Annotated in this window: 47 protein-coding genes, 1 tRNA gene and 1 riboswitch (2 of these 49 cut by a window edge); of the genes, 24 read left to right on the forward strand and 24 right to left on the reverse strand. The window is 68.8% G+C overall.

What is annotated here, in order from left to right; genetic code table 11:
- Both P3H15_RS19305 and P3H15_RS19310 read right to left on the reverse strand, forming a co-directional pair.
- Nucleotides 1-538 carry the 5' portion of an NAD(P)/FAD-dependent oxidoreductase gene (locus P3H15_RS19305; protein ID WP_276138729.1) on the reverse strand. It extends 665 nt beyond the left edge of the window, so 538 of the gene's 1,203 nt are visible here — the first part of the coding sequence; its start codon is at nucleotides 536-538; its stop codon lies beyond the left edge, outside the window.
- Between the two features lie 42 nt (nucleotides 539-580).
- Entirely contained in the window at nucleotides 581-1,777 is a 1,197-nt protein-coding gene (locus P3H15_RS19310; RefSeq protein ID WP_276138730.1) for a CaiB/BaiF CoA-transferase family protein, read from the reverse strand.
- 178 nt (nucleotides 1,778-1,955) lie between these two features.
- Between P3H15_RS19310 and P3H15_RS19315 the strand changes: the two genes are divergently transcribed.
- Nucleotides 1,956-2,477, forward strand: a complete 522-nt coding sequence (locus P3H15_RS19315; protein WP_276138731.1) for an HtaA domain-containing protein — start codon at nucleotides 1,956-1,958, stop codon at nucleotides 2,475-2,477.
- A 10-nt stretch (nucleotides 2,478-2,487) separates the two neighbouring features.
- On the opposite strand, the gene P3H15_RS19320 is transcribed toward P3H15_RS19315, so the two are convergent.
- Together P3H15_RS19320 and P3H15_RS19325 are read right to left on the reverse strand one after the other, a co-directional pair.
- On the reverse strand, nucleotides 2,488-3,444 hold the full coding sequence (locus P3H15_RS19320; protein WP_276138732.1) for an alpha/beta hydrolase: 957 nt from the start codon (nucleotides 3,442-3,444) through the stop codon (nucleotides 2,488-2,490).
- Entirely contained in the window at nucleotides 3,441-3,632 is a 192-nt protein-coding gene (locus tag P3H15_RS19325; RefSeq protein ID WP_276138733.1) for a hypothetical protein, read from the reverse strand. Before P3H15_RS19325 ends, P3H15_RS19320 begins: the two co-directional genes overlap by 4 nt.
- 96 nt (nucleotides 3,633-3,728) lie before the next feature.
- Here P3H15_RS19325 and P3H15_RS19330 point away from each other — a divergent pair, with 96 nt between their 5' ends.
- The 3 genes from P3H15_RS19330 to P3H15_RS19340 all read left to right on the forward strand — a co-directional run bounded on the left by P3H15_RS19330 (nucleotide 3,729) and on the right by P3H15_RS19340 (nucleotide 6,501).
- The gene (locus tag P3H15_RS19330; RefSeq protein WP_276138734.1) at nucleotides 3,729-4,562 is read left to right on the forward strand and encodes a mycofactocin-coupled SDR family oxidoreductase; all 834 of its coding nucleotides are present in this window, start codon (nucleotides 3,729-3,731) and stop codon (nucleotides 4,560-4,562) included.
- A 99-nt stretch (nucleotides 4,563-4,661) separates the two neighbouring features.
- Nucleotides 4,662-6,047: a tryptophan 7-halogenase gene (locus P3H15_RS19335; RefSeq protein ID WP_276138735.1), complete on the forward strand. Its 1,386-nt coding sequence runs from the start codon at nucleotides 4,662-4,664 to the stop codon at nucleotides 6,045-6,047.
- Between the two features lie 28 nt (nucleotides 6,048-6,075).
- Nucleotides 6,076-6,501, forward strand: coding sequence for an HIT family protein (locus tag P3H15_RS19340; protein ID WP_276138736.1), 426 nt, complete (start codon nucleotides 6,076-6,078; stop codon nucleotides 6,499-6,501).
- A 3-nt stretch (nucleotides 6,502-6,504) separates the two neighbouring features.
- On the opposite strand, the gene P3H15_RS19345 is transcribed toward P3H15_RS19340, so the two are convergent.
- Together P3H15_RS19345 and P3H15_RS19350 are read right to left on the reverse strand one after the other, a co-directional pair.
- Nucleotides 6,505-7,887 carry a cell wall metabolism sensor histidine kinase WalK gene (locus P3H15_RS19345; protein ID WP_276138780.1) on the reverse strand — a complete coding sequence of 461 codons (1,383 nt, stop codon included), beginning with the start codon at nucleotides 7,885-7,887 and terminating at the stop codon, nucleotides 6,505-6,507.
- An 80-nt stretch (nucleotides 7,888-7,967) separates the two neighbouring features.
- Nucleotides 7,968-8,684: a response regulator transcription factor gene (locus tag P3H15_RS19350; RefSeq protein ID WP_276138737.1), complete on the reverse strand. Its 717-nt coding sequence runs from the start codon at nucleotides 8,682-8,684 to the stop codon at nucleotides 7,968-7,970.
- Between the two features lie 774 nt (nucleotides 8,685-9,458).
- Nucleotides 9,459-9,520: riboswitch (guanidine-III (ykkC-III) riboswitch) on the forward strand.
- Between the two features lie 10 nt (nucleotides 9,521-9,530).
- Here P3H15_RS19350 and P3H15_RS19355 point away from each other — a divergent pair.
- The 3 genes from P3H15_RS19355 (at nucleotide 9,531) to P3H15_RS19365 (ending at nucleotide 11,124) form a co-directional block, all read left to right on the forward strand.
- Entirely contained in the window at nucleotides 9,531-9,845 is a 315-nt protein-coding gene (locus tag P3H15_RS19355; RefSeq protein ID WP_072942865.1) for a multidrug efflux SMR transporter, read from the forward strand.
- Between the two features lie 48 nt (nucleotides 9,846-9,893).
- Nucleotides 9,894-10,700, forward strand: a complete 807-nt coding sequence (locus P3H15_RS19360) for an ABC transporter (RefSeq protein ID WP_276138738.1) — start codon at nucleotides 9,894-9,896, stop codon at nucleotides 10,698-10,700.
- 73 nt (nucleotides 10,701-10,773) lie between these two features.
- On the forward strand, nucleotides 10,774-11,124 hold the full coding sequence (locus P3H15_RS19365) for a hypothetical protein (protein ID WP_072942861.1): 351 nt from the start codon (nucleotides 10,774-10,776) through the stop codon (nucleotides 11,122-11,124).
- A gap of 109 nt (nucleotides 11,125-11,233) precedes the next feature.
- On the opposite strand, the gene P3H15_RS19370 is transcribed toward P3H15_RS19365, so the two are convergent.
- The gene (locus P3H15_RS19370) at nucleotides 11,234-11,464 is read right to left on the reverse strand and encodes a hypothetical protein (protein ID WP_276138739.1); all 231 of its coding nucleotides are present in this window, start codon (nucleotides 11,462-11,464) and stop codon (nucleotides 11,234-11,236) included.
- Between the two features lie 87 nt (nucleotides 11,465-11,551).
- Nucleotides 11,552-11,854 (reverse strand): MerR family transcriptional regulator, encoded by a 303-nt coding sequence (locus P3H15_RS19375; protein ID WP_276138740.1) that lies wholly within the window; start codon nucleotides 11,852-11,854, stop codon nucleotides 11,552-11,554.
- Between the two features lie 240 nt (nucleotides 11,855-12,094).
- Here P3H15_RS19375 and P3H15_RS19380 point away from each other — a divergent pair, with 240 nt between their 5' ends.
- Nucleotides 12,095-12,478: a hypothetical protein gene (locus P3H15_RS19380; protein ID WP_276138741.1), complete on the forward strand. Its 384-nt coding sequence runs from the start codon at nucleotides 12,095-12,097 to the stop codon at nucleotides 12,476-12,478.
- Nucleotides 12,479-12,489: 11 nt separating this feature from the next.
- Here P3H15_RS19380 and P3H15_RS19385 read toward each other — a convergent pair whose 3' ends face one another.
- A complete protein-coding gene (locus P3H15_RS19385) occupies nucleotides 12,490-12,801 on the reverse strand; it encodes a MerR family transcriptional regulator (protein WP_174705507.1) in 312 nt (103 codons plus the stop codon).
- Nucleotides 12,802-13,040: 239 nt separating this feature from the next.
- Between P3H15_RS19385 and P3H15_RS19390 the strand changes: the two genes are divergently transcribed.
- The 3 genes from P3H15_RS19390 to P3H15_RS19400 all read left to right on the forward strand — a co-directional run bounded on the left by P3H15_RS19390 (nucleotide 13,041) and on the right by P3H15_RS19400 (nucleotide 14,356).
- On the forward strand, nucleotides 13,041-13,184 hold the full coding sequence (locus P3H15_RS19390; protein WP_167372176.1) for a hypothetical protein: 144 nt from the start codon (nucleotides 13,041-13,043) through the stop codon (nucleotides 13,182-13,184).
- 67 nt (nucleotides 13,185-13,251) lie between these two features.
- On the forward strand, nucleotides 13,252-13,398 hold the full coding sequence (locus tag P3H15_RS19395) for a hypothetical protein (RefSeq protein ID WP_276138742.1): 147 nt from the start codon (nucleotides 13,252-13,254) through the stop codon (nucleotides 13,396-13,398).
- 43 nt (nucleotides 13,399-13,441) lie between these two features.
- On the forward strand, nucleotides 13,442-14,356 hold the full coding sequence (locus tag P3H15_RS19400; RefSeq protein ID WP_276138743.1) for a SigB/SigF/SigG family RNA polymerase sigma factor: 915 nt from the start codon (nucleotides 13,442-13,444) through the stop codon (nucleotides 14,354-14,356).
- Here the strand turns inward: P3H15_RS19400 and P3H15_RS19405 are convergent.
- On the reverse strand, nucleotides 14,341-15,102 hold the full coding sequence (locus P3H15_RS19405) for an SDR family oxidoreductase (protein WP_276138744.1): 762 nt from the start codon (nucleotides 15,100-15,102) through the stop codon (nucleotides 14,341-14,343). The two genes, P3H15_RS19400 and P3H15_RS19405, sit on opposite strands and share 16 nt — an antisense overlap.
- Nucleotides 15,103-15,180: 78 nt before the next feature.
- Here P3H15_RS19405 and P3H15_RS19410 point away from each other — a divergent pair, with 78 nt between their 5' ends.
- Entirely contained in the window at nucleotides 15,181-16,068 is an 888-nt protein-coding gene (locus P3H15_RS19410) for a sigma-70 family RNA polymerase sigma factor (protein WP_276138745.1), read from the forward strand.
- 85 nt (nucleotides 16,069-16,153) lie between these two features.
- Nucleotides 16,154-18,046, forward strand: coding sequence for a glycoside hydrolase family 15 protein (locus tag P3H15_RS19415; protein ID WP_276138746.1), 1,893 nt, complete (start codon nucleotides 16,154-16,156; stop codon nucleotides 18,044-18,046).
- Nucleotides 18,047-18,167: 121 nt separating this feature from the next.
- Here P3H15_RS19415 and P3H15_RS19420 read toward each other — a convergent pair whose 3' ends face one another.
- On the reverse strand, nucleotides 18,168-19,148 hold the full coding sequence (locus P3H15_RS19420; RefSeq protein WP_276138747.1) for a LacI family DNA-binding transcriptional regulator: 981 nt from the start codon (nucleotides 19,146-19,148) through the stop codon (nucleotides 18,168-18,170).
- A 249-nt stretch (nucleotides 19,149-19,397) separates the two neighbouring features.
- Here P3H15_RS19420 and P3H15_RS19425 point away from each other — a divergent pair, with 249 nt between their 5' ends.
- From P3H15_RS19425 to P3H15_RS19450, 6 genes are all read left to right on the forward strand, one after another.
- Nucleotides 19,398-20,378 (forward strand): substrate-binding domain-containing protein, encoded by a 981-nt coding sequence (locus tag P3H15_RS19425; protein ID WP_276138748.1) that lies wholly within the window; start codon nucleotides 19,398-19,400, stop codon nucleotides 20,376-20,378.
- On the forward strand, nucleotides 20,375-21,409 hold the full coding sequence (locus tag P3H15_RS19430; protein ID WP_276138749.1) for a Gfo/Idh/MocA family protein: 1,035 nt from the start codon (nucleotides 20,375-20,377) through the stop codon (nucleotides 21,407-21,409). Before P3H15_RS19425 ends, P3H15_RS19430 begins: the two co-directional genes overlap by 4 nt.
- A 5-nt stretch (nucleotides 21,410-21,414) precedes the next feature.
- On the forward strand, nucleotides 21,415-22,854 hold the full coding sequence (locus tag P3H15_RS19435) for a sugar porter family MFS transporter (protein WP_276138781.1): 1,440 nt from the start codon (nucleotides 21,415-21,417) through the stop codon (nucleotides 22,852-22,854).
- Nucleotides 22,855-22,875: 21 nt separating this feature from the next.
- Nucleotides 22,876-23,238 (forward strand): universal stress protein, encoded by a 363-nt coding sequence (locus P3H15_RS19440; RefSeq protein ID WP_276138750.1) that lies wholly within the window; start codon nucleotides 22,876-22,878, stop codon nucleotides 23,236-23,238.
- 130 nt (nucleotides 23,239-23,368) lie between these two features.
- Complete coding sequence (locus tag P3H15_RS19445; protein ID WP_276138751.1) at nucleotides 23,369-24,307, forward strand: sugar phosphate isomerase/epimerase; 939 nt, start codon at nucleotides 23,369-23,371, stop codon at nucleotides 24,305-24,307.
- 400 nt (nucleotides 24,308-24,707) lie between these two features.
- Nucleotides 24,708-24,848 carry a hypothetical protein gene (locus P3H15_RS19450; protein ID WP_276138752.1) on the forward strand — a complete coding sequence of 47 codons (141 nt, stop codon included), beginning with the start codon at nucleotides 24,708-24,710 and terminating at the stop codon, nucleotides 24,846-24,848.
- A gap of 4 nt (nucleotides 24,849-24,852) precedes the next feature.
- Here P3H15_RS19450 and P3H15_RS19455 read toward each other — a convergent pair whose 3' ends face one another.
- Together P3H15_RS19455 and P3H15_RS19460 are read right to left on the reverse strand one after the other, a co-directional pair.
- A complete protein-coding gene (locus tag P3H15_RS19455) occupies nucleotides 24,853-25,059 on the reverse strand; it encodes an RNA polymerase sigma factor (RefSeq protein WP_276138753.1) in 207 nt (68 codons plus the stop codon).
- A gap of 158 nt (nucleotides 25,060-25,217) precedes the next feature.
- A tRNA-Thr gene (locus P3H15_RS19460) sits at nucleotides 25,218-25,292 on the reverse strand.
- A gap of 72 nt (nucleotides 25,293-25,364) precedes the next feature.
- Here P3H15_RS19460 and P3H15_RS19465 point away from each other — a divergent pair.
- Together P3H15_RS19465 and P3H15_RS19470 are read left to right on the forward strand one after the other, a co-directional pair.
- Nucleotides 25,365-25,745, forward strand: coding sequence for a nuclear transport factor 2 family protein (locus P3H15_RS19465; protein ID WP_072947940.1), 381 nt, complete (start codon nucleotides 25,365-25,367; stop codon nucleotides 25,743-25,745).
- A gap of 1 nt (nucleotide 25,746) precedes the next feature.
- A complete protein-coding gene (locus P3H15_RS19470; RefSeq protein ID WP_276138754.1) occupies nucleotides 25,747-27,186 on the forward strand; it encodes a threonine/serine exporter ThrE family protein in 1,440 nt (479 codons plus the stop codon).
- A 109-nt stretch (nucleotides 27,187-27,295) separates the two neighbouring features.
- Here P3H15_RS19470 and P3H15_RS19475 read toward each other — a convergent pair whose 3' ends face one another.
- The 5 genes from P3H15_RS19475 to P3H15_RS19495 all read right to left on the reverse strand — a co-directional run bounded on the left by P3H15_RS19475 (nucleotide 27,296) and on the right by P3H15_RS19495 (nucleotide 48,197).
- Nucleotides 27,296-27,547, reverse strand: a complete 252-nt coding sequence (locus P3H15_RS19475) for an MbtH family protein (protein WP_005244517.1) — start codon at nucleotides 27,545-27,547, stop codon at nucleotides 27,296-27,298.
- Nucleotides 27,544-28,890 carry a lysine N(6)-hydroxylase/L-ornithine N(5)-oxygenase family protein gene (locus P3H15_RS19480; RefSeq protein WP_276138755.1) on the reverse strand — a complete coding sequence of 449 codons (1,347 nt, stop codon included), beginning with the start codon at nucleotides 28,888-28,890 and terminating at the stop codon, nucleotides 27,544-27,546. The genes P3H15_RS19475 and P3H15_RS19480 overlap by 4 nt, the downstream gene beginning before the upstream one ends.
- Nucleotides 28,891-29,052: 162 nt before the next feature.
- On the reverse strand, nucleotides 29,053-45,807 hold the full coding sequence (locus tag P3H15_RS19485; protein WP_276138756.1) for a non-ribosomal peptide synthetase: 16,755 nt from the start codon (nucleotides 45,805-45,807) through the stop codon (nucleotides 29,053-29,055).
- Nucleotides 45,808-46,114: 307 nt separating this feature from the next.
- On the reverse strand, nucleotides 46,115-47,314 hold the full coding sequence (locus P3H15_RS19490) for a sensor domain-containing diguanylate cyclase (RefSeq protein ID WP_276138757.1): 1,200 nt from the start codon (nucleotides 47,312-47,314) through the stop codon (nucleotides 46,115-46,117).
- A gap of 79 nt (nucleotides 47,315-47,393) precedes the next feature.
- The gene (locus tag P3H15_RS19495) at nucleotides 47,394-48,197 is read right to left on the reverse strand and encodes an alpha/beta fold hydrolase (protein ID WP_015888572.1); all 804 of its coding nucleotides are present in this window, start codon (nucleotides 48,195-48,197) and stop codon (nucleotides 47,394-47,396) included.
- Nucleotides 48,198-48,307: 110 nt separating this feature from the next.
- On the opposite strand from P3H15_RS19495, the gene P3H15_RS19500 reads away from it, so the two are divergent.
- Entirely contained in the window at nucleotides 48,308-49,243 is a 936-nt protein-coding gene (locus tag P3H15_RS19500; RefSeq protein ID WP_072947926.1) for a methionyl-tRNA formyltransferase, read from the forward strand.
- A gap of 49 nt (nucleotides 49,244-49,292) precedes the next feature.
- On the opposite strand, the gene P3H15_RS19505 is transcribed toward P3H15_RS19500, so the two are convergent.
- A complete protein-coding gene (locus tag P3H15_RS19505) occupies nucleotides 49,293-51,041 on the reverse strand; it encodes an ABC transporter ATP-binding protein (RefSeq protein ID WP_276138758.1) in 1,749 nt (582 codons plus the stop codon).
- On the reverse strand, nucleotides 51,038-52,741 hold the full coding sequence (locus tag P3H15_RS19510) for an ABC transporter ATP-binding protein (RefSeq protein WP_276138760.1): 1,704 nt from the start codon (nucleotides 52,739-52,741) through the stop codon (nucleotides 51,038-51,040). The genes P3H15_RS19505 and P3H15_RS19510 overlap by 4 nt, the downstream gene beginning before the upstream one ends.
- Before the next feature lie 166 nt (nucleotides 52,742-52,907).
- Here P3H15_RS19510 and P3H15_RS19515 point away from each other — a divergent pair, with 166 nt between their 5' ends.
- Together P3H15_RS19515 and P3H15_RS19520 are read left to right on the forward strand one after the other, a co-directional pair.
- On the forward strand, nucleotides 52,908-53,081 hold the full coding sequence (locus P3H15_RS19515) for a hypothetical protein (protein WP_005244525.1): 174 nt from the start codon (nucleotides 52,908-52,910) through the stop codon (nucleotides 53,079-53,081).
- A gap of 33 nt (nucleotides 53,082-53,114) precedes the next feature.
- A complete protein-coding gene (locus P3H15_RS19520) occupies nucleotides 53,115-54,662 on the forward strand; it encodes a trehalose-6-phosphate synthase (protein ID WP_276138761.1) in 1,548 nt (515 codons plus the stop codon).
- On the opposite strand, the gene P3H15_RS19525 is transcribed toward P3H15_RS19520, so the two are convergent.
- The 4 genes from P3H15_RS19525 to P3H15_RS19540 form a co-directional block, all read right to left on the reverse strand.
- Nucleotides 54,632-55,642, reverse strand: coding sequence for an NAD-dependent epimerase/dehydratase family protein (locus P3H15_RS19525; protein ID WP_276138762.1), 1,011 nt, complete (start codon nucleotides 55,640-55,642; stop codon nucleotides 54,632-54,634). The two genes, P3H15_RS19520 and P3H15_RS19525, sit on opposite strands and share 31 nt — an antisense overlap.
- Nucleotides 55,643-55,811: 169 nt before the next feature.
- Complete coding sequence (locus P3H15_RS19530; RefSeq protein WP_276138763.1) at nucleotides 55,812-56,330, reverse strand: h domain protein; 519 nt, start codon at nucleotides 56,328-56,330, stop codon at nucleotides 55,812-55,814.
- Nucleotides 56,327-57,049 (reverse strand): hypothetical protein, encoded by a 723-nt coding sequence (locus P3H15_RS19535; protein ID WP_276138764.1) that lies wholly within the window; start codon nucleotides 57,047-57,049, stop codon nucleotides 56,327-56,329. The genes P3H15_RS19530 and P3H15_RS19535 overlap by 4 nt, the downstream gene beginning before the upstream one ends.
- 20 nt (nucleotides 57,050-57,069) lie before the next feature.
- Nucleotides 57,070-57,671, reverse strand: the 3' portion of a protein-coding gene (locus P3H15_RS19540) for an MCE family protein (RefSeq protein WP_276138765.1). It continues 811 nt past the right edge of the window; the window shows 602 of its 1,413 coding nt (coding positions 812-1,413); its start codon lies beyond the right edge, outside the window; its stop codon occupies nucleotides 57,070-57,072.

Consider the following 57,671-nt stretch of genomic DNA (forward strand, 5'->3'; position numbering starts at 1 on the left):
CGGCGACCATCGCCACCTCGCAGCCACGGGCGATCGCCGTGGCGGCCACCTCACAGCCGATGAAGCCGGCGCCGATCACGACCACGCGCGAGCCGGGCCGCAGCCTGTCGCCGAGGGCGATCGCGTCGTCGAGCGTGCGCAGCGCCGTGGCCGGGCCGCCCACCTCGGGCGGCAGCCTGCGGGCCCGGACTCCCGTCGCCGCGACGAGCCCGTCGTAGCTCAGCTCCGTGCCGTCATCGAGCACGACGACCCGGCGGCGGAGATCCGACGAGACGGCGGCGCGGCCCAGCAGCCACTCGAAGGGGTGCTCGCTGTCACGCCGACGGAGTTCGACACCGGCGTGATCGCCGCCGTCGGCGAGCAGCTTCTTCGACAGCGGCGGCCTGGTGTAGGGATAGTGCACCTCGTCGCCGACGATCGTGACCTTCCCCGTCCAGCCGTGCCGGCGCAAACCCTCTGCCGTGCGCAGTCCGGCCAAGCCGGCCCCGGCGACGACGATGGTGCGCTCGTCGGGATCGAGTGCCTCCAAGTGACCCATTGACGTACTCCTCTGGTTCGTGGTTGAGAGGTCGGTGCGACGTCAGACGACGCCGTCGGCGTGCAGTTCTTCGATGGCGCCGGGCGCGAGTCCGAACTCGGCGAGCAGCGCGTCGGTGTGCTCCCCCAGGGCGGGTACGTCGCCCATCACCGGCGTCAGGCCGGCGATGTCGATCGGCGGCGCGAGGGCGGGCGCCGGGCCGCCGGGCGTCTGCACCTCGTGCCAGCGGCCGCGTTCGCGCAGGACGGGGTGGTCGAGGAACTCGGCCACCTGGTTGATCCGCGCGTTGGCGATCCGCAGCCTGTCGAGCAGTGCGACCACCTCGTCGCTGGTGCGCCGGGCAAAGGCCGCTGTCACGAGGACGTCCAGCTCTGCCCGATTCGCGACCCGATTCGCACCGGCGCTGAACCGCTCGTCGTCGATGATCGCCGCATCCTCGAGGAAGTCGGTGCAGAACGCCCGCCACTCGACGTCGTTCTGGATCGAGAACAGCACCTCGGTCCCATCGGCCGCCGGGTAGGCCCCGTACGGCGCGATGGTGGCGTGGTGGGTTCCCAGCCGGCGCGGCTCGACCCCGGTGAACGCGGTGTAGTACGCCGGCTGGCTCATCCACTCCGCGAGCGCGTCGAACAGGGAGACCTCGACGGGGCGTGCCACGCCGGTGGTGGCACGGCCGAGCAGCGCGGCCAGGACGCCGCTGAAGGCATACATGCCGGCGGCGATGTCGGCCACGGAGATCCCGACCCGGGCACCGGTCTCGGGGCCGCCGGTGATCGAGACCAGGCCGGTCTGGCACTGGATCAGCAGGTCATAAGCCTTGCGCTGCGCCCACGAGCCGGTGCTCCCGTAGCCGTTCACCGCGCAGTCGACCAGCCGCGGGTTGAGCTCGGCGAGGGCCTCCACGCCGAACCCGAGCCGGCCGACGGCCCCGGGTCCGAGGTTGTGCACGAAGACATCGGCCTTCTCCAGGAGTGTGCCCAGCACGGCGCGTCCGCTGTCCGACTTCACATCGAGGGTCAGCGACTCCTTGCCCCGGTTGAGCCAGACGAAGTAGCTCGAGAGCCCGTGCACGGCGGTGTCGTAGCCGCGGGCGAAGTCGCCCGACCCAGGGCGCTCGATCTTGATCACGCGGGCCCCGAGATCGGCCAGCTGGCGGGTGGCGAAGGGAGCCGCCACGGCCTGTTCGAGACTGACGACGAGCAGGCCTTCCAACGGGCGCGGTGCGGCAGAGGATGGCATGGTCGGCAAGTTGTTTCTCCTGACGGGATCGCTGTAGCGGATTTGTTGTTCAAACCTCACTCAGCCGGTCGGTCAATCATGGACTTCCACGATTACAAACTTGGTCATATAGTGTAAACATAGTAACCGAGCATTATTGGATCGGGCACTGCAGCCCCGGGTCGAAAGCGGAACACCGATGGACACCTCCACCGACACCACCCCGCCGGCGCAGCGTCGCCTGGCTCCCGGCCTGCGCTGGGGCATCAAAGGCTCGTTCGTCGACTACGTGCGCCGGATGCCGGACGGCAAGGGCTCGGTCGGCGAGGGCGCGACACCCGTCGGCACCGCTGATCTCTTCTACGAGTACGACGCGGCAGCGAGCACCGCAGGCGACGACGCGGGCCGGCAAGTGTGGGCCTTCCGCGGCGACGTCCGGTTCAGCGGCCACTACGGCATGCTCTTCGTCCGGATCGCCCATCCCTGGGTGGAGGTCGACGGGTCGCGGGCCGTGCTCACCATCGAGGATCCCCAGGCGCGTGAGGGTGCGCCGCGGGTGCCGCTGGTGACGGCCCGGTTGCAGCGCATCGCCACCGACGACGGGGCCGTGGTCTGGGGTGCCGACGACGTGGCCCTCACCGCCGACGGCGTGACGCTCTTCAACGACGTCTACGCCGAGGGTGAGCCGTTCGACCCGCTGGTGGTCCAGCTGCCCGCGTAGCGGGCGATCCTCACCGCGCCACTCCCAGCGCCCGAGCCAGGACGGCGATCTCCTCGGCCAGGTAGCGGCGGGAGATACCGGCCGACGGCGCGGCGGTGAAGACTGCATGGAACGCGCCGGGGAAGCGGTGCGCCTCGGCCGCCACTCCCGCCTCGGCGAGCATCGCCGCGTAGGCGAGACCCTCGTCGCACAGCGGGTCCAGTTCCATCACCGCAACGTACGCCGGCGGCACACCGCGCAGGTCGTCGATGCTCGCGCGTCCGGGGGCCGCCTCCGCCGGCACATCGGCCGATCCGGGGGCGAGGTCGCCCAGGTAGTGCGCCCAGCTGACCTCGCCCACGGGACGGCTCCAGATCGGGGTGTCGTCGTAGCGCCGCATGCTCGCCGTCGTCAGTCGGTCGTCGGTGGTGGGCACCGAAAGGAACTGGAAGCATGGCGAGAGTTCGCCGCGTACCCGGATCGCCAGGCCGGCTGCCAAGGCACCGCCGGCGCTGACACCGTGGAGGGCGATCCGCCCCGGATCGACACCGAGGTCGGTGGCAGCGGCGATCAGCCAGCGCAGCGCCGTCTCGCAGTCGTCGAGCGGTGCCGGATAGGGGTGCTCGGGCGCCCGGCGGTAGTCGACCGAGACCACGACCGCCCCCAGCTCGCGGCTCAGCTCCACGTTGCGGGCGTGACCGGCGTCGGACGAGCCGCTCACGAATCCGCCACCGTGCAGGTGCAGGATCGCGGGCCGGGGCTCGGGTCGCACCGGCGGCCGGTAGAGCCGGACCGATGCAGTCCTGCCGTCGAAGCCGACCCCGCGATCGGCGATCTCGATGTCCCCGGGTTCGACCTCGCGGGCGCGGGCCGCTGCCCCGGCATCCGAAGCTGCGCGGAAGCGCCGGTAGTCCACGAAGTCAACCGCGGGCAACGCGTCGAGCACGTGCTCCAACTCGGGGTCGAGGAGCTCGCGCCAGCGGCTCATGCGCCCGTCCCGCGGCGCAGCCCGTAGGTGCCGAGCGGCCGGCCGAGCTCGAGTAGCAGCCATTGCAACGTGATGCTCCCGTCGAACTGCGTGACGATCCGCCCCCTCCAGTCATCGATTCCGGCTCGCTTCAACCGGGGTCCCATGGCGATTCCGCTGATCCCGGCGCCGATCACGAGGACACGCACGAACTCCTCCAATCAAGACCCTCCCCGGGGATCCGCGAGAAGAGCTAAGGTGACAAACATAATAGAAACACCTTAGTGAAAGGTTATCAACAAGATATGGGACGTGTCAGCGGGAAAGTTGCCTTCATTACCGGGGCCGCGCGCGGTCAGGGTCGTAGCCATGCGGTCCGGCTCGCCGAGGAGGGTGCCGACATCATCGCCGTCGACCTGTGTGACGACGTACCGGAGATGGCCTATCCGGGCGGGACGCGCGAGGAGCTGAACGAGACGGTGCGCCTGGTCGAGCAGACCGGTCGCCGGATCGTCGCACAACAGGCGGACGTGCGTGACTTCGCCCAGTTGCAGCGGGCGGTCGATGCAGGTGTCGCCGAACTGGGCCGGCTCGACGTCGTCGTGGCGAATGCCGGCGTCCTGACTGCCATCGGGCCGTTCGACCAGATGAGCGAGGCGGCCTTCACCGATCTCGTCGACATCAACCTCACCGGGGTGTGGCGCACCGTCAAGGCGGCGATGCCGCACCTACGCGCAGGCGGACCGGGCGGCTCGATCATCCTGACCAGCTCGAGTGCCGGCATCCGGGCGTCGCGCAGCACCGCCCACTACGTCGCGAGCAAGTTCGGCGTCGTCGGTCTCATGCGGGCGATGGCACTCGAGCTCGGCCCCGAGATGATCCGGGTCAACAGCGTGAACCCGGCGCAGGTCGACACCCCGATGATCCAGAACGACTTCATGTACCGGCGCGCCTGCCCCGACGTGGACAGCCCCGGCCGCGAGGAGCTCGCCGCGGCGTCGCTCTCGCGGATGGCGATGCCCATCCCGTGGGTCGACTCGGTCGAGATCTCGCACGCGGTCGTCTTCCTCGCCTCCGACGAGTCGCGCTATGTGACCGGCCTGGCAATGACGGTCGACGGCGGGATCAGCATTGCCTGACCCCTGATACCCAATTATGATTGCTGTTATCTTTTTGGATAAATAGACCACATCTAGCGGTCGGGCGGCGAGGCGTCTCCCGCCCAATCAGGAGCACCCATGACAACCCCATTCCTCGGCCGCGCGATCATCATCGGCGGCAGCATCGGCGGCACCCTGGCCGCAGCCGCGATCGCCGGTCACTTCCGCGAGGTGGTGCTGCTCGAGCGTGACGAGCTACCCATCGAGCCGGTCTTCCGCAAGGGGGTGCCACAGGGCGCCCACTTCCACGCGCTCTTGGCCGCCGGCCGGGCCGCGATGGACTCTCTGCTGCCCGGCTTCTCCGATCACGCCTTCGAGATGGGCGCGGTGCGACTCGACTCCGCACAGGACGTGATGCGCCTGGATCGGGTCGGCTGGTCGCCTCGGTTCGAGTCGGGCCTCGAGTTCCTGATGGCGAGTCGGCCGTTGATCGAGAAGGCGCTTCGCGACAAGGCTGCCGAGCTCGACGGCGTGCAGTACCGCTCGGGCGTCGAGGTGGCCGGACTGCTCGGCGCCGACGGTCGGGTCACGGGGGTGCGCACCACCGACGGGGAGGAGCTGTCCGCCGATCTGGTGATCGACGCCAGCGGTCGGTTCTCCGAGTCTCCGACATGGCTGCAGGCGCTCGGATACCCCACTCCCAGAGAGGAAGTCGTCAACGCGCACTGGGGCTACTCCTCCACCTTCCTGGAGGTACCCGAGGACTGGGACCCGGGCTTCCAGGCACTCGCACTCACCGCGTTCGGGGACGGCGCCCTGACCCCCGAATCGGCGTCCCGGGCAATGGCGATGTGGGTCGTCGAGGGCGAGCGCCGCTGGATCCTGACCGCTCAGGGCTCCGCCGGCGACCACCCGCCCCGGACCGAGGAGAAGCTGCGCGACTTCATCTCGAGCATCGGGGTGCCCGAGCTGGACAAGGCGCTGTCGCAGGTCACGTTCCCCGAGAAGATCTCGATGTGGCGCGATACCCGCAGCCGGCTTCGCGACTTCGCGGGCCAGTCGGAGCGGCCCGAATGCTTCCTCACCATCGGTGACGCCTGGATGGGCTTCAACCCCGTGTACGGGCAGGGGATGACCGCCGCCGCGCTGGAGGCCTCGGACCTGCGCACCGAGCTGGCCGCTCACCTGACCGAGCGCACCGGTGAGCTGACCGGACTCGCGGGGCGGTACTACGCCAGGGCCGATGCCCTGATCAAGTACTGCTGGACCTCCTCGAACACGCTCGACCACCGCATTCCCGGTGTGGAGTACACGGTCGACGGCGTCGCCCAGGAGGTCGATCCGACCTCCTCGGACTTCTCCGACCGGCTCGCCGCCTACATGGCTCTCGACCCGGAGCGCTACGTCCGTTACCGCGAGACCACCCAGCTGCTGCGCTCTCCCGAGTGGCTGGCCGGCGACGAGATCGTCGACGCCGTACGCGAGCGCTGGGACGAGCTCGGCAAAGCTGTCGTTCCCCGGTGAACGGGGGCGAAGCCGCATAATGACGGCCATGGGATCTATATTCAGCGCCATCATCAACGGAGATCTGCCGGGACGGTTCGTGTGGGAGGACGAGGACGTCGTCGCGTTCCTCACGATCGCCCCCGTGACCCAGGGCCACACCCTCGTCGTGCCGCGTGAGGAGGTGGACCAGTGGCAGGACGTCGACGGTGAGGTCTGGAACAAGGTCATGGACGTGGCCCGCACGATCGGGCAGGCCGTCCGCCCGGCGTTCGACGCACCGCGGGCCGGACTGCTGATCGCAGGCCTCGAGGTGCCCCACCTGCACCTGCACGTCTTCCCTGCCTACGATCTCGGCGATTTCAACATCAGCAACGCCGAGCAGAATCCGTCCCAGGAATCGCTCGACGAGGCGCAGGCGAAGATCAAGGCGGCGCTGCGCGAACTCGGCCACGGGGCCAACGTCCCCGACTGACGGTCAGCTCGACCGCGGCAGTTCCACCCGGAACGTGGCACCTTCGCCGGGTCGGCTGTCGACGGTCACCGCCCCTCGGTGGGCGGCGACCAGGGCCGCGACGATCGACAGGCCGAGCCCGCTGCCGCCGCTCTCCCGGGTGCGTGACGCGTCGGTGCGGTAGAACCTCTCGAACACCCGGGCCGCGTCTTCCTCGGTCAGTCCGGGTCCGGTGTCGGCCACCTCGAGCACGACGCTGTGCTCGGTGGTGCCGAGCCGGACCGTCACGTCCGCGGTGGCGGGGGTGTGTTTGACGGCGTTGGCGAGCAGGTTGCCGAGGACCTGCCGCAGCCGGGCATCGTCGCCGATCACCTCCGGTGTCCCGGGTCCGGGGCGGACGTCGAGGGCGATGGACCGCTCGGGGGCGACGGCGCGCGCCCCGTGCACGGCGTCGGACGCCACCGACAGCAGGTCGACGGGCCGGGTCTCGAGGGGTCGCTGGGCATCGAGCCGGGCGAGCATCAGCAGGTCTTCCACCAGGAGACCCATCCGCGACGCCTCCCCTTCGATGCGGCTCATCAGGGTTTCGGTGTCGGTCATCGCGCCCTGTCGATACAGTTCGGCGAAGCCGCGGATCGTGGTGAGCGGGGTGCGCAGTTCGTGGCTCGCGTCGGCGACGAATCGCCGCATCTTCTCCTCGGACCGCCGCGCCGACTCCTCCGACGCCTCGGTGGCGGCGAACGCGTGCTGGATCTGCGCGAGCATTCCGTTGAGCGCCACGGACAGTCGCCCGATCTCGGTACGGTCGTCCCGTTCCGGGACGCGTCGGTGCAGGTCTCCCGACGCGATCGCCGCGGCGGTCTCCTCCACTTCGACGAGGGGACGCAGACTGCGCCGGACAACGAAATACGCGACCACTCCGAGCACGATCAGCACCACCACACCGATGATGAGTTGCAGCACGGCCAGCCGGTTCACGGTTTCGTCGTTCTCGGTGAGCGTCATCGCGACCGTCGTCTCGATGCCGTCCGGCGCGGTGGTGGTCAGCACCCGCCACCGCACGTCGGAACCGTCGGTCGAGCCGACCGTCACGGGCACGGAGGCCGGGTCTTCCGGCAGTGCGGGCGAGACGGATTCGTCGTTGATCTCCCGCAGCACGGTGCCGTTGGCCAATGTCGTGCGGACGTAGAACGGGCTCGGCGGACGTCCGGGATTCGGTTCGTCGGGCGGCGGCAGCGGGCGCGACTTGCCGGGTTTCGCCCACCCCTGAGCGGCCTCGTGGAGTTGGTGATCGACGCGGTTGGTCAGTGAATTCTCGAGCGCCGACGTCACCGCGACACCGGACACGAGAAGGCCGAGCGCAGCGAGCAGGAGCACGGCGCCGACGAGCGTGATGCGCAGTGGCATCGCCCGGATCCACCGGCGCGCAGGCCTGTTCGGGACGGCGGCGACCGCCTCGGCCGACTCCCGGGGAGCCGCGGGCGCGGTCATCGCCGCGGTTCGCGCATCACGTAGCCGACGCCGCGGAGGGTGTGAATCAGCGGCGTGTCGCCGGTGTCGACCTTCCGGCGCAGGTACGACACGTACGACTCGACCACCCCGACCTCACCGCCGAAGTCGTAGTTCCAGACGTGGTCGAGGATCCGCGGCTTGCTCAGCACCGTGCCGGCGTTGACCATGAAATACCGCAGCAGTGTGAACTCCGTCGGAGACAGCGACACCAGGTCGCCCGCCTTCCAGACCTCCCGCGTGTCGTCGTCGAGTTCGATGTCGGCGAACTTGATGCGGGCCGACTGCTCCTCCACCGACACCTTGCCCGCCCGCCGCAGGATGACGCGAAGCCGGGTCACCACTTCTTCGAGGCTGAACGGCTTGGTGACGTAGTCGTCCGCGCCGAGGGTGAGGCCGCTGATCTTGTCCTCCACCGCATCCTTCGCGGTGAGGAACAGTACCGGTGCGTCCACACCGTCGGCGCGCAACCGCTTGAGCAGGCCGAACCCGTCCATTCCCGGCATCATGACGTCGAGAATGACAGCGTCCGGGCGGAAGGTGCGCGCCGTGTCGAGTCCCTCGGCCCCGGTCGACGCCGTCGCCACCTCGAATCCCTGGAATCGGAGACTCACGGAGAGCAACTCGAGGATGTTCGGTTCGTCGTCGACGACGAGGACGCGGGCTTCGACAGGCTTATCATTCACGCAACCCATCATCACTCGTGACGCTGGATCGTCGCTGTAGGTTTCCTGGGAGGTTCCTGTGAGCCGGTGCGGCCGGCTTGGGACGGACGGATTCCGATCGTCAGTTGACGACGATATTGAGGTTGAACACTACCCCGCCGAACGTCAGGATCGTGTTGGCCAATCCGAGTGTGACACCACTGTTGAGCGCCCCGAGCAGTCCCAGCATCATGACCTCCATCGTCGCCCCGGTGAAGGGGTGTTTGCGCGCTGTCCGCGCGCGTTGCGGATGACACTAAGTCACGTTCGACAAATTCGTGGCGACACGCGCACGCAATTTCCCTGAATAAAATCACCCATTCTTCTCGAGCGAAAAAGGGTGAAATTCCGGGCGCATAAGCAAGGATGGGACAGTTGCTCTCCCGAGCCCCGGCGCTCACGGTCGCCCCACAACGCGACAACCCCGCCGCCTGGCCGACGGCGGGGTTGCAGTAGCGGAGTTGTCTTGACAGGCAGGAAGTTCAGGCGACGACGTTCAGGTTGAGCACCACTCCGCCGAACGTGCCGATCGTGTTGGCGAGTCCGAGGGTGAAAGCGCTGTTGATTGCGGCGAGCAGTCCGAGCATCATGATGTTCCTCGTTATCTTCCGTGGTATACGCACAGAATTCACTGTCGCGCTCGACGATAAGTCAGCAGGTCTCGATCTGCGAGATATTCGGCGCATTCCCGCGCCGTGCGCGCGGAGCGAGCCTGTGGAGTCGCTCACCACTCACGGGCGCGGAGCGCGTCTTTGGGTACCGTGGAATTCGTCGACACGACATCCGGACGAGCGCACCGTACCCGGCCAGCGACAAGACGGTGCCCGGAGGTTTGTCATGGCGTGGATCGTGCTCGTGCTGTCGGGGGTCCTGGAGGCCGTCTGGGCCACCGCCCTCGGCCGGTCGGAGGGATTCAGCAAGCTCGGCCCCAGCATCGTCTTCGGCGTCGCCCTGGTCTTCAGCATGGCGGGTCTGGCCTACGCGATGCGCAGTCTCCCCACCGGAACGTCGTACGCGGTGTGGGTCGGCATCGGCGCGGCGCTGACGGTCGGGTTCGCGATGCTGACGGGCGCCGAGAGTGCCACGCCGGTGAAGATTCTGCTGATCCTGGGGATCGTGGGATGCGTCGTCGGACTGAAGGCTCTGCACTGACCGGATCGAGACGCTCGATGATTGTGTGTCGCGGGTTACAGTAACTCCATGAACCTGGTGTCGTTGATGACCCTCCCGGTGCGTGCCGGTCTCGCGGCGGCCGATGTCGGTCTCGGTATCGCCGAGGCCACCCTCGTGACGGTCCGGACCGCGGTCGCCGGGACCGGCGTGGTCACGGGCATGAGCACCCAGGGCAGCCCGCTGCAGGTGATCAGCCAACTGTCCTCACTGGCGGCGAACGACCGGCCGCTCGGGCAGGCACTTCAACCGGGCGGTCCGCTCGACCGTCTCCTCGCCCCGGGCGGCCCCGTCGACCGTCTCACGTCGGAGGGCGGCACCCTCGAACGACTGCTCGAGCCGGGTGGGCCGCTCGAGCGGGTCCTCGCCAAGGACGGCCCGCTCGACCGGGTCCTCGCCGAGGACGGCACCCTGGAGCGACTGCTCGCGAAAGACGGCCTGCTCGACCGTCTCACCGCCGAACAGGGCCCCCTCGAACGGCTGACTGCGCAGGACGGCGCGGTCGAACGACTCACGGCGCCGGGCGGACTGGTCGATCGGGCGCTCGCCGAGAACGGCATCCTCGACACACTGCTGTCGGAGGGCGGCGCGTTCGAACGCCTCATCGCCGAGGGCGGCCCGCTCGATCAGATCGTGGCGCTGTCCGAGACGTTGACGGCGCTGGCGCCCAACCTGGAGCGGATGAGTGCGAGCGTCGACCTGCTGCAGGAGACGGTGGGGGTTCTCAGCGCCGCCGTCGGGCCGCTCGGTGAACTGGCGGGCAAGTTGCCGGGGCGCTGGCTCAACAAGGGCAAGGGCGACCGTCCTGGCGTCGACTACACCCTCGGCCCCGCCTGACACCTTCACGTCGGGACGGCCTGGAAGCGACCGGCCGACACTGACCGACACCTGCCTCTGGTATGTATTTCGCATGACACGAACCATCGTTGCGCTGTTGATCCCGGCCGCCCTGCTGCTCGGGGCGTGCAGTTCCGAATCGACCACCACCGACGCCGAGTCCACGGCGAGCGCAACGACCGAGGCCACCGAGGCATCCTCCGCAGGCCTGCCCGCCGTCGCGGACCTGTGCAAAGGCCTCCTCCAGTACGCGAAGGGCGCCGAGGCCCGCGCGCAGCAGAGCGGCGAGACGTTCGACCGCACGAAGGCCCTCGACGACCTCTTCACCCAGTCGGCCGAGACGGCGGAGTGGAAGGACGCTCCGCAGGAGCGCAAGGATCAGATGATCCAGGCCTACGACGCCGCCAAGACCGGGGCCTGCTGACCCGTCCCCCCCGCGCGGACCCGGTTCGCCACCCCGCTCCCGGGTGACGACTGGAACACCGGACATCCGGGACTTCTTCGCCGGACGTCGCTGAGCGGATCCGGAGCGGTCAGATCAGGCTCGAGATGAGGAAGGCGGCGAGCAGCACGCCGACGAGAACGGATCCGGCGGTGGCGGCCGCGAGGACCACCGAACCGGTCACGGCCATTGCCGGCGCCGCCGCGACGAGGGCGGCGACGAGCGCGGTTCCGAGCGAGAAGCGGCGGTCGGGCTCTGCCTGCCGGTCCTTCGCGTGCCGGGCACTGTGCGTGCGGAATGCATTGTGGACCGTGAGGGTCATGATTCTTTGTCCCGTCTGGAGTCGAATGCGGACCAGAGCCGGAGCCCTGTCGGGTACAGAGGTCACCTCCCCGGCGCCGGCGGATCGCTATCCGGGCGTGCCGCCCGGTCCGTCCAGCCGGGACGCCAGTTCGGCGTTCTCGGATTCGAGCGCGAGGATGCGCCGAATGCCGGCGACGTTCACACCGTCGTCCATGAGCTGAGCAATGCGTGCCAACCTGATCAGGTCGTCGTCGCTGTATCTGCGGGTGCCGCCGCTGGTCCGGGCGGGGGTGAGCAACCCCCGCCGCTCGTACAGGCGGAGAGTCTGCGGGCCGATGCCCGTCAACTCCGACGTCACCGCAATTCCGTAGACCCCGCGACGTGAGCGGGGCGGAACGTCGATGGTCACAACAGGCTCCCTTCTGCATAAGGAACACCTGATGTTAACACGCAAATGAAATGAATCTGCATTCACAGATATAGATTTTGCATCTCGGATCCCTCATGCCTGGACTGCAGCCGCCAAGACGAGCATCGGGTCACGTAATCTCGGGCACGAACCGAACACGAACCGCCACCGACCCGGACGGATTCGTCGAGGTGTCGTGGCCGTGAGCGCCGCGGCCTCTGTGCGAGAGACGAGAAGACGGTGCCCCGTACTCAGGAACACGCAGATCGCTACCGTGACGCCCTCACGGCGCTCGCCGCGGCCACGCAGCGACCGGCCAACGTGGTCAACACCGGTGCGGGCTACGCGATCCGGGTCGATTTCGAGTTCAACCGGTACCTTCTCGCGTCGAATGCCACCGACGGACTGACCGACGCCGTCGAGGACTCGGCCGAGTGGAGGGTCAGCCTGTTCCAGGGCGCCGCCGACGGCACGCCCGACGAATTGCTGGCCACCGCCGGGCACGCGTGGCTGGTCGACGCATTCGACCTCGCGTTCGCCGACGTCCGGGCCGAAGGTAAATGGCAGTCGGCCGACGCGTCGTTCGACGAGTTCAACCCCACCAACGACCAGTCCGCGACCTGATCCGGCGCCGCTCAGGCGCGGTCCGGAACCTCGGATCGGACGAGTTGCTCGAGTTCGGCGTTTCGCGCCGCGAGGACCGCGTTCTCGGCCTCGAGCCGAAGGATCTGGCCGATGCCGATGAGATTGACTCCGGCGGCGACGAGTTCGGTGATCTTCTGGAGGCGCGCGACATCGTCCTCGCTGTACCGGCGTGTGCCACCGCCCGTGCGAGTCGGTGTGATCAACCCGCGCCGCTCGTACAGGCGCAGCGTCTGCGGTCCGATACCCGTCAGTTCCGACGTTACCGAGATCCCGTATACACCCCGCTGCGAACGAAGCGGCATATGAGAGGACGTCACCGGGTCTCCCTTCTTCTCAGGGCACATCAACCTTAGCAAGCCCCAGTGGACACAATGTGCCGCGGGGCGCACAGGTTCGCTCCGGAATGCCCACACCGCCGCATGGCTGGACCAGCAATCTTGCCGATTCGGCTTGAACTTCCCGTCCGACCGCTGTAGAACAAATCTATATTCTTCAACGCAGATTAGTTCTCACGACGAGGTCGCACGAAGGAGAACCGCCGATGACCACCCACGACCCTCAGAGCACTCCCCACGACGGGGAGGTCCTCGTTCTCGGCGCAGGCAGCGGCGGAGCGATCGCCGGCGGCCTGATCGCCACGCTGGCGCTCAGCGCGCTCACTCTCCTCTCGTCCCTGCCGACGTGACCGGACACCCCGACGCAGCCGCCCTCCCCCGACACCGACTTTTCGCACACGACAGGACGCAGCCCTCATGCCCGCCAGCTCCGCATTCCACGCTTCCGCCACCAGCACTGCCACGCGCGGCGGAGCCACGATGAGCACCGAGGAAATCAAGGCCCGGATCGAGGCGATGTTCGCCGACGAGGCCGCAGACACGTCCCCCGCACTCGTCGAATAGCGACGCCATCGCCGATGCCGGCAGGTCAGAGAAGGGCAGAGCCATGAAAGTGTCCACCCCGCTCGTCGAACCATCGCTCGAAATCCGACGCATCCCCACGCGGTCGAAGGCGGCGCATCGCACGAAGTCCGCGGCCGACGCCGCACGAGTAGAGCTACTGCAGGCGCGACCGGAGACCGCCCGCCGCGAGCGTGACCAGTATCGTGACGTGCCCGCGCAGTGCGAGGCCATCGGCCGGCTCGCCGTCTCCGACCCCCGCCGCGAACTGCTGCGACAGCGACTGATCGAGCGGTGCCTGCCGCTCGCCGAACACATCGCCCGGCGTTTCCTCGGTCGCGGAGAACCCCTCGACGACCTGATCCAGGTCGCCCGCCTCGGTCTGGTCAAGGCCGTCGACCGTTTCGACTCGAGCTGCGGGGCGAACTTCGTGTCGTACGCCGTCCCGACAATCACCGGCGAAGTCCGCAGGCACTTCCGCGACACGGGATGGGCGATGCGTGTCCCGCGCAGCATGCAGGAACTGCACCTCTCCCTCACGACCGCGACGACCGAACTGACCACCACACTCGGACGCGCCCCGACTGCGAGCGAACTGGCCGAGGCCCTCGGGATCGACAAGGAGGAGGTGGTCCGGGGTCTCCGGGTCGCCGACGCCTACAGCACCCTGTCCGTCGATTTCCCGCTCGGCGAGGACGAGCGCCCGCTGGCGGAGACGATCGGGGACGTCGACCCGTCCCTCGCACACGTCGAGGACCACGTGGTTCTCGAGCCGCTGCTGGGATCCCTTCCCGACCTCGAACGCACCGTCCTCGTCCTGCGGTTCTTCGGCAACATGACCCAGTCGCAGATCGCCACTCGGGTGGGCGTCTCGCAGATGCAGGTGTCCCGGCTGCTGGCCAAAACCCTGGCGGACCTGCGCGGGAAACTCGCCGACGCCGGCGGTCAGATGCCCGGGTAGGCGGCCAGGAAATCCTCCCACGTCCGCTTGCCCGTCGCCGCCTCGAGCGACAGGTTGACGCCGTCGCGGTACGCGCGGCCGGCCTTTCCCGGCATCCGGACCGGCATCGTCAGCCGGTGCCTGCCGGTCGCCTGCAGGTAACTGCGCGCCAGTTCGCCCATCCCGTACACCGTCGGCCCGGGCAGGTCGGAAACCAGGCCGGCCGGGGCGCCGAGCGTCAGTTCCACCAGACGCGCCGCCACCTCCCCCGAGTCGACCGGCTGGAAGCGCAGTCCGCCCGGGACCGGGATCACCGGCAGTTTCGCCATCTTCTGCAGCATGCTCAGCACCAGTTCGTGAAACTGGGCTGCGCGCAACGTCGTCCACGGCAGGCCCGAGGCGGCCACCGCTCGCTCCGCGGCCAGCTTGGATGCGAACCAGCCGAGTGGAACCCGGTCGGCCCCGATCACCGAGATGTAGACGAGATGCTGCACCCCGGCGCGCGAGGCGGCCTCCACCAGGTTCCGGGTCGCCACCTCGTCGCCCTTGGGGCCACCCGCCAGGTGCAGAACGGTCTCGACCCCGTCCAGTGCGGCTTCAATTCCCTTGCCCTCGAGCAGGTCGCCGATCATGTACTCGACGCCGTCGCCGGGGTCTCGGCCGTGCCGGCTGAGGACCCGCACGTCCCGCCCCGCCGCCCGCAGCAGTGGAACGACCTGACGTCCGAGCGTGCCGGTACCGCCGGTGATGAGAATGGGTGATGTCATGATCTCTCCAGATTCTTCGGACAGCTGATTTCGGTGGATCTACCTGTGAGACACGCCGCGAGGAAGGAATGTGACACGGTGGACGACCGCGATCGGCTGACCGAGCGTTTCGAGGGACACCGGCCGCGGCTGCGGGCCGTCGCGTACCGGATGCTGGGCTCGGTGAGCGAGGCCGACGACGCCGTCCAGGAAGCGTGGTTGCGCACGATTCGCGCGGACACCGGCGAGGTGGAGAACCTCGAGGCGTGGCTGATCACGGTGGTGTCGCGGGTGTGCCTGAACGTGCTGCGCTCACGCGAGCAGCGGCTCGAGGAACCTCTCGACGTGCAGGCACACGATCCGGCCGTCGGCCACGACGACGGCGGCGACCCCGAACACGAAGCGATGCTGGCCGACTCGGTCGGGCTGGCGCTGCTGGTCGTGCTCGACACGCTGACCCCGGCCGAGCGGCTCGCGTTCGTGCTGCACGACATGTTCGACGTGCCGTTCGACGACGTCGCCCCCATCGTGGGCCGCTCCTCCCAGGCGGTGCGGCAACTCGCCAGCCGTGCCCGCCGGCGGGTGAAGGGCGCCGCGCCGGCACCGGACCCCGCGGATCTGGACCGCAGGCGAGCTGTCGTCGACGCCTATCTGGCCGCCACCCGCGGCGGCGACTTCGACGCGCTGGTCGCCCTGCTCGATCCGGATGTGGTGCTTCGGGCCGATCCGGCTGTCGGACCCACCCCGGGGCCTCTCGTGATCCGGGGCGCCCGCGTCGTGGCCAAGGGCGCGCTCGCATCCGCGGAACGGGCCCGGGTCACCCAGGTGGCCCTGGTGAACGGGGCGGCCGGGCTCGTGATGGCTCCCCGCGGGCAGCTGTACCTGGTGCTGGCGTTCACGATCGTGGACGGGAAGATCACCGAGATCGACGTCATCGCCGAGCCGGATAGCGTCCGCCGGCTCGACCTCGCCGTCCTCGGGGACTGACCGGTCACCCGAACCGGGTGATGACCGTCGGCGCCGAGACCCCGCAGCATGGAGGGAGCCGACACCCGGGGAGAGGGGCGCGAACGTGACTACTGCCTCGGACGACGATGCCCCACCCCGGAGCGCGGCCGCGCCGTCGCCGTTCCCGCCGATCGCCGACTACGCCTTCCTCTCGAACTGCCACACCGGGGCGCTGATCGCGCCGGACGGTTCCGTCGACTGGCTGTGCGTGCCCCGGTTCGATTCACCCAGCGTGTTCGGCTCTCTCCTCGACCGTGAAGCCGGGATGTTCCGGATCGGCCCGTTCGGGCTCAACGTTCCGGCGTCCCGCCAGTACGAGCCGGGCACCAACATCATCTCGGCGGTGTGGAACACCCCGACCGGGTGGGTGAACGTGCGCAGTGCGCTGACGATGGGCCCGACCCGCGGTGAGGACACCGTCACTCCCCACACGAGGCCGCCGGCGGACGAGGATGCCGACCACATGCTGGTCCGCACGGTCACGTGCCTCGACGGCAGCGTGGAGGTGGAGTTGGTGTGCGAGCCCGTGTTCGACTACGGGCGCGCACCGGCGGAGTGGGTTCTCGTGGACGGCGATCGGCACACCGCCGACGCGAGCGGTGCGGGGCTCACGCTGCGCCTGCAGACTGACATGGCGCTCGGCATCGAGGGCGGACGGGTTCGCGCGCGCCACATGCTCGAGAAGGGCGAAACCCTGTACTGCGCGCTGACCTGGGCGGCGGAACTCGCCGCGCCGGGGACGGCGGAAGAGGCTGTCGCGCAACTCGATGCGACCGCGACGTTCTGGCGGCGCTGGTTCAGTCACGCCCGCTTCCCCGACCATCGGTGGCGTGAGGCGATCCAGCGATCCGCCCTGACCATCAAGGGCCTCACGTACATGCCGACCGGTGCCACCGTCGCAGCCCTCACGACCTCCCTGCCGGAAACCCCGGGCGGCGAACGCAATTGGGACTACCGGTACACGTGGATGCGGGATTCCACGTTCACGCTGCAGGCCCTGCATTACCTGAACCTGGACTGGGAGGCCGACGAGTTCATGCAATTCATCGCCGACCTCGAGTCGAACGGCGATGGCGCACTGCAGATCATGTACGGAATCGACGGCACCCGCGACCTCACCGAGTCGACCCGCGACGACCTGTCCGGCTATGCGGGCGCGCGCCCGGTGCGGATCGGCAACGGCGCGTTCGACCAGCGGCAGAACGACGTGTTCGGCGCCGTCCTCGACTCGATCCTGCTGCACACGGTGCGCAGCAAGCGCCTTCCCCGCCGGCTGTGGCCGCTCGTGCGGCAGCAGGCGGCGTGCGCCTCGGCGGTGTGGCGCGACCCCGATCAGGGGATCTGGGAGGCGCGCGGCGCACCGCAGCACTATGTGTCGTCGAAGCTGATGTGCTGGGTGGCACTCGACCGGGCGTCGAAGATCGCCGGCATCCGCGGCGATCGCGCGGCCGAGGACACCTGGCGTGCCACAGCCGAGGAGATCCGCGCCGACATCCTCGCGCACGGCGTGAAGAAGGGGGTGCTGCGCCAGCACTACGACACCGAGGCGCTGGACGCGTCGACGCTGCTCGCCGCGGTCTTCGGGTTCCTACCCCGCGGGGACGTCCGGCTCCGTGCCACCGTCGACGCCATCGCGAGCGATCTCACCGAGGACGGATTCGTCCTGCGCTACCGCACCGGCGAAACCGACGACGGATTGTCGGGCAAGGAAGGCAGTTTCCTGATCTGCTCGTTCTGGCTGGTGTCTGCCCTGACCGTGGTCGATCGGGTGCAGGAGGCCACCGATATGATGGAGCGACTGGTCAGCGTGTGCTCTCCCCTCGGCCTCTACGCCGAAGAGTTCGACACGAGCACCGGCCGTCACCTCGGCAATTTTCCGCAGGCGTTCTCCCACCTCGCGCTGATCGAGGCCGCCGGGCGCATCATCCTGCTCGAGCGGATGCGGGAACTGATGTGAGCCGAGGCCGGGCCTGACGTGCCTGAACCCGAACGGATTCGGTGCGCAAGCCACCAAACATCGCTGGGTTCGCTCGCGCCTCAGGTGAGTCCTGGCGGAGAGAGCTGGGTCCCTGTCACCACTAGAGACGGGGTGCGGCCGTAGTTCCTCGTACGACGAGCCGGGGTTCGAGAACAATATCCGTGCTGGTGTCGCGTCCCTGGTCGAGCCTTTCGCTGACGGCTGTAATGGCGGCTTCGGCGAGTTGGGTGGCGTCCTGCCTGACGGAGGTGAGGTCGACGTAGGACAGACCGGCGGGCTGGCTGTCGTCGTAGCCGACGATGGAGATGTCACCGGGCACGTTGATGCCACGACGGGTGAAGGTTCCGATCAGGCCGATCGCACAGCGATCGTTGCCGGCAACGATGGCGGTGGGGAGCGTGCCGTCGGTCATGAGTTGACGGGCGGCCCGGGCGCCGGCCTCCTCGGTGTAACCGGCCGGAACGACCCGGATGTCCGAGTCCAGTCCCAGGGTCTGCATGGCCGTTCGGTATCCGCTGCGACGGTCTTCGGCGCCGGGCATATCGCCGCCGTCGACGTGCACGATTGCGCGATGGCCGAGTGCGTGCAGGTGTTCGACCGCCAGATGCACACCGAGATGATCGTCGGTGCGGACCGAGTCCACGCCGCTCACGTCCGAGGGTCTGCTGATCTCGACGACGGGTATCTGCCGGGCCAGGGTGGCCAATTTGTCGGGGGTGACATAGGGCCCGATGACGATGAGGGCCTCGATCCGGTAAGCGAGGAGGCTTTCCACCGCCTTGCGTTCATCACGTCCGGGCCCGGAGGCGCCCAGGGCGATGTCGTATCCGACGCGTTCGGCGGCGGGGTAGATCGCTTCCACGATGGACGCGTCGTGCGGGTGCCGCAACGTGAACAACACGCCGACATGGCCGCTGCGTGCTCGCCGGAGCACCTGTGCCGCGGTGTCGGGTCGATATCCCAGTTCCTCGGCGACTTCGAGTACCCGGGCGCGGGTGGCGTCACTGGCTCCCGGCATGTTCCGGAAGACCAGCGACACCAGCTGGCGTGAGACTCCCACCCGCGCTGCCACATCACCCATGGTCGGACGCTTCCTGCTCACCGGCGACGCGTGGGAGGGCGACGGATCGGGCGGTCTCAACAACATTTCCTCCGGGGGGCTTGACAGGTGGGAGTGATCCTAATCATAGTTACTGGCACGTGCCACTGGCACGTGCCAGTAGATCGGGGAAGGTGCCCCATTCCACGGGTTTCGCGTCGTCGAACGGTCGACGTCCAGTAAGGGAAAACAATGAACCACCAGGTACGAGGGTCGAGCAAAGTGCCGCGAGTGCTGGGCAAGTGCCTCATCGGCGCGGTCACAGTGGCAGCGGCAGTGGCATGCAGCAGCACCGGCGGAAAGCCGGCGGACGCGGGTGCGGGCAGCGGTGCCGGCACGGCCGACACACCGCGGATGACCGTCGCGATGGTCACCCACGCCCCCCAGGGCGACGTGTTCTGGAGCATGGTGCAAAAGGGCGCGGAGGCCGCCGCAGCCAAGGACAACGTGGAGTTGCTCTACTCGAGTGACGACGATCCGGGCCGGCAGGCCAATCTCGTGCAGAGCGCGATCGACAGCAAGGTCGATGCCATCGCGGTGTCACTGGCCAAGCCCGACGCGGTGGCCTCCGCCATTGCCGCCGCCGATGCCGCGGGAATTCCCGTCGTTGCTCTCAACGCCGGCCTCGACGACTGGCAGCGGCTGGGGACCAAGATGTTCTTCGGCCTGGACATCGAGGCGGCGGGCAAGATGTCGGGTGAGCAACTGGCCGGAGCCGGCGGAAAACACGCGTTGTGCGTGATCCAGGAGCAGGGCAACGTCGTGCTCGAGCAGATGTGCCAGGGCGCAGGAGGCGGGTTCGGCACCGGCAAGGTGGACACCCTCTACGTCCAGGGCTCCGACATGCCCTCGGTGCAGTCGGCGCTGACCGCGAAATTGCAGCAGGACCGAAGTATCGACAGCATCGTCACCCTCAACGCTCCCATCGGGATGGCCGCGCTCACTTCGCGGTCCGAAGCGGGTAGCTCGGCCGAGATCACCACCGTCAACGTCACCCCGGAGGTGGCCTCGGCGATCGAATCGGGGGACATCCTCGCTGCCGTGGACCAGCAGGGCTGGTTGCAGGGCTACCTCGCCGTCGACTCGCTGTGGCTCTACCAAACAAACAACAACGTCATCGGCGGCGGACAACCGGTACTGACCGGGCCGACCCTGGTCAACCGGGACAACATCGCCGCGATCGCACCACTAGTGGACAAGGGAACACGATGAGCGCACAGAAAGACCTCAACGTCGGGATCATCGGATGCGGAATGATCGGCACCGATCACCTGCGGACCCTCACCGAGGCCGTTTCCGGCTCCCGGGTGTGGGCCGTCAGCGACGCCGACCCGGCTCGGGCCGCGCAGGCTGTCGAGCAGGTCGACCCCACGATCAAAATCCACACCGACCCCCACGCGTTGATCAGCGATCCGGACATCGACGCCGTCCTGGTCGCCTCGACGGAAGAGACCCACGAGCAGTTCGTTCTCGCCTGTCTCGCCGCCGCCAAACCCGTGCTGTGCGAAAAGCCGCTCGCCCCGACCGCCGAGGCGTGCCTGCGGGTGGTCGAAGCCGAAGCGCAGGTGGGACGCAAACTCGTGCAGATCGGCTACATGCGCCGATTCGACCCGTCGTACGTGGAGATGAAGCGGGTGCTGGACTCCGGCCAGCTCGGTGAGGCCCTGTTTCTCCACGCCGTCCACCGCAACGCCGGCTACCCGGACCGGTACGAGTCCGACGCGCTGATCACCGCGACCGGCGTCCACGACATCGACATTGCCCGTTGGCTTCTCGGCGACGAGATCGTCTCGGTCACCACCCGCAACCCCAAGCCCTCGGCGTTGGTGCGAGACGGGTTCCAGGACCCGCAGTTCCTGATCCTGGAAACCGCCGGCGGCGTGATCGTCGACGTCGAGATCTTCGTCAACGCGCACTACGGCTACGACGTGCGCTGCGAACTGGTGGCCGAACGGGGCACGGTATCGCTGGTGCCGCCGACCACGGCATCCATTCGGCACAGCGGCGTCGACGGTCACCCGGTGCTCGCGGATGCGCGGCCCCGCTTCGCGGCGGCGTTCCGCGACGAACTCCAGGCCTGGGTCAACGCGGCCACGAACAAGCAAGTCTGCGGCGCCAACGCCTGGGACGGATACGCCGCCGCCGCCGTCGCCGAGGCATGCCTCGAATCGTTCGGCAACCACACCCGCACCGACGTGCGGTTGGCCCCCCGGCCCTCGCTCTACACCGAGGACGACAAGTGACGAACATCGAATTCAACACCGCCCCCGCTCCTTCCGCGGCCGGCCCGGTAGCCCATCCGACCCTGCCCCCGGACACCAAGGGACCGCACTCCCGCCGACTCGGTCTGATCGCCGTCGTCGCGACGTTCGGCGGACTGCTGTTCGGATACGACACCGGTGTCATCAACGGGGCCCTCACCCCGATGGCCGAGGATCTCGGCCTCACGTCGACCACGGAGGGCCTGGTTGTCAGCATCCTGGTCCTCGGCGCCGCCGTCGGCGGCCTCTTCGGTGGGCGTCTGGCCGACCGCTACGGACGCAAGCACAACATTCAGCTTCTGTCCGTCATCTTCATCGTCGGCACGATCGGCTGCGTCCTGGCACCTGACTGGCATGTGCTCGCGGTCTTCCGTTTCATCCTCGGGCTCGCGGTGGGAGGCGCGTCCGCGACCGTCCCGGTCTACCTGGCCGAGATGGCACCCAGCGAGCGCCGCGGCAGCATCGTCACTCGCAACGAAATCATGATCGTCTCCGGTCAGTTCGCGGCCTTCGTGATCAACGCCGTGATCTACAGCGTCTGGGGCGAGCACGAGGCGGTCTGGCGGTACATGCTGATCGTGGCCGTGCTCCCGGCGATCGGACTGTTCGTCGGCATGCTGCGCATGCCGGAGAGCCCGCGCTGGCTCGCCGCCCGCGGACGCGACGCCGAGGCGCTGGCGGTGTTGCGTCAGGTCCGCTCCCCGGAGCGTGCCGACGCCGAGATGGCCGAGGTTCGCGCCTTGGCGGCCGAGGACGAGCAGGGGCAGACCGGCGGCTGGAGCGACCTCCGCACCCCCTGGGTTCGCCGGCTGCTCGTCATCGGGATCGGCCTGGGCATGTTCGCCCAGTTCGACGGGATCAACATGATCATGTACTACGGCACCCACCTCCTCGAGGACGCCGGATTCTCGAGCAACGGCGCCATCGTCGCCAACACCGCCAACGGCCTGTTCAGCATTCTCGGCGCCTGCCTGGGCATCGCGATGATCAACAAGTTCAATCGTCGGCCCATGATCATCATGGGATTCGTTCTGACCGCGACCTTCCACGCCCTCGTCGGGATCTCCGCCCTGGCGCTACCCGACAGCACCGTCAAGCCGTACATCATCCTCGTCATGGCCGTGGGTTTCGTGTTCTCACACCAGGCCTTGGTCGGCCCGTTGCTGTGGGTGATCCTCTCGGAGATCTTCCCTCTGAAGATCCGCTCGTTCGCCGTGGGCACCAGCGTCTTTGCGCTCTGGATAGCCAACGCGATCGTGGCGTTCGGATTCCCGCCCACGGTCAGCGCTTTCGGCATCTCGACGACATTCTTCATCTTCGCCGGCCTGTGCGCGCTCGGCGTCGCATTCACCTGGCGGATGATCCCGGAGACCCGTGGACGCACGTTGGAGCAGTTCGAAGACGAATTCCGCATCGCCCACTCCTGAAACAGAAAGGAAACCCGCATCATGTCAGTCGTTGTCGCAGTCCCGGACAGTCCGGAGGGGACCGCTGCGCTCGCCGCCGCAGCTGACGAGGCGACGCTCCTGAACACCAACGTCGTGATCGTCAACCTCGGTCTGAGGCCGCTGGACGCCTCGATGCTGCCCACCGGAGTAGAGACCACGGTGATCGACCGCATCGGGATCGAGCAGCGCGACCCGCTCGACGTCGTGCTGCACGAGATCGACCAGCACGACACGCAGCGCCTCGTCATCGGTGTCCGGCGACGTTCCGCCGTGGGCAAGGCGCTGCTGGGCAGTCTCAGTCAGCGCCTCATCCTCAATGCCCCGGTCCCCGTCGTGGCAGTGAAGGTCGCCGAGGAGGACTAACCGCGCGGCCGCTTCTCGGCGCCAGTCCCCAGACTCGTCGCCGAGGAGCAGTCGCTTCTCCGTCCCGCAGCTTCGCACGACGAACTTCACAGCCACAGAACTCATCGACACAAACGAGAAAGGACATCTGATGGAGATCGGACTCCTCACCGACAGCCTGGGCGACCTTCCCTTCGAGGACGCTCTCGACTTCGCCGCAGCAAACGGCATCAGCACGATCGAACTCGCGTTCGGCGGCTGGTCGAGTGCCCCGCACACCGACCTCGACGACCTCCTCGTCAACGCCGGCAGCCGTCGCCGTCTCGTCGACGCCATCGAATCCCGCGGCCTGCGTCTCGAAGCCCTCAACGCCAGCGGCAACCAGCTGCACCCCGTGCACGGCGCCGAACACGACGCCAATGTGCAGGGCGTGCTGCGCCTCGCCGGTGAGCTCGGTATCGACACCGTGGTGACGATGAGTGGCCTGCCCGCCGCGCCGGGAGACCGATTCCCCGCCTGGATCACCACGGTGTGGCCGCCGGAGAACCTCGAACTGCTCGACCACCAGTGGGACGTCGCGATCGCGTACTGGGAGAAGACCGCAGCCCTCGCGACCTCACACGGCGTCGACAAGATCGCCATCGAGATGCACGCAAACCAGCTCGTGTACAGCGTTCCGAGCCTGCTACGGCTGCGGGAGGCCGTCGGTCCCACCGTGGGTGCGAACTTCGACCCGAGCCACCTGTGGTGGATGGGCGCGGACCCGCTCACGGCCATCGATGCGCTCTCCGGCGCGATCCACCACGTACACGCAAAGGACACCGAGGTCCACGCCGACCGGATCGCCGTTCGCTCCAGACTGGAGATCCTGCCGAACCCGCAAGTCGCCGAGCGCGGATGGAACTACGTCGCCGTCGGCGCAGGGGAACCCGACGGTGCTGCGTTCTGGACCCGATTCGCCGACCAGCTACGCGCCGCCGGCTACGACGGACCGCTGTCGATCGAGAACGAGGACTACTCGCTGTCGAGCCGCGACTCGGTCGCACTCGCCGCACGGACCCTCTCCTCGGCCCTCCGCACCAGTCTCTGATTGGTGCTGGAGACCGGTTCTCAACCGTCTCACCAGTGAACCCTCAGTGGTCAGCTGTTGGGTCGACGGTGAGTCCCTCGGTGTCGGCGAACACCAGTCGTCCGTCATCGAGGGCCTCCGCCCAACGATGCGCCGGCGCCCCATTCAAGGCCACGGTCCTGCGCATGGGACAGGTCGGCGTACAGGGCTGACGAGCGGCGCCGCCGCCACATCCAAACGAAAGAACACGTTTCACTCGTCCGGCGACCTGACCTCGCCGCCAAGGGCAACCTGTGTGTCAGTTATCAGTCCGCGCTGCTGCCGTTCGCGAACCTGCGGGGCCTCTTCGACAGCCGCAGCGGCGACCCGCTGCGCGATCCGGTGGTCGAATCGGTACTCGACGACGAGGATGGGCCATCGGGTGCCGGACGTCCCCGTCCCTGCCGGCGCCGGGTGTGCCACCCACGACGTGGGGTCGATGGCCCTCGACGAGAAGACGGTGTGGTCGTCGATCGTCGGCGACACGATCGCGAGCCCGCTCGGTCAGCCGATCGGGACGTGACGGTTCACAGCCCGCCGCCGACACCGGCGAGCAGTCTGCGCGCCCCCTCGTGGAGGCGGTCCCGGACGGTGGCGACGCTGGTCTGCATCGTGTCCGCCACCTCGTCGCAGGACATTCCCCGGTAGTACACGAGGGCCAGTGTCTCCCTTTCGAGGGCGGGCAGTGCTTCCACCGCGTCCAATACCGCCGACCTGCACGAATTCACTTGCATGCACTCATCGTCAATGACCGGCGGGGTCGGAGACAGGGACCCCAGGGTGACGAACTGCCCACCCAGGGGTGAGTGTGCGGGAAACGACCGTGTGGGAAACAACAGGGGGCCACCTTCCGGGGGAAGGTGGCCCTCTGTGTGCGGAGTCGATTCCGCGGTGGAGCCCCCTGTCAGGATTGAACTGACGACCGCTCGCTTACAAGGCGAGTGCTCTACCACTGAGCTAAGGAGGCGGACACGCGCGCCCATCATATCCATTGCAGGAACGTCGGCCACTTCCGCCCACATTGGATAGCGTTGGAACCATGAGTACCTCGGAGATCGCCACCGTCCTCGCTTGGCACGACGCCCTCAACTCCGGCGACATCGACACTCTGCTGTCGCTGTCGAGCGACGACATCGAGATGGGTGGACCGAAAGGCGCCACGCAGGGCCTGGCGGCGCTGCGGGAATGGGCGTCCACCGCGGGCATCACGCTGAATCCGCAGCGAATGTATTACTACGACGGAGTGCTGGTGGTCGAACAGCAGGCCACGTGGGCCACGGACCCGGAAGAGACGCGTATCCTGGCCTCTGCATTCCGTGTCGTCCACGATCAGGTCATCTCCACGTTCCGCCACGAGACACTCGAGTCTGCACTCTCCGCTACCGATTTGACCGAGAAAGACCTTGTCTCCGACACGTAGTATGTCCAAGCTCACAGAATCCCTCCAACGTCTCACAGGCGACCGTCGCGCAACGGTCGATGCGGTCACCGCTGCACCCACCCCGCTGCAGCCGATCGACCTCACCGACGATGCGGTCGTCGCCGAAGTACTCGACCTCGCCGTGCGAGTCGGTGAAGTCCTCCTCGCGTCCGGCACCGGTGCGATGGACACCGCCGAGCAGGTGCAGTTCATCGCCGCCACGTACGGCCTCGCCCAGTGCGATGTGGATGTCACGTACAACTCCATCGTGCTGTCGGCGTACCGCGGGCCCACCCTCCCGCCGGCGAGCACCATGCGGATCGTGCACTACCGCTCGATGGACTTCACCCGGCTCGCGGCGGTCGACCGGCTCACCCGGCGCATCCGCCGGGAAGCGGTCACCCCCGGCGAGGCGCACGAGGCCCTGACCGCGGTCACCACGGCGCCGCACCCGTACAACCGCTGGATCGCGACGCTCGCCTGGGCGTCGATGGCCGCGTCGGTGTCCGTGTTGATGGGTGGTGGGGTGCTGGTCGCGTCCGTCGCCTTCCTGACGACGATGGTGATCTACCGGGTCAACCGCGTCCTCAACCGCATCGGTCTGCCGTACTTCTTCCAGCAGGTGGCGGGCGGCCTGGTGGCCGCGACCCCGGCGGCGACGCTCTACACGTTCCAGGATCAGCTGGGTGTCGAGATCAGACCGTCGCAGATCATTTCGGCCGGTGTGGTGGTGCTGCTGTCCGGGCTGTCGCTGGTCGGTTCCGTGCAGGACGCCATCACGGGAGCACCGATCACGGCGGCGGCGCGATTCTTCGAAGTGGTCATGATGACCGGCGGCATCATCGCCGGTGTGGCCATCTCGTTGCGTCTGACCGGCGTGCTGGGTTCGACCCTGCCTCCGGTCAACGTCGAGATCACCGAACTCGTGCAACTCCCCGTGCTGGTGATGTCGGGCGCTTTCGCGTCGATGTTCTATGCACTGGCCTGTTACGCCGAGCAGCGGGCCCTGACGGCCGCGTGGTTCGGCGGCGCGGCAGGCGCGCTCGTGTACATGGTGGCGCACCAGTTCGGCATCGGCCCGATCATCGGTTCGGCACTCGCCGCCACCGTGGTCGGCTTCGCCGGTGGTCTGATGGCCCGCCGTGCGCTCACGCCGCCGTTGGTCGTCGTGGTGGCCGGTATCACGCCGCTGCTGCCGGGTCTGTCCCTGTATCGGGGTCTGTACGCCCTGCTCAACAACGAGGTCGTGATCGGACTGGGCTCGCTGCTGGCGGCGTTCGGTATCGGTTGCGCGCTCGCGGCCGGCGTCACACTCGGCGAATGGATCGCCCGGACTCTGCGGAGGCCGCGCATCCTGCGCCGCACAGACGACATCCGCCGCCCCGTTTTCAAAACGAGGCGGCGGAAGCCGGTCGAAACACACACACAGAAGGCGGCCTGAGGCAGTTTCAGGTGACGGCCTCTCGGCCGTCGGCCGGGCGCGACCGCCGGAATCTCACCGGACGGTCGTCCCGGCCCACAACGTCGCCGAATCGCGGGCGACGAGGAGGTCAGCTCTTGTCGACGCTGTGCCGTCCGCCCGACTTCTCGTCGGCCTCCATGGCCTCACGCAGGCTCTTCGGCCGCATGTCGGTCCAGTTCTTCTCCACGTACTCGAGGCAGGCTGCCCGGCTTTCCTCGCCGAAAACCACGCGCCAGCCTGCCGGCACCTCAGAGAACGTGGGCCACAGTGAGTGCTGGTCCTCGTCGTTCACCAGCACGTAGAAGCGGCCTTCTTCGTCATCGAACGGATTGGTGCTCATCTCGCCTCGCTTGTCGCATACGTGTCCTGTGCGTTCACACTAGCAAGCGTGCCGTTGCGGCCACGCCTTGTTACGACAGATGTAACGATCTCTCCCGCCCGCACGGCAACGTTCGACAAGAGCGACGACGTGATTCCGTGCGTTTTCTCCGTGCCGCCCTGCAGATAGATTCCCGCTGTGACGTCCGGCGAAACCGCCAATCGGTAATCTCGGCCGACTTCCCGCGGCGGGTGGGTTTTCGGCGCCAGTTCGCCGAGCAGCGGCTCGAGGGGAGCCGGGGTGAAACCGGTGGCCAGAATCAGTGCGTCGCAAGCAAGAGTGTCGGTGAGGCCGTCCACACCGCTGCGCACCGCCACCTCGATTCCGTCCGAAGTCTCGTCGACGGCAATGATCTCCGACGCGCGGCGCATGAACAGCCGGCGGCGCCCGCGCACGCGTTCCTGGTACTCGGTCGCGTAGAGCTCGTTGATGAGCTCGATGTCGACCACCGAATAGTTAGTACTCCTATGGACATCCAGCAATCGCAGACGCTCCTCCTCCGGGGCGCCGTGCAGGTCGTCCACGGCCTCCGGATCGAAGATGCGGTTGGCGTACGGACTGTCGTCGGCCGGGCTGTAGCCGTAACGCGAGAAGACGCTGTGGACTTCGGCTTCGGGGTAGTTTCCGTGCAGGTACTGGACGATCTCGGCGGCGCTCTGGCCCGCTCCGAGGACGACGAACCGCTGGTGAACCGGGGCCGGCATCTCGCCGAGCCGGAACAGGAATTGATGGTTGTGGAAGCACCGCGCAGAGGGATTGGCCCACTCGGGGATTCGTTCCCGCAGACCCGCGCCGACCACGACGTTGCGTGCGATCACCGCGCTGCCGTCGGCGGCACGGACCTCGAATCGGTCGATCACCCCGTCGTCGCCGCGGATTCCGCGTACCGTCTCCACCGCGGTGCCGTACCGCACGTCGGCGTCCACTCGGCGCGCCGCCCACTGCAGGTAGTCGTGGAACTCGTGACGAGTCGGGAAGAACGTCTGGTGATTGACGAAGTCGACGAGGCGACCCTGATCGAAGAGGTAATTGAAGAAGGTGAATGCGCTGCGCGGATTCCGGAACGTCACCAGGTCCTTGGGAAACGCGATCTGCATGGTCGCGCCGTCGAGCAGCATTCCGGGATGCCACCCGAATCGATCCTGCTTCTCGAAGAATTGCGCGCTGATCCGCTCGCGCGGGGGGCACTCCGCGTTGTGTTCCTCGATGGCAATGGCCAGTGCGAGGTTGGCGGGACCGAATCCGACACCCACGACATCTCGCACCGGGAGATCTGTACCGACCGTTTCCGGCGATTCACTCATAGCTCGTTGTCCGTCCTCGACGCCGCGCCGCACCCGACCCAGCCGCCGTCTGTCTTCCGGCAAGATAGTGAAGCCTATCCTTATTTCGAGCACAGTACCAAGTACTTCCGGCCCCCGAGGCGGCGAAGTCCGCCCCGGCACTGCGATCTAGATCACTCCTGATCATCGGGCACCGTCCGCCCATGCGGTGACCAGCGCCGACAACTCCGACGCCCAGCCACGGACCTCCTCGGCATCCAGCACATCCGAGGAGAAGGAGAAATATGCGTGGACGGGTCCGCCGCCGATCGGCTCGTAGAAGCTCAGCGTCAGATCCGAATCCGGCACACCCACCGGCACCGGCATGAAGCCGCCCAGCGCGTCGAGGTGACCGAGCCGGGCCTGCTCGTGATGAACGATCATGACCTGCGGACGAAGCACCGGCGTGTCGCCGAGCGCCTCCACCACGTCGGCGAATGCCACGTCCTGGTTGTCCAGCGCGTCGAGATTCGCAGCGCGGATACGCTGCAGCAACTCCACGGGATCGGGATCACCACTCGTATCCGTTCTCAGCAGAACGATATTGAAGAAGCAGCCGACCAGCGCGTCCAGCGTCTCCTCGGTGCGTCCCGCGACGAGCGACCCGAGCGGGATGTCCGTGCCGGCGCCGTGGCGGGTCAGCACGGTCGCGAGCGCCGCCTGCAACACCATGAACAGGCTGGTGCCCGTGTCGCTCGCGAACTTCGCGACCGCACTGTGCAGTTCCGCGTCGATCTCGACCGGCACGATCTCCGCCGTCCGCGGTCCGCGAACGCCCGGGGCGGGAAGTTCGAGCCGGGACGGCATTCCGTCCAGCGTCTCGTGCCAGTACGCGAGCTGACGGGACCGGCGGCTGTCCGGGTCCCCGGGATCGCCGGCGAGTGCCTGCGACCACACCACGTAGTCGGCGTATCCGACGGGCAGCGGTTCCCATTCGGGTTCGCCGCCGTGTGAGCGGGCGGCGTATGCGCCCATCAGGTCACCGAGCAACGGCACCACGGACCATTCGTCGACGGCGATGTAGTGCATCGCGAGGAGCAGCGCCTGGGTGCCGTCGGCACCGGTCACCAGATGCACCCGCAGCGGTGCGTGTTCGGTGAGGTCGAGGGGGGCCTGCGCCAACTCGAAGACCGTGCGGTGCACGTCCCCGTCCCCGACGTCGACGAGTTCGAGGGCGGGCCGCACCGCCTCCTGAGCGAACACGGTGTCCCCGACCTCCACATACACGGTGCGCAGCGGTTCGTGCCGCGACGTGACGTCGTCGAGAGCCCGCGCGAGGATCTCGGGGTCGACGGTGTCGCGAAGCTGCAGCGACAGTGCGTGACTGGCGCGCGCGTCGGCGCCGGCCGCCCGGAACTGCTTCCAGAACCGGCGTTGCGGCCCGGACAGCGGAAGGGTCTCGGGCCGGGGGTCCGACGCCGTCAGCACCGGCCTGCCCGTGGACGCGGCCGCCGCGACGATCGCGGAGAGTTCGGCCACCGTGGAACTGTCGAACACGTCCCGGATGCCGATGTCGACGGCGAACCGCCCACGGATCCGGCCCACCAGCCGCATCGACGCCATGGAGTTACCGCCGAGGTCGAAGAAGTTGTCGTGGATGCCCACCGACGGCAGGTGCAGGATCTCGGCGAACAGGTCGGCGATCTCCTTCTGCTCCGGCGTCTGCGGGGTGCCGTCCCCGGTCAGGGCCGACCAGTCCGGCAGCGGCAGCGCCTTGCGGTCGAGTTTCCCGTTGGGGGTCAACGGAAGTTCGCCGTCCAGCACGACCACGAGGGTCGGCACCATGTAGTCGGGCAAGCGCGCGGCGGCGTGTTCCCGCACCGCCCGCGGATCGATCTGCCCGGCCCCGAGCCCGTCGGCCGGGGTGACGTAGCCGACGAGGCGGACGATGTCGCCGGACCGATCGGCGACGACCGCCGACTGCTTGACCGCCGGATGGCTTCCCAGGGCCGCGATGATCTCGCCGAGTTCGATGCGGAACCCACGGATCTTCACCTGGTCGTCGACGCGTCCGAGGAAGTCGATGTTGCCGTCGGCCCGCCAGCGCGCCCGGTCACCGGTCCGGTACATGCGGGTGCCCGCGTCGCCGAAGGGGCTGGGCACGAACCGGACCGACGTGAGGTCGGGCCTGCCGAGATATCCGCGGGCCAGTCCGCGGCCGGCGATGTACAACTCGCCCGCCACCCCCGGCGGCACCGGCTGCAGGCGGTCGTCGAGGACGTACGCCTGTTCGTTGGGGTCCGGGATGCCGATCGGCACAGCGGAGTTCCACCCGGGCTGCGCCTGCCACAGTGTGTTGTTGACGGTGGCCTCGGTGAGACCGTAGGCGGCCAGCAGGTTGAGCCGTTCCGCCCACCGTCCGATCAGTTCCGGCGGCACGGTCTCCGTGCCCACCAGCACGGTGCATCCCTCGGGGACGTCGCATCCGGACGGCAGCGCCGCCAGCAGGGACGGCGGAATGATCGCGTGCGTCACCGAATGCGCGGCCATGAAATCGGTGAGTTCCGGTCCGGCGACGCGGGACTCGTCGGGCACGATCACCAGGCGGGAACCGGTGCAGAGCGCCATCGACAACTCGAAGACCGCCACGTCGAATCCGATCGACGCGAACTGCATCACCACCGAGCCCGGGATCAGTTTCATCCGCTGTTCGGCGGTGGCGACGAGGCTCGGGATCCCGTCGTGCGTGAGGATCGCGCCCTTCGGTTTACCGGTGGAGCCCGACGTGTAGATGACGTACGCGGCGTGGTCCAGGCCCCGCGGGGGCTGCGGCACCGGTCCGTCGAAACCGGCCTCGAGCTCCGCGACGACGGACTCGTCGTCGAGGAGAACGCGAACGAGGCCGTCGGCCTCCGCGATGCGTGGGCTCTCCCCCACCGTGGTCACCAGCACCCGCGCCGCGGAGTCGGCGAGCATGTAGGAGATGCGGTCGGACGGGTGGTTCAGGTCGAGCGGCAGGTACGCCGCCCCGAGCTTCAGCACCCCGAGCACGACCGCCACCATCTGCGCAGACCGCGGGACCGCCAGACCCACAACGCCTTCGGCCGAGACACCGCGGCGATGCAGCAGCGCGGCGATCCGGTCGGCGCGGGCACTCAGCTCCGCGTACGTCACCTCGCCCGCGGCGTCGACGACGGCCACGGCGTCGGGGGTCGCGGCGACGTGGCGCGCGAACGCCTCGTAGAACGTCTCCTCCGCCACCGGCTGTGCGGTGTCGTTGAACCCGTGCACCACCAGTTCACGTTCCTCGCCGAGGAACACGTCGAGGTCGCCGACGGCGCGCCCCGAGTCGGACGCGACGGCGCCGAGCACCTCGACCTGCCTGCGCGCGATCTTCTCCGCGGTGGCCCTGTCGAACAGGTCCGAACCGTATTCGAGGCGCAGTTCGACCCGTTCGTCGTCGAGGTATTCGGTGAAGTTGAACACCAGGTCGAACTTGGCCGTGCGTTCCTCGAACACCACCGGGGTGAGGGCCGATCCGGCTGCCTGCGCCGAATCGGACGTCCGGCTGTGGTAGCCGACCATCACCTGGAACAGCGGGTTCCGGGCCAGGGTCCGCGCCGGATTCACCTTCTCCACAACGGTTTCGAAGGGGACGTCCGAGTGCGCGAAGGCCGCCAGGTCGGTGTCGCGGACCCGTGCCAGCAACTGCTCGAACGTGGGGTTGCCCGACACGTCCGTCCGCAGCACCACGGTGTTGACGAAGAACCCGATCAGGTCGTCCAGGCCCTGTTCGCTGCGGCCGGCGACCGGTACCCCGATCGGCAGATCGTCGCCCGCGCCGAGACGGTGCAGCAACGCCGCCGACGCCGCGTGCAGCACCATGAACATGCTGGTTCCCGACGTCCGCGCGAGCGAACGCAGCGCCCGCGTCGTCGCGGCGTCGAGCGTCGTCTCGATGGCGCCGCCCGCGAAGCTGGGCCGCGCCGGACGGGTGCGGTCGGCGGGGAGCACCAACTCCTCCGGCGCCCCGTCGAGGGTCTTCGCCCAGTAGTCGAGTTGACGGCTGACGAGGCTTGACTTCTCCTGCGGGTCACCCAGGACGTCGCGCTGCCACAGCGTGTAGTCGGCGTACTGCACGGCCAGCGGCTCCCAGCCCGGTGCCGAACCCTGCGCGCGAGCGGCGTACGCCGTCATCAGGTCCCGCAGGAACGGACGGTCCGACCACTCGTCGGTGGCGATGTGGTGCAGCACGATCGCGAGCACCTGCTCGTCGCCGACGCGGATGAGGCTCGCGCGCACCGGGATCTCGGTGGCCAGGTCGAACGGCCGGCCGACGGTCTCGGTGACGAGCCGGACCAGGTCGGCCTCGGTGCCGTCCACCACCGCGACGTCGGGGCGGACGTCGTCCAGGATCACCTGCACGGGTTCCCCGTCGTGCTCGCCGAACACGGTGCGCAGCGACTCGTGCCGCGACACCACGTCGGTCAGCGCCTGTGCGAACACCGCCGGGTCGAGTGCGTCCCGCAGTCGCAGGACGATCGGGAAGTTGTAAGCGGCCGACGCCCCTTCCATCTGTTGCAGGAGCCAGAGACGTTGCTGCGCAGCGGAGAGCGGAAGATGCTCGGGCCGTGGCCTGGCCGCCAGCACCGGACGCGTCGACGCGGTGTCGTCGCCGATCCGGGTGGCGAGTTCGGCCACCGTCGGCGCCTCGAACAGGTCGCGCATGGTGAGGTCGGTGTCGAGCGCGGCCCGTGCCCGGCTGATCAGCCTGGTGGCGAGCAGCGAGTGACCGCCGAGGTCGAAGAAGTCGTCGTCGACCCCGGGCGCGGGAACGCCGAGGACCTCGCCGAACAGTTCGGACAGCACCCGTTCGGTGTCGGTGCGGGGTTCGGTGCGCGCACCGCCGCTGCGGCCGAGCACGTCGTCCGCGGACGGCAGCGCCTTGACGTCGAGTTTGCCGTTGACCGTCATCGGCAGCCGGTCGACCTCGATGATCGCGGCGGGCACCATGTAGTCCGGCAACGTTGCGCGCAGCGCCTGTGAGTACTTGTTAACGTCCGGCGGTTGACAAGTACTCACGGGTACTACGTACCCGACGAGCCGCTTGAATCCGCCCGGCCCCGAGTCGACGACGACCGCCGCCTGGCGCACGCCGTCCAGCGCTTCGAGCGCCGAGGCGATTTCGCCGAGTTCCACCCGGTGACCGCGGATCTTCACCTGATCGTCCGTGCGGCCCAGGAAGTCGAGGTTCCCGTCGTCACGCCGGCGGACGAGGTCGCCGGTCCGATACATACGTACGGATTCGCGGAACGGGTCGGCGACGAAACGCTCCGCCGTCAACGCGAACCGGTCGAGGTAGCCGCGGGCCAACCCGACCCCGGAGATGTACAGCTCACCGGGAACGCCGTCGGGAACGGGGCGCAGCCAGGCGTCCAGCACGTACGCGGACGTGTTCCAGATCGGTGTGCCGACGGTGGGCGTCGCGCTGTCGGCGGTGCCGGCACCGAGCGTGTTGATGGTGTACTCGGTGGGACCGTACAGGTTGTACCCGCACGTTCCGTCCGTGTCGCGCAACCGGTTCCACACCGAATCCGACACCGCTTCGCCGCCGAGAAGCACCAGCGGCGGCCGGTGCCGTCCCGGGCCGTCGTCGAGCAGACCCTCCTCGATCAGGTGCTGCGCGTACGTCGGTGTCACGTTGACGACGTCGATCTCGTGGGTGTCGCAGTAGGCCACGAGCGCCTCGGCGTCACGCCGCAGGTTCTCGTCGCAGATGTGGACCTCGTGGCCCTCCACCAGCCACAGCAGTTCCTCCCACGACATGTCGAACGCGAACGACACGGTGTGGGCGATGCGGAGTCGCCTGCCGCCCGCCGCGGCGACGACGGGCTCGAAGATCGCCTCCCGGTGGTTGAACTGCATGTTGGTCAGGCCGCGGTACGGGGTGACGACGCCCTTCGGCTTCCCGGTGGACCCCGACGTGTAGATGACGTACGCCGGATGGTCCAGGCGCCCCGGGGTTCCGGGCGCGAACCCGCCGAGTTCGGCCTCCGACAGCGGTGCGGACGCGACCGCGCCGAAGTCGAGAGTGTCGACGGCCAGCGTGTCGACGGTGGCCGCGGCGAGCGTCCCCGCGACGTCCGACGTGGTGACCAGGACCGTCGGCCGGGCGTCGTCGAGCATCGCGACGAGGCGCTCGGCCGGATGGTCCAGTTCGAGCGGCAGGTACGCGGATCCGGTGCGCAGAACCGCGAACAGCGCCACCACCATCTCCACCGTCCGCGGCAGTGCGAGCGCGACGATCCGTTCCGGTCCCGCGCCGCGGCCCAGCAGCAGCCGGGCCATCCGGTTCACGTCGGCGTCGAGTTCGGCGTAGCTCACGGCGCGGTCCCCGAACACGAGGGCCGTCTCGTCGGGACGGACGAGCGCCGCGTCGGCGAACAGGTCGGCGATGGTTCTGTCGGGCAGGGCTTTCGGCTGGATCGGCACGGGTGTTGCGGCACCGGCGATTCCGCCGACCATGCCCGACAGGTCCGTGGACCACTCCTCGAGCACGGTCACATACCGCGACAGCATGCGTTCGACCCGCGACGCCGAGATCTTCTCCGGGTGGAACTCGAATTTCACCTTCACGCTCGCGCCGGGTGTCACGACGACCGTGACCGGGTAGTGCGTGTGGTCGATGCTGTCGCCGCCGCTGATGTCGTGCGCCGCGTTGAGCGCCGACACCTGCTTCTCGTCCACGAAGTTCTGCAGCACGTAGAGCACGTCGAACAGTTGCCGGTGCTCGGAGACCCGCTGGATGGAGGCGAGCCCGAGGTAGTCGTACGGGGTCAGCGCCAACCGCTCGGACTGGATTCGCCGCAGCAGGTCGGCGACGGTCTCGTCGGCGCGCAGTGTCGTCCGGACGGGGACGGTGTTGAGGAACATGCCCGTCACCGCGTCGATACCCGGGACCTCCGGTGGCCGTCCGGCCACGGTGGTGCCGAACACGAGGTCGCGGCGTCCCGTCTCGATTCCGAGGACGACGGCCAGCGCGGCGTTCAGTACCGCGTTGAACGTGACACCGGCGCCGCGGGCACCGGCCCGGAGCCGTTCGCTCAGGTCCACCGGCAGCACGGCGTCGCGGCGCTGCGGTGGCTCCGGTTCCCCGGTGATCGTCGCGGCCAGCAGCGTCGGCTCGTCGAGCCCGGCGAGGGCGTCGGTCCACGCCGACTGCGCTGCGTCCGCGTCCCGGGTTGCCAGCCACCGCAGGTAGTCCTCGAAGGACCCTTCCGGGGCGGCGAACCCGGAGTCGTCACCGCCCGATTCGTACAGGGCGAGCAGCTGACTGACGACGAGACCGTTGGACCATCCGTCCCACAGCAGGAACTGCCGGTTGATCACCAGTCGGTCGTGGGAATCGCCGAGTCGCAACACCATGGCCCGCCACAGCGGCGGGGCGGTCAGGTCGAACGGTGTCAGCCGGTCCTGCGCCGTCAATTGTGCGGCGTAGGAGTCGCGTTCGGCCTCGCCGAGTTCGCGCAGGTCGAACTCGGCGACGGGCACGTCCAGTCCGGTGCCGAAGAACTGCACCGGCGCGGGCAGGCCAGCACTGACGAATCCCGCTCGCAGCGTGGGGTTGCGGCGTTGCAGGGTCCGCAGCGCGGCGGCGAGCCGAGCGGTGTCGAGGCGGTGCTCGAAGTCGAGGGAGAACTGTGCCGTGTAGATGTCGTTGCCGGAGTCGAACCCGGCCTGGAAGTACAGGCCCTCCTGCAGCGGCGACAGTGGCAGCACCGTGTCGATCCCGCTCGGGCTCGCCAGGGCGATCCGGTCGATCTCGTCCTGCGTCAGGTTCATGAGCGGCAGGTCGGACGGCGTGAGCATCGCCGGTCCGTCGTGTTCGGCGGCGACGTCGGCGAGTTCACGAAGTGCGGCCACCCAGCCGTCGCTCAACGCGACGGTGTCGGCCTCGCTCAGGTCGGCCTCCGACCAGGCGAACACGGCCTGCAGTTCGGTGCCCTCCGCGGATTCCTCGCACACCGCGTTGATCACCAGACGGTAGGGGCCGCCGAGATCGGCATCGGGATCGGTTGCCAGGGAGTCGGATTCGACCGCGGGAGTCCAGGGCCCGGGCGCGGCGTGCGGCATACGGCCCAGGTAGTTGAACAGCACCTGCGATTCGGACCGCGCCGCGAGGAGACCGGCGGTGCGCGCGTTGACGTACCGGAGCATGCCGTAGCCGATGCCGCCGTCGGGCGCCCCGCGCAACTGTTCCTTGACGTCCTTGAGTGTGTCGAGTGCGCCCGTCCTGCTGCGCAACCGGACAGGGGTGACGTTGGTGAGCCAGCCGACCGTGCGGGAGAGGTCCACGCCCTCGGCGAGTTCTTCGCGCCCGTGCCGCTCGAGGTCGACCAGCAGGTCGTTCTCGCGTCCGCGCTCGGCGAGCCAGCGGTCTGCCGACAGTCGCAGCGCCGCGAGCAGCACGTCGGTGACGTCCGCGCCGACGACGGCGGGCACGGTGGTCAGCACGGCCGTCGTGAGTTGCCGGTCCAGGCGGACCGTCCGCCGGGCGCCGCTGCTCACCACGGCGTGTCCCTCGGTGCCGGGCACCAGGTCGGCGCCGGGTTCGGTGACCCGCAGCCAGTGGTCGAGTTCGGCCAGGCGGGCCGGTTCCTGCGCCTGTTCGGTGACGATGCGGGCGAATCCGCGCAGCGATGTGGGCACCGGGTCGAGTGCCGCGTTCTCGCCGCTGTCGGCGGCCACCCACGCCATGGCGAGGTCCTCGATCAGGGTCCGCCACGACACCCCGTCGATCACCAGGTGGTGCGCGACGAGCAAGAGCCTGCCCAGTTCCTGCGGGCCTGCGTCGAACCACACCGCCGAGATCATGGTGCCGTCGTCGGGGTTCAACCGGTCGGTCGCGGCGTCGGATTCGGCTGCCACCGTCTCGCGCAGCGCGTCGGCGTCGAGTCCGGTGACGTCGACGCGGCGCAGTGCCACCTCGGCGGTGGCGGCGATCTCGAGCGACCACACGCCCGGAGCGTGCCGGGTGAGCGTCTGCCGCAGGCCGTCGTGGTGAGCGATCACCGAATTCAGGGCGGCAGCCAGGACGGCACTGGTGGTGCCGGCCGGTGTGTGCAGCAGGACGGCCTGGTTGAAGCGGTTCTTGCCGCCACTCCACTCGGACAGCCGGTGGACGACGGGCAGGGGCAGCAGGACGCCGGTGCCCGACTCCTCCACCCGCGGGGTCTGCGGGACGGCCGTGGCCTCGACCAGTCGCGCGAGCGCGGCCGGTGTCCGCTGTTCGAAGATCTGCCGCGGGGTGACGGTGATCCCCTCCCGGCGAGCGAGATTCACCAGGCGGATGGCGAGGATGCTGTCTCCGCCGAGCGCGAAGAAGTCGTCGTCCACCCCGACCGCCCCGAGACCGAGGACCTCGGCGTAGTGGCCGGCGAGCACAGCCGCGGAGCCGCTCTCCACGACCGGCGCGGAGCTCGCCTGCCCCGAAGTCGTGTGCGTGGAGAAGTCCGGCGCGGGAAGGGCTTTGCGGTTCAGCTTGCCGCTGGGGCCAAGCGGGAATTCCGCCACGTTCACGAACGCGACGGGCACCATGAACTCCGGCAGCGCCGAGGCCAGGCGCGCACGGACGTCGTCGAGGTCGGCGTCACCGACGACGTACCCGACCAGCTGTTGCCGGCCGGGCGCGTCCGAGCGCACGACGGCGGCGGCCTGCCGCACGCCGGGGCAGGCGGCCATCTGGGCTTCGATCTCCCCCAGTTCGATCCGGAAGCCGCGCAGCTTCACCTGATCGTCGATCCGGCCGAGGTACTCGACGGCACCGTCCGCGTCGACCCGTGCGACGTCACCGGTGCGGTACATGCGGGCCCCGGTGCGGGAGAACGGGTCGGCGACGAAGCGTTCGGCGCTCAACCCGGGCCTGCCCAGGTAGCCGCGGGCCAGCTGCGGCCCGGACAGATAGAGCTCACCGGCGGCGCCCGCGGGCACAGGCTGCAGGTACCGGTCGAGCACGTAGAGTCCGGTGTTGGACGTCGGCAGGCCGATCGGCACGGACGTCGCGGCCGCGTCGATTCCCTGGACGGACGCGGCGTAGCTGACGTCGACCGACGCCTCGGTGGGGCCGTAGAGGTTGTCGAGTTCCACCCCGGGCAGGAGTTCGGCGACGCGCCGCGCGGACGCCACGGGCAGCGCCTCACCGCTGCAGGAGATGATCCGCAGACCGGTGCACCGGGCGGCGGCCGGCTCGGCGAGGAACACCTCGAGCATCGAGGGGACGAAGTGCACGCGCGTGATCACCTGCCGCACGATGACGTCGGCGAGGTAGGCCGGGTCCTTGTGACCGTCCGGCCGGGCGAGCACGAGCGTCGCCCCGGCGAGGAGTGGTCCGAAGAATTCCAGCACCGACACGTCGAAGCTGGACGGTGTCTTCTGGAACACGTTGTCCGAAGCGGTGATCGGACGGAACCGCTGGACCCACAGCAGGCGGTTGACGATGCCGGCGTGCGGCACGACGACCCCCTTGGGCCGCCCCGTCGAGCCCGACGTGTAGATCACGTAGGCCGGGTGCCGCGGTGCGAGCGGGACACCGGTCAGCGGCTCGGGCGAGTACCGGTCGGCGTCGGACACCCGGACCTCCGGGACTCCGGACCCGGCGAACGTCACGGTGCCGTCGGTGAGCACGCACACCGGCTGTGCGTCGGCCAGCATGTACGCCAGCCGGTCCGCGGGGTACCCGGTGTCGAGCGGAACGTACGCGCCGCCCGCCTTCCCGACCGCGAGCAGCGCCACCATCAGATCCAGCGAACGCGGCAGTGCCACCGCGACCTTCGACTCGGGTGCCACCCCACGCTCGACGAGCAGCCGGGCGAGGCGGTTGGCGCGCGCGTGCAGTTCCGCGTACGTGAGGTGGTCGTCCTCGAACACGACGGCCACCGCGTCCGGTGTGCGCCCGGCCTGCTCCTCGAGCAGGGCCGTCACCGTCGTGTCGGGGAACTCCACCTCGACGTCGCGCAGTGCCGCCTCGATCGGCTCACGCGGCGCCAGCGGGACGGCGGACACGGTCTGGTCGACGTCGCGCGTCAGCTCGGCGAGATAGGCGATCGTCGACTCCGCGAACCGGGTCGCGGTCGTCGCATCGATACGGGCGGCGTCGTACTTCAACTCGAGCGTCAGCGCGTCACCGGGCACCACGATCAGCGTCATCGCGTACGGCGGATGCTCGTCGAAACGGATGCCGGTCAACTGCACCGCACCGGAGGGATCCGCGACCGCGCCGTCGCCGAGCGGATAGTTCTCGAACACGACCAGCGTTTCGAACAGGTTCTGCAGTCCCGCTTCCCGGCGCAGCTCGGCCAGTCCGAGGTACTGGTGGTCGAGCAGCGTCGACTGCTCGTGCTGCCACCGGGCGAGGGTCCCGGCCACCGTGTCGGCGGCCCGGTACCGCAGCCGGGTGGGAACGGTGTTGATGAACAGACCGACCATGGTCTCGATGCCGGGCAGGTCGCCGCCGCGGCCCGACACGGTCGAACCGAACAGCACGTCCTCGCGGCCGGTGAGGCGGCCGAGGACCAGGCCCCACGTGCCGTGCACCAGCGTGCTGAGCGTCAGTCCGCGGGCCCGGCCCACCGCGGTGAGGGCGGCGGTGTCTTCCGACGGCAGAGCCACCCGGACACTGCGGATCCCGGACTCCCCCTTCAGTGCGGGGGTCGGTAGTTCCACCGGTTCGGGGGCGTCTGCGAGCGCCTCCCGCCACACCGCGAGCGACGCTTGACGGTCCCGCGCCCCCAGCCATTCGAGGTAGTTCCGGTAGGGCGTCGGCGTCGGCAGCGCCTGCGGCGTCCCCTCGACGCTGTACAACGCCATCAGTTCCCGCAACATCACCGGCACCGACCAGCCGTCGGCGACGATGTGATGAATCGACTGCAGCAGAAGGAACTTCTGCGGCACATCCCCCGTCGCTTCGCTCGCCCCGGGTTCGACCCGGGCGAGCGTGTACCGCAGCAGGGGACCGCGGGCGAAGTCGAAGCCCCGCGCCCGGTCCGCCGCCAGCACCTCTTCCACGCGCGGCGCCGGATCTGCGACGCCGGTGAGATCGAGCACCTCCATCGGCACCCGGACGTCGTCGCCGACCACCTGGACCACCCGGCCGTCCGATACCGCCCGCACCCCGACGCGCAGGGCCGCGTGCCGGTCGACGACGGTCTGCAGTCCGCGGTGCAGCGCCGCCGCGTCGACGGGCCCGGTCAGTTCGATCACCTGCTGCACCACGTACGGGTCCGCACCGGTGTCTTCGAACGCCGACTGGAAGTAGATGCCCTCCTGCAGCGGTGTCAGCGGCAGCACGTCGGCCGCTCCCGCCAGCGCGTCCACGTCCGGCTGAGTCAGCGAGACGAGCGGGAAGTCCGACGGCGTGTGACCGCCGAGGCGGTCGACCCCGGCGAGCACCCGCAGCACCGCTGTCCACTCGTCGGCGAGGGCCCGGACGGCGTCGCGGGTGAGCACACCGGGAGCCCACGTCAGCGTCGTACGCAGCACCGGACCGTCGGCGCCGTCCTCGGCGATCACGTCGAACGCGAGGGCATGTCCGAGCGGCATCCGCGGGTCGTCGGCGCCGCCCATCGCCCGCGGCAGCCAATCGGCGCCGGCGCCGGACGTCACCCGTCCGAGGTAGTTGAACAGCACCTGGGGCGTCGGTGCGTGCGCGAGTTCCGGTTTCGGCACGCCGAGGTAGCGCAGCGCGCCGTAGCCGAACCCGGAACCCGGGATGCGGCGCAACTGGTCCTTCACCGCCTTGAGTGCGTCGGCGAGTCCCGCCTCGTCCGCGGCCGCACCGGGGTCGAGCGCCACCGGGTAGACGGTGGTGAACCAGCCGACGGTGCGGGAGAGGTCGAGGGCGGGTCCGTCGGTGCGGCGCACGAGGTCTTCCTCGCGTCCGTGCCCTTCGACGTCGAGGAGCACGGGGCCGGGTTCGCCGTCCCGCCACCTCCGCAGCGCCACCGCGGCACCGGTGAGAAGTGCGTCGTTGACGTGGCCGTGGAACGCTGCGGGCACGGTGGACAGCAACGGCCCGGTGAACTCCGCAGGCAGTGTCACCGTGAGGGTTTCGGCGTGACCGGCGAGGTCGAGGGCCGGGTCGAGCGCACGCGAGCCGAGGAGCGCGTCGGGGGTGGCCGCGACGTCCGCCCAGAACCGCAGTTCGTGGTCGAACGCGCCCGACTTCGTGTGCTCGTCGAGCAGTTCGGACCAGCGGCGCAGCGACGTCCCGACCGGGGGCAGTTCGGGGACGCCTCCGGCCGCCGCGGCGGTGCCCGCGCGGGCGAGGTCTTCGAGGATGATGCGCCAGGACACCCCGTCGACCACGAGGTGGTGCCCGATCAGCAGCAACCGGCCGGACCCCTCGGCGGCGGAGAAGAGGACCCCCTGCAGCATCGTGCCCGCGTCCGGGTCGAGCCGTGCGACGGCCGCGCGGGTCTCGCTGTCGAGTTGTTCGGCGCTGCCGTCGAATTCGACGACCCGGAGGATTCCGTCGACCGCCGCCGGGGACGGTTCCGGCACGGAGAGTGTCCAGTGGTTACCACGGACCAGCGTCGCGCGCAGGGCGTCGTGCCGCTCGAGCACCGCCGCCAGGGCCGCCCGCGCGGCAGGTTCGTCGAGGGCTGCCGGAGTCTGCACCAGCACCGACTGGTGGAACGCGGCGATCTCGCCGCCCCTCTCGGCGGTGCGCGCGAGGATGGGGGTGCCGCGGACGTCACCGATTGCGACGTCGTCGGAATCCACGGCGGCCGCGGTCCGGCCGTCCTGCGCCAGGGCGAGCGCCTCGGCGGTGCGGAGCTGGAAGATCTCCCGCGGGCTGATCGAAAGCCCTTCCCGCCGAGCGTGGTTGACCAGCTGGATCGCGACGATGCTGTCGCCGCCCAACGCGAAGAAGTCGTCGGTGACGCCGACCGAGTCCACCCCGAGGACACCTGCCATCAGCGCAACCAGGGTTTCCTCGGCGGCGGTGCGGGGCGCGACGTTCTCACCGGCCGCGCCGAGGTCCGGCTCGGGCAGTGCTCGCCGGTCCAGTTTTCCGTTGGGGGTGAGCGGGAACCGGTCGAGGACGACGAACGCAGATGGCACCATGTACTCCGGCAGCTTCGACGACGCCCAGACCCGCAGCTCGGCGACGTCCGGCACCGAATCCTGCTTCGCCACGACGTAGGCCGCGAGATACTGTGCACCCGCGGGTGTTTCCCGCACGACGACGGCGCTGTGCCGGACTGCGGGGTGCGACACGATGCCCGCCTCGACGTCCTCGAGTTCGAGCCGCATGCCCCGGATCTTCACCTGGTTGTCGGCGCGGCCGAGGAAGTCGAGGGTGCCGTCCGGCGCCCACCGGGCGAGGTCGCCGGTCCGATACAGCCGGGAACCGTCGTTCGCGAACGGGTTGGCGACGAAGCGGGACGCCGTCAGCTCCGGTGCGTCCACATAGCCGCGCCCGAGAAGGAATCCGCCTGCGTACAGTTCACCGCCGGTGCCGACCGGCACCGGGTTCAGGTTCTCGTCCAGCACGTACAGCTGGGTGTTGGGGTTCGGGCGCCCGATCGACGTCGCGATCCGCGCGGCGTCCTCCCGGTAGATCACGTGCGACACCCCGATCGTCGCCTCCGCCGGACCGTAACCGTGGTACATCGTGATGGCGAGTTGCGCTCGGAACCTCTCGAACAGCCGGGGTGTGAGAACCTCACCGCCGCACCACACGTGCTTCAGCGCCGACATCCGGTCCGTGCCCCGGGACAGGTCGAGCAGCACGTCCAGCATCGACGACACGAGGTAGACGAACGTCACCGACTCGCGCGCGATCAGGTCCAGGAGATACTGCGGGTCCCGTTCCCCGCCGGGCTCGGCCACCACCAGCCTGCCACCCGCCACCAGCGGCAGCAGGATCTCGTTCACGGAGATGTCGAAAGACAGCGGCGCCTTGAACAGCGACGCGTCCGAACGTCCGAATCCCAGGATCTCGTCGCGCTGCCACAGCAGTCGCGCGCAGACGGCCTCGTGCCGGATCATGGCCCCCTTGGGCCTGCCCGTCGAACCCGACGTGAAGATGACGTACGCCAGCCGCGCACCCTGCACGGTCACCGCGGGCGGTGCGGTCGGCTGCCCGGAGTGCGCCCACGCCGCGAGGTCGACGGGAACGGCCCGCTCCCCCGCGTCGGTGACCCCGCCGGGGCCGGTGAGGACGAGGGCGGCCCCGGCGTCGGCGAGCACCGACGTCCGGCGGTCCTCCGGCCACGACGGGTCCAGGGGCACGAACGCCCCACCCGAGCACATGACGGCGAGCAGTCCGATCACCATTTCCGCGGAGCGCGGAAGGCCGATCGCCACAACGGTTTCCGACCCGACACCGCGCTCGAGGAGGTGCCGGGACAGCTGCGCCACCCGCTCTCCGAGCTCCCGGTAGGTGAGCCGGACGTCGCCGGCGATCAGAGCCTCGGCATCCGGTGTCCGCGACACCTGGGCGTGGAACAGTTCGGGCACCGTCACCGATTCCTGCGGGGACGCCGTGTCGTTGAACTCCACCAGCAACTGCCGGCGCTCGGCCGCGGTCATCGGATCGAGCGACGCGATGGGTTGCGCCGGGTCGGCGACGATCTGCCCGACGAAGTGCTCGAGCCGACGGCGGTGCTCCTCGAGCTCGGCCCCGAGACCGGCCGGGGCCCGGAGGTCGATCTGGATGGGCTCCGAATCCTGCCCACCGCGGATCGAGAAGTCCAGGTCGCGGACCGGTCCGGTCGCCGAACCGCGCACCCACGCCGGGAATCCGCCGAACGTCAGCGAATGCTCGAACATCATGGAATTGATTCCGGGACCGAAGATCTGGCGGTCCGGGTCGATCGACCGCAGTTCGCGGGCGAGGTCCTCACCGCGGTAACGCCCGTGCCGCAGCACCGAGATCAGCGTCGTGTCGATGCGGGTGGCGAGCTCACCCACCGTCATCTCGGGATCCACCTGCACCCGGAGCGGCAGGATCGTCGAGCACATCCCCGGGATGCGGCGCAGTTCGCGCCCGACCCGCGCCGTCATCGGCAGCGACAACGTGAGGTCGCGGCGGCCTGTGAGCCGGTGGATGTATGCCACGACCGCGGCGAGCGGCAGCCGGGTGCGCCGGATCCCGGCATCGGAGGCGAAGGCGTAGAGCGCGTCGGCGTCGTCCCCGTCGATCTCGACGAGGGCGGAGATCGGCGTCCCGGAGTGGTCGACGACCTGCGGGAGCAGGCGGGGTGGTTCCGGCGCGTCGACGACCTGCCGGATCCAGAAGTCGCGGTCGGATTCGAAACGCTCCGAGGCGCGGTAGTCGCGATCGGACGCCACGAGGGAGTCGAGCGGCCACGGCGCCGTGGACGCCTCGAGTTCCGGATGGTCGTATCGATCGACGACGTCCGCCACGAGCAGGGTGATGCCGTAGCCGTCGATGAGGCTGTGGTGGTAGCGCTGGTACCAGATCACCGACTCGTCCCCGATGCGCAGCAGGGCGTGCCGGAACAGCGGTTCGTCGCCCTCGATGTCGACGACCGTCTCCATGTCGCGGTCCATCCACGCGCGCGCGCTCGCTTCGGGATCCTCTTCGCGGCGCAGGTCGACGACGCTCAGGGTCCACGCGCCGGGCGCTGTCGGCACCTGGAGCAGTTCGTTGCCTTCACCGCGCTCGAAGCGCACGTGCAGGGCGTCGGCCCGTTCGACGGTCTTCCGGATCGCCGCGGCCGTCCGGTCCAGATCGATCGGGCCCGCGACCTCCACGACGAGCGAGAGGTTGTAGACCGGGCTGCCCGGGTTCAGCTGCTGCCCGACCCACACCTCGGACTGCGCGGCCGTCACCGGCAACGCGACAGGCGTCGAACTGGCGCCGACCGAGGAAGAAGCGCTCTCAGCCGAAAGGTGCTGAAGGCGAGCAGCCGCCGAGTGGTCCGGAGACATGGGTGATCCGATCGTCCGTCGAGAGCGCCCGTCCAACGACGGGCACCCGAGGAAGTTTAGGTTAGGCTACCCACCAGCAACAAGCCGGCTGCCAGCAAGTTCACAGGCGATGATTATCACGGCGGCAATGTCGGTTCAATCTCCCAGACCGCGTGTCCCCCGCACTGCCAACAGAATTCCCCCCGCCAAAGCGGTCACTACGTCGGGTTTTGCCTCATAAACATACCGTGCGTTCGTTCACTGAGGAGGCCCCGGCGGTGTCGGTTCCCGAGAGCAGCCGTCCAGCAACCGCAGCGGCCCGGCAAACCTATTCGTGCCAGACCGCGGTGTTCCCACCACGACGCTTGGCGGCGTAGAGGGCGATATCGGCGTGATGGAGCAACTCGTCGACCGTGCGAGCCGACGTACTGCGCGCCATCCCCACACTGATCGTCACGACGAGCAGTTCGTCGCCGACGTCGATCGGCGACGTGATCGAGGCGAGCATCCGGTCGACCACGTCGTCGACGTCCAGTTCGTCGACGTCCGGAAGGATCGCGACGAACTCGTCGCCGCCGAGTCTGCCCACCGCGGACGGCGTCCGCATCGCGTGCCGCAGATGCTCGGACACCGCCTGCAGGATGGAATCGCCGACGCGATGGCCCCGGGTGTCGTTGACCTCCTTGAACCCGTCCACGTCGAGGAACAGCGCGACCGCCGGACCCACGCCGGGCTCGAACAGGCGCTGCAGATGCTCCGTGATGGCCGCACGATTGAGCAGCCCGGTGAGACTGTCGTGCGTGGCCTCGTGCAGAAGCAGCGCATGCGCCTCCTCCGCCTGCTTCTGGGCGGTGACTTCCGCGGTGACGTCCCGGAAATGCACGACCAGCGCGCCGGCGTCGGCCGCGGCGGTCACCTCGATCGTCGCCCCGGGCCGATACAACGAATCCACCCGGGTCTGCTGCTGCGTCCCGGTGGCGAGAACCTTGCGGCACAGCGCGTCGAAGTAGCTGCCCTGCGTTTCGGGGAGAACCTCGGTGACGACGCGGCCGAGCAACTCCTCCCGCGACCGTCGTACGTGCCGCAGGCAGACGGAGTTGACGTAGATGATCCGAAGGTCCCCGTCGAACGCCATGAACCCCAGGCCCACCCGGTCGAGCAGCGACGCGAGCTGGGCGTCCCGGCCGGCGACGTGTCCGAGTTCGATGACGACCCCCGTCAACTCGACGGGAGCCCCGGACGCATCGGTGGTGACGTCGATGCTGCGGGTGAGGATGTACCGGGTCGACCGATCCGTCAGCACGATGCGGAACACGCATTCCGCGCCGACCGAGCCGGCGGTGTCCGCGAACATGCGGCGCACCGTGCCGATGTCCTCGGAATGGACGCGCTCCCGCCACAATTCGAGCGGCGGCAGGGAACCGTCGTCCCCGAAGATGGCGGCGGCCTTCTCGTCCCACCACAAGGTGCCGTTCGCGACGTCGTACCGGACGATGCCCACCCCGAGGCGCGGAATGCCCAACGCCATCAGATCCTCGCCGTCACCGTGATCGCCCCCCAGCCACTCGAAGATCCACCCTACTCACAACGGTGGCGGCAGCCACCGGTCAGTTGGCGAGGAACTCGAGCAGTACCTTGTTGACCACTTCGGGCTGTTCGAGGTAGCCGTAGTGCCCCACGTCGGGGATCTCGTAGTACCGGGCCGACGGGATCGCCTCGGCCACCTCACGCGAGAGGTACGGCGGAATCATCCTGTCGTCGGCGAAACCGACGGACAGGCACGGCGCCGTGATCGCCCGGTAGGCCTGCCTGCGGTCGAAGCTGCGGTCCATCTCCATCTGGGCACGCACGCCGTCCGACGTCCGGCCGCCGCTGAACTCGAACAGGTCGAGCCAGTCGCGGGCCGTGTGCGGGTCGACGAGCGACGCGGGCGACAGGTTCATCACGGCGGTCACCGCGGCCCGGTACTTGGCGGGGAGTTCGACCCCGCTGTCGTGGAGGGCGCGCTCACCCTCGGTGAGGGTCTGCTGGAAGTAGTCCATGCGGGCGTGACCGGCGAGGAAGGCCGCCTTGAGCACGAGATCGGGGCGGGACAGGGCCAGTTCCTGCGCGACACGGGCACCCATCGAGGTGCCGACGACACGGGCCGGTCCGCCGCCGAGGTGCTCGATCAGTCCCGCGGTGTCCGCGACGAGGTCGTCCATGGTGATCCCGTCGACGCTCTCACCGGACGGCGCGATGCCCCGGTTGTCGAACGTGCAGACGCGGTAGCCGGCGTCGACGAGCGCGGGGGTCTGATGCAGATCCCATACCCGTCCCGGGCTTCCGGTTCCCATGATGAGCACCACTAAATCGCCGGATCCCTTGACCTGGTAATTCAGGGGGATCCCATTGATCGTGGCGATCGTCATCTTGCCTTCCTTCCCTGGGCGGTCTCACCGACATAGATTGGATAGCCTAAGCTGGCTTCGTCGCCGCTCAAAAGCGGCGCTGACCGACAAGCTCGTCCAGGAGGACCGCGTTGAGAGTCGCCACACTCGGATATCAAACCTGGGGTCACCGTACCCTGCAGGCCCTGCTCCAGTCCGACCATGAGGTCGTCCTCGCGATCACCCACCCCAAGAGCGATCACGTCTACGAACAGATGTGGGCGGACTCCGTCGCCGACCTGGCCACCGAACACGGGGTGCCCGTGCACATCGCCACCAAGCCGGACGAGAACTTCAAGGCCGCCCTGAAGCAGGCCGACCCGGACATCGTCGTCGCCAACAACTGGCGCACGTGGCTGCCGCGGGACGTCTTCGACTCTCCCCGCTACGGCACCCTCAATATTCACGATTCGCTCCTGCCCAAGTACACAGGATTCTCCCCGCTCATCTGGGCGCTCATCAACGGCGAGGAAGAAGTCGGCCTCACCGCGCACCTGATGGACGAGGAACTCGACGCCGGCGACATCGTTTTGCAGAGGTCGACGCGGGTCGGGCCGACGGACACCGTCACCGATCTGTTCCACCGCACCGTCGACATGATCGGCCCGATCACCCTCGACGCGCTCGCACTGATCGAGTCCGGTCGCACGGACTGGACGCCGCAGGACCGCTCGCAGGCCACGTTCTTCCACAAGCGTGCCCCCGAGGACAGCCTCATCGACTGGACGTGGCCCGCCGACGCCATCGAACGGCTCGTCCGCGCGCAGTCCGACCCGTACCCGAACGCCTTCACCCATTTCAAGGGTCAGCGTGTCCGGGTTCTGAAGGCCGCCGTATCCGAGGGAAATTACGGTGGAACGCCCGGGCGTGTCTTCATCCACGAAGGCGACGGAATGGTCATCGTCGCCGGACCCGACGCCCGCACCGGACAGAACAAGGGTCTGAAGATCCAGCGCGTCCGCCTCGACGACGGCACCGAACTCGCCGGGACCGACTTCTTCCCCCACGGCGGCGGCTACCTCAGCTGACGCCCGTGCGCCTTTCTGGTAGTGCGTGCTACCAGACAGGCGCACGGGGCTACCGCCCCTCCCACGCCGACCACAGCTCGGCGTAGCGTCCGCCTGCCGCGACGAGCCGGGTGTGCGGACCTTCTTCGACGATCCGGCCGTGTTCCAGGACGACCACCCGATCCGCGGCGGCCGCCTGCGTCAGCCGGTGGGCCACCACCAGCGTCGTGCGACCGCGGGTCGCGGCCTCCGCCGACGCCTCGAGTTCCCGGGCACCCGCGCTGCCCGCTTCGGCCGTCGCCTCGTCCAGGATGGCGACCGCCGGGTTCGCGAGGACGAGTCGGGCCAGGGCCAGCTGCTGCGCCTGGGCGGCGGTCAACTCGTGTCCGCCCTCCCCGACCACGGTGTGGACCCCGTCGTCCAGAGCGGTCACCCAGCCGTCGGCGCCGACGGCCTTCAATGCCATCGCCGCATCCTCGTCGGACGCGTCGGGTGCCGCGAGCCGCAGGTCGTCGATCAGCGGTCCGGCGAACACGTGGACTTCCTGGCTGACGATCGCGACCCGGCGACGGAGGCCACCCGGTTCGAGGTCCGCCAGCGCGGTTCCGCCGATCCGCACCGAACCGGACGTCGGGACGATCGACCCGGCCGCGATCGCCGCGACCGTCGTCTTGCCCGCCCCGGTCGAGCCGACGAGGGCGACACGTTCACCCGACTTCACGTGCAGGCTGATGCCGTGCACCACTTCGTGGCTGCCGTCGTAGGTGTGCCGGACGCCGTCGAGTTCGAGCGTCGCGTCCGTGTTCTCCCCGGCGGCGGCGGTCCCGGCGGAGGATTCGTCGTCGAGGTCGACGACGCCGACGAGCCGCGCCAGGCTCGCACCGGCCGACTGCACCTCGTCGAACGTGTACATCAGCATGCCGATCGGATTGAACAACCGGTGGAAGAGCAGCGCCGCGGTCGTGGTCTGGCCGACTGTCACGATGTCCGCGTTCACCAGGGCGAATCCGGCGGCGAGGATGGTGGCCAGCCCCACGAACTCGGCCCGGTTGCCGCGTCCCGCGAACCGGGTGAACAGTGCGAAGACGCCGACGGACAGGTCGCGGGCCTTCTCCGACGCGCCGTTGATCTGACCCAGGTGGCTGTCTTCGAGGCCGTAGGCGCGCACCGTCCTTGCACCCTGCATGCTGCTGATCAGGGCCTGCGAACGCTCCCCCATCGCGACGCGTTCGGCGGCGTACACCGGCGCCGACCGCGGCAGGTACCAGCGCATCGCCAGCGCGTACATCGGCAGCGCCACCATGCCCGCGAGCCCGAGCCGCCAGTCGATGCCGAGCATCGTGACCATGCTCAGCACCACCAGCAGGACCGCCGTGACGAGGTTCGGGACCACGTCGGTGACGGCCTTGCCGATCACCGCGACGTCGTCGCCGACGCGCGACAGCAGGTCGCCCTTGCCGACGCGTTCGACCGTCTGGATCGGCAGCCGGAGCGCCCGGTCGACGGTCCGCTCGCGCAGGTCCGCGAGGATTCCCTCGCCGAGACTGCGGATCAGGTACGACGCGAACCCGGCGCACAGTCCGCCGATCACCGCGGCGGACGCGATCACCGCGACCACCCAGCCGATGGTGGACGGCGGCGCACCGTCCTGGACGCGGTCGACGAGGACGCCGAAGACGTAGACGGGGACCAGCGCCATGCCGGCCGCGACAGCCGCCACCAGCAGCGTGAAGACGCTCCGGCCGCGGCGCCGTCCCAGCTCGGACCTCAGCCACGCCCACGTGTCGCGCGCGTTCGCGATGGGAAGCAGTTCACTCATCGCAGGACCGCCTGACGGTAGTTCGCGTTCTCGGTGGCCAGTTGCGAGTGGGTGCCCTCGCCGGCCACCGTTCCGTCGTCGAGCACGACGACGCGGTCGGTGACGGACAGCAGCGCGGGGCTGCTCGTGATGAGGATCGTGGTCTGACGGCCCGCGACCGTGCGATGCCGGAGGTCCGCGATTCCGCCCGCGATCGTGTGTTCGGTGACGGCGTCCACCGCCGTCGTCGGATCGTGCAGCACCATCACCGGCGACTGCGCCACCAGGGCGCGGGCCAGGGCGACGCGCTGCCGTTGACCGCCGGACAGCGAGGACCCGCGGTCGGCGACCTCGTGGTCGAGCCCCTCGGGGTGCGCGTCGACGACGTCGACCGCCGCGGACGCGGACAGCGCCGCGTGCACCTCGGACGCCGTCGCGCCGGGCCTGCCCGCGGTCACGTTCGACGCGACGGTTCCGGAGAACAGGTCGCCGTTGTGCGGTTCGACGAGCAGCGTCCGGCGGGCGTGCGAAAGATCCGCGTCCGACAGCCGGACCCCGCCCACCGTCAGTTCGCCGTCGTAGCGGTCGGGCGGAACCTGCCCGGACAGCAGCGCGGCCAGCGCCTCCGCGTCCTGCGGGCGGTACGCGACGACGCCGAGCAGTTCGCCGGGGGTGACCCGGAGGTCCAGTCCGCTCAGGGACCGGTACGACACGCCGGTGAGGCTGAGTTCGCTGCCGTCGAGTGTCCGGCCCGACCCGGCGGGCAGCAGGGGTTCCGCGTCCAGGACGAGTGCGAGGCGGTCCGCCGACGCGCGGGCGAGGGCGAGGAACCCGGGCAGGCCGGCGAGAACGCCGAGCGGTTCGATGAAGAACTGGGACAGTCCGACGACGGTGATCAGTTCGCCGATGGTGATGCGGCCCTCGAGCGCGAACCAGCCCGCGAAACCCGCGACGCCCACGGCGAGGAGTGCGCTGACGGTCATCGACACCCCGGCGAACACGGCGGAACTCTTCGCCGTGTGCAGGGTGGCGCCGAGCGCGTCGCGGCTGGCCGCCCGGTACCGGCGCGACGCCGACACCTCGGCGCCGATCCCGCGCAGGGGGCGGAGCCCGCTCACGAGGTCGGTGGCCATCGCGGACGCCCGCGCGACCGACGCCTGCTGGTCGGTGGCGCGGCGGGTGATCAGCGGTGCCGCGAGTTGGAGAAGTCCGAGGATGACGGGGGTGCCGATCAGGACGGCGAGGCCGAGGGGCACGTCGATCAGCAGCAGGGCGATCGCGGATCCGATCGCCGCGGTGAGGGCCGCGGCGGCGCGCGGGGTGATGTCCGCGATCCAGGCCGCGCGGTCGGCGTCCGACGTCGACACGGACAGCAGCTCACCGGCGCGCAGGTCGGTGCGCACCCCCCTCGGGTCGAGGATGCGGTGCGCGACCTCCATCCGCAGCTGGTGGGCCTCGTTTTGCATCGCCACGACGATGAAACGCGCGCCGTAGCGCCAGGCCGCGGTGAGCACCAGGAACAGCAGCGCGAGGGCGCACAGCCACACCGCGAGTGCGAACACGTCGCCGGTCGCGACGGCCCGGTCGACGATCACACCGATCGAGATCGGGACCAGTGTCTCGGCTATCTGATGCAGGCAGACGAGTACGGTGCCGATGCCCAGCCGTCCCCGATTCCGCACCAGGGTGCGACGCAGAATTGCGGTGCCACCAGTCTTCACGCGCGTAACTCCCAACGCCGACGCTTCCCCGCCCACCACAAAGTAAGCGGACCCTAACTAGATGAACCCTAATCGATGGGCAACTAGCGTTGACATGCCCGGTTCTCATAGAGTCGCCGATACGAACTACTGCGCGTGACGCAGCAGCAAGCCCGAGAGGACAAAGATGGCCGCGAAGACGACCGCCGAAAACGACATCGCGGACGAGGATCTCGAACCCCTAGCCGACGAGACCGCTCGCCAGGCGCAGCGTGTTGTCGCTGCATACGCCGAAGATGCAGACGAGTGCAGGATGCTGCTCTCCATGCTCGGAATCGGACCCACCACCAAGCTCGACTGAGAATTTCATCCACTTCGACTGCGAAGGAAGCCCGTGGCTGCCAGTTCGGAATCGTCAGCATCGTCATCACGCTCGACTTCTGATCCGGTTTCCGGGCAAGCCGACTTCGTCGTCGTCGCGAACCGGCTCCCCGTCGATCTCGAACGCCTTCCGGACGGCACCACCCGCTGGAAGCGCAGCCCCGGTGGCCTCGTCACCGCGCTCGAGCCGATCCTGCGCCGCAACAAGGGCGCATGGGTCGGCTGGGCGGGGGTCCCGGACGCGGAGCTCGATCCCGTCGTGGAGGACGATCTCGAGCTGTACCCCGTTCCGCTGAGCGCCGCGGAGATCGCCGATTACTACGAGGGCTTCTCCAACGCCACCCTGTGGCCGCTGTACCACGACGTCATCGTCAAGCCCGAGTACAACCGCGCCTGGTGGAACGCCTACGTCGAGGTCAACCGCCGTTTCGCGGAGGCCACGTCGAAGGCTGCCGCGCAGGGCGCCACCGTGTGGATCCAGGACTACCAGCTGCAGCTCGTTCCGAAGATGCTGCGCATGCTCCGCCCCGACCTCACCATCGGGTTCTTCCTGCACATTCCGTTCCCGCCGGTGGAACTGTTCATGCAGATGCCGTGGCGCACCGAGATCATCGAGGGCCTGCTCGGCGCCGATCTGATCGGGTTCCACCTCCCGGGCGGTGCCCAGAACTTCCTCTACCTGGCCCGCAAACTCGCCGGCCAGCAGACGTCCCGCGGCAACGTGGGCGTCCGTTCCAAGCTGGGCGTCGTGCAGGTCGGTTTCCGCACGGTCCGCGTCGGCGCGTTCCCGATCTCCATCGACTCGGGGCAGTTGGACGAGCAGTCCCGGTCCAAATCCATCCGGGACCGCGCCAGGAAGATCCGCAAGGAACTGGGCAATCCCAAGCACATCATGCTCGGCGTCGACCGCCTCGATTACACGAAGGGCATCGACGTCCGCCTCGCCGCGTTGCACGAACTGCTCGACGAGAACCGCGTCGACCCCGCCGACACCGTGCTCGTACAACTCGCGACACCCAGCCGTGAACGCGTCGAGAGCTACGTCCACATGCGCGGCGAGATCGAGCAGTCGGTGTCGCGGATCAACGGCGAGTACGGCGAGGTCGGCAGGCCCGTGGTGCACTACATCCACCGGCCCATCCCCCGTGACGAACTGATCGCGTTCTTCGTCGCCGCCGACGTGATGCTGGTAACCCCGCTCCGGGACGGCATGAACCTGGTCGCCAAGGAGTACGTGGCGTGCCGGAGTGATCTCGGCGGCGCGCTGCTGCTCAGCGAGTTCACCGGCGCGGCCGCCGAACTGCGTCAGGCATTCCTGTGCAATCCGCACGATCTCGACAGCGTCAAGGACGCAATGGAACAGGCCCTGAATCAGCAGAAGGAGGACGGCCGACGCCACATGCGGGCCCTGCGCAGGCAGGTCCTCGCACACGACGTCGACCGGTGGGCCCGGTCCTTCCTCGACGCCCTCGCGCACGGCGGCGCCGCGGGCCCCGCGCTGATCGCCCCCGCCGAGGTCTCCGAGTCCGACTACACCGAGGACGCCACCGGGGACAACTGACCTCCCCGGCTCAGCTGACCGGACGTCACCAGGAAGGCGACGAAGTCGCGGATCGTCTCGTCGGCGGGACGTGGGGCGTAACCGAGTTCGGACCGCGCCTTGCCGCCGTCGACGACCGGCGCCGCGAGCAGCGCCGACATCGCCGACCGCGACAGCACGTCCGACCCGAACCGGGTCCCGATCGGTTCGGCGATCGGCAGCACGCGTTCGATGACGCTGAGCGGGAACGAGTACAGCGGCCCCCGACGGCCCGCCGCACGCGCTGCCCTCCTCACGACATCATGCATGCCGAGCATGTGCCCCGAGATCAGGTAGTTCTCACCGGTCCGGCCGTTCTCGCCTGCGGCGATCAGTCCGGCGGCGACGTCGCGGACGTCGACGAAGTCGAACCCGCCCTGCACCGCCGCGGGCACCCGGCCGCGAGCAGCGTTGCGCAGCAACGCGTTCACCCGCGACAGTCCGTAGTCGGCGGGCCCGTACACCCCGGTGGGATTGCAGATCACCGCGTCGAGGCCGGCGTCGACCACCTCGCGGAGTTCGATCTCGCCTGCCCATTTCGACCTGTCGTACACCGGGATCGACGCGTCGACGGACCTCGGCGAGTACTCGTCGAGCGTTCCGCCGCAACTGCTCTGGTCGAAGGAGTGCACGGAACTGCAATGCACCATCCGCCGAACTCCCACCGCGAGAGCGGCTTCGGCGACGGTGCGAACACCCTTGGTGTTGACGGTCCACGCCAGGTCGTCCTGCTGGGCGAGGGTAATCATCGCGACCAGGTGGTAGACCACCTCGACGCCGTCCAGCGCCTGCTTCATGGATTCGACGTCGAGCACGTCGGCGTTCACCCACGTGACCCCGCATTCGGGTGCGTACCGGGAACGGACGCGGTCGATGGCAGTCACCTCATGCCCTGCCTCGACCAACAGATTCAGCAGATTGTTGCCCACGAATCCCGCGGCGCCGGTTACTGCAACCTTCATCGACGACTCCCTGTTCGGTTGTGGCCGTGCGACACAGCGTCGTGCGTCGGCACCCGGCCAGGAGACCCCGAGACTACTAGAACTTGTTTCACTTTGTGAAGGGGGGTGGCTCCGCCCCGTGAGTACTTCTTAACCGCCCGACGTTAACAAGTACTCACGGGTGGCGGAGCTACACCGGGGTCAGCTGATCGACGAGCCAGCGGTCGTCGACCTTCTGCAGCGACACCCGCACCCGGCTGCCCGACGTTCGGGCGTCGGGGGCGTCGGCGCTCGTCGTCGTCTGGTTCAGGTACAGCAAAACCACCGCCTCGTCGGGTGTGGTCGACACCGGCGCGGCGGCCTGCACCGACACCTGCACGGTGAGTTGCTTCTGCTTGGCGCCCGGTGCGATGGTCTCCTGGACGAGCGTGGTGTAGTCGTCACGGAAGGAGCCGGTGAGTCCGTCTGCGGCAGCGGCCAACTGGTTGTCGACGTCGGCGAAGTCGTACGCCAGCATCGCGACGGCCTGCTTGCCCGCGGCGTCGACGGCGTCGATGCGCGCCTGCTCGGAGAGTTGATCCTGCCGGTGGCCGTACCAGAGGAAGCCCACCCCGACGGCGAGCGCGACCACCACGACCGCGGCCGCGATCGTCAGCGCTGCGCCCTTGGTGATTGCGAACTTTCGCTTGCCTTCGTTGTTGTCGCTCATGGGACGAACTCCACCTTCGATGCGGTCAACTTGCCGTCGACGTCGCTGATCGTCACCCGCATCCGGAAGTCGCGCGGTGAGGGTTCCGGCTGTTCCTTGCTGCTCACCATCGTCCGCGCGGCCACCAGGACGTTCGCCGAGATCGACGTCTCGGTACCGTTCTCGATGCCGGCCTCGATGACCTCGCCCTCGGTGGTGACGTTCGCGTCCTGCACGACACCGACGAACGGATCCTCCCGGCCCTGGAACTCTTCGAGGAACTGACCGGACGCACCGGCGACGATCCGGGCGACGTCGTCCTTCGCGGTCTCGGGATGGATGGTCGTCAGATTGAGCACCGTCTGCCGTGCCGTGTCGATGAAGGCCTGACGACGGTCGTCCCGCTCGCGCGCGGACCGCTGGTCGAGCAGCAGGATCACCGCCGCGACGACCAGCGCGACAATCACCACCGCCGTAACGCCCGACGCGAGCAACGACTTCAGGGGCCGACCCTGCTTCGGTGTCTCGATCGGCGGTGCCTCGGACGCCGGTGGTGCGGACTTCGTCGTGGAGGCCTTCTCCGCCTCGGGCGTGGCCTGCGCGACCGCCGGCTTGGCGAGGACCACCGGCTTCGGGGCCTCGGTCTCCCCCACCGGCGGGCCGGCGTGCCGGACGGCCCGGCGTCTCGTCCGGTCCGTCGACGCGGGTGTCTGCTGCGCCTGATCCGCGGAGTCGCTCACAGTTTCGTCCGTTCCGGAACTCAAGTCTGCTGACCTGTCATCATCGTCTGCCACGTCGAGTCCTTTCCCTGCACCGCCAGATCCGGTTGGGTGTACGTCTTTCCATCCGAACCAATGAAGCTACCGGTGGCCGGGTCGTAGGGCACGGCCGCGACCGGTGCACTCGCGGAGCCTTCGTAGGAACTCGGAACGGCTGTGTACGAGGGTACATCCGGCGGCATGATCGGCCCGTACGGCGGGTTGTTGCCCGACGCCTCCCAGCCCTCGCGGCACGCCTCGACCGTCGGTGCGCGACGTCCGGGGAACTCCATGCACGGCAGGTTCCGCGCGCCGCGCACGACGGACGGGTCGTCCGGAGCGGCCTTGCAGTACAGGTCGTTCGGTGTCGCGATCGGGTCGGTCTGATCTCCCGACCGGCGTTGGTCCGGGGGCAGGAATCCCGTCGTACAGGCCGGGGGGTCGTGCAGTTGCAGGGCGAAGTCGACGATCGCGCCGTCCTCCACGGGCCCGCCGGTCGCCGCCGTCACGAGCGCCGCGGTCAGCGGCGGGTAGATGACCAGCACCTGCTCGATGCTCTTGTTGTAGATCACCCCGACCTGCCCGACGCTCACCAGATTCCGCA

Source organism: Rhodococcus sp. T2V (assembly GCF_029269925.1).
In the GTDB taxonomy this organism is placed as follows: Bacteria; Actinomycetota; Actinomycetes; order Mycobacteriales; family Mycobacteriaceae; genus Rhodococcus_F; species Rhodococcus_F koreensis.

Excerpts from the sequence above, each read along its gene's own strand:
- P3H15_RS19390 (WP_167372176.1), top strand. The coding sequence starts at position 13,041 with ATGACCACCCACGACCCTCAGAGCACTCCCCACGACGGGGAGGTCCTC.
- P3H15_RS19405 (WP_276138744.1), bottom strand. The coding sequence starts at position 15,102 with ATGACATCACCCATTCTCATCACCGGCGGTACCGGCACGCTCGGACGT.
- P3H15_RS19345 (WP_276138780.1), bottom strand. The coding sequence starts at position 7,887 with ATGCCACTGCGCATCACGCTCGTCGGCGCCGTGCTCCTGCTCGCTGCG.
- P3H15_RS19385 (WP_174705507.1), bottom strand. The coding sequence starts at position 12,801 with ATGCCGCTTCGTTCGCAGCGGGGTGTATACGGGATCTCGGTAACGTCG.
- P3H15_RS19470 (WP_276138754.1), top strand. The coding sequence starts at position 25,747 with ATGTCCAAGCTCACAGAATCCCTCCAACGTCTCACAGGCGACCGTCGC.
- P3H15_RS19515 (WP_005244525.1), top strand. The coding sequence starts at position 52,908 with ATGGCCGCGAAGACGACCGCCGAAAACGACATCGCGGACGAGGATCTC.
- P3H15_RS19490 (WP_276138757.1), bottom strand. The coding sequence starts at position 47,314 with ATGGCGTTGGGCATTCCGCGCCTCGGGGTGGGCATCGTCCGGTACGAC.
- P3H15_RS19485 (WP_276138756.1), bottom strand. The coding sequence starts at position 45,807 with ATGTCTCCGGACCACTCGGCGGCTGCTCGCCTTCAGCACCTTTCGGCT.
- P3H15_RS19400 (WP_276138743.1), top strand. The coding sequence starts at position 13,442 with ATGAAAGTGTCCACCCCGCTCGTCGAACCATCGCTCGAAATCCGACGC.
- P3H15_RS19465 (WP_072947940.1), top strand. The coding sequence starts at position 25,365 with ATGAGTACCTCGGAGATCGCCACCGTCCTCGCTTGGCACGACGCCCTC.
- P3H15_RS19430 (WP_276138749.1), top strand. The coding sequence starts at position 20,375 with ATGAGCGCACAGAAAGACCTCAACGTCGGGATCATCGGATGCGGAATG.
- P3H15_RS19455 (WP_276138753.1), bottom strand. The coding sequence starts at position 25,059 with ATGCAAGTGAATTCGTGCAGGTCGGCGGTATTGGACGCGGTGGAAGCA.
- P3H15_RS19420 (WP_276138747.1), bottom strand. The coding sequence starts at position 19,148 with ATGGGTGATGTGGCAGCGCGGGTGGGAGTCTCACGCCAGCTGGTGTCG.
- P3H15_RS19335 (WP_276138735.1), top strand. The coding sequence starts at position 4,662 with ATGACAACCCCATTCCTCGGCCGCGCGATCATCATCGGCGGCAGCATC.
- P3H15_RS19350 (WP_276138737.1), bottom strand. The coding sequence starts at position 8,684 with ATGGGTTGCGTGAATGATAAGCCTGTCGAAGCCCGCGTCCTCGTCGTC.
- P3H15_RS19525 (WP_276138762.1), bottom strand. The coding sequence starts at position 55,642 with ATGAAGGTTGCAGTAACCGGCGCCGCGGGATTCGTGGGCAACAATCTG.
- P3H15_RS19440 (WP_276138750.1), top strand. The coding sequence starts at position 22,876 with ATGTCAGTCGTTGTCGCAGTCCCGGACAGTCCGGAGGGGACCGCTGCG.
- P3H15_RS19320 (WP_276138732.1), bottom strand. The coding sequence starts at position 3,444 with ATGAGCCGCTGGCGCGAGCTCCTCGACCCCGAGTTGGAGCACGTGCTC.
- P3H15_RS19315 (WP_276138731.1), top strand. The coding sequence starts at position 1,956 with ATGGACACCTCCACCGACACCACCCCGCCGGCGCAGCGTCGCCTGGCT.
- P3H15_RS19530 (WP_276138763.1), bottom strand. The coding sequence starts at position 56,330 with ATGAGCGACAACAACGAAGGCAAGCGAAAGTTCGCAATCACCAAGGGC.
- P3H15_RS19360 (WP_276138738.1), top strand. The coding sequence starts at position 9,894 with ATGAACCTGGTGTCGTTGATGACCCTCCCGGTGCGTGCCGGTCTCGCG.
- P3H15_RS19505 (WP_276138758.1), bottom strand. The coding sequence starts at position 51,041 with ATGAGTGAACTGCTTCCCATCGCGAACGCGCGCGACACGTGGGCGTGG.
- P3H15_RS19395 (WP_276138742.1), top strand. The coding sequence starts at position 13,252 with ATGCCCGCCAGCTCCGCATTCCACGCTTCCGCCACCAGCACTGCCACG.
- P3H15_RS19370 (WP_276138739.1), bottom strand. The coding sequence starts at position 11,464 with ATGACCCTCACGGTCCACAATGCATTCCGCACGCACAGTGCCCGGCAC.
- P3H15_RS19445 (WP_276138751.1), top strand. The coding sequence starts at position 23,369 with ATGGAGATCGGACTCCTCACCGACAGCCTGGGCGACCTTCCCTTCGAG.
- P3H15_RS19340 (WP_276138736.1), top strand. The coding sequence starts at position 6,076 with ATGGGATCTATATTCAGCGCCATCATCAACGGAGATCTGCCGGGACGG.
- P3H15_RS19330 (WP_276138734.1), top strand. The coding sequence starts at position 3,729 with ATGGGACGTGTCAGCGGGAAAGTTGCCTTCATTACCGGGGCCGCGCGC.
- P3H15_RS19480 (WP_276138755.1), bottom strand. The coding sequence starts at position 28,890 with ATGAGTGAATCGCCGGAAACGGTCGGTACAGATCTCCCGGTGCGAGAT.
- P3H15_RS19495 (WP_015888572.1), bottom strand. The coding sequence starts at position 48,197 with ATGACGATCGCCACGATCAATGGGATCCCCCTGAATTACCAGGTCAAG.
- P3H15_RS19365 (WP_072942861.1), top strand. The coding sequence starts at position 10,774 with ATGACACGAACCATCGTTGCGCTGTTGATCCCGGCCGCCCTGCTGCTC.
- P3H15_RS19355 (WP_072942865.1), top strand. The coding sequence starts at position 9,531 with ATGGCGTGGATCGTGCTCGTGCTGTCGGGGGTCCTGGAGGCCGTCTGG.
- P3H15_RS19475 (WP_005244517.1), bottom strand. The coding sequence starts at position 27,547 with ATGAGCACCAATCCGTTCGATGACGAAGAAGGCCGCTTCTACGTGCTG.
- P3H15_RS19310 (WP_276138730.1), bottom strand. The coding sequence starts at position 1,777 with ATGCCATCCTCTGCCGCACCGCGCCCGTTGGAAGGCCTGCTCGTCGTC.